Annotated in this window: 52 protein-coding genes and 1 pseudogene (2 of these 53 running past the window's edge); 33 read left to right on the top strand and 20 right to left on the bottom strand. The window is 71.8% G+C overall.

Going from position 1 to position 56,708, the window contains the following annotated elements; all coding sequences use genetic code 11:
* The 4 genes in view from ACGFIO_RS36940 to ACGFIO_RS36925 are tightly spaced (at most 10 nt apart) and all read left to right on the top strand, a layout consistent with a single transcriptional unit that may run on beyond the window.
* Positions 1-221 carry the 3' portion of a PadR family transcriptional regulator gene (locus ACGFIO_RS36940; RefSeq protein WP_392834057.1) on the top strand. It extends 94 nt beyond the left edge of the window, so 221 of the gene's 315 nt are visible here — the last part of the coding sequence; its start codon lies off the left edge, out of view; the stop codon is at positions 219-221.
* Entirely contained in the window at positions 215-967 is a 753-nt protein-coding gene (locus tag ACGFIO_RS36935) for a hypothetical protein (protein WP_392834055.1), read from the top strand. Before ACGFIO_RS36940 ends, ACGFIO_RS36935 begins: the two co-directional genes overlap by 7 nt.
* On the top strand, positions 952-1,716 hold the full coding sequence (locus ACGFIO_RS36930) for a hypothetical protein (protein WP_392834053.1): 765 nt from the start codon (positions 952-954) through the stop codon (positions 1,714-1,716). The genes ACGFIO_RS36935 and ACGFIO_RS36930 overlap by 16 nt, the downstream gene beginning before the upstream one ends.
* 10 nt (positions 1,717-1,726) lie before the next feature.
* Positions 1,727-1,981: a hypothetical protein gene (locus tag ACGFIO_RS36925; protein WP_392834051.1), complete on the top strand. Its 255-nt coding sequence runs from the start codon at positions 1,727-1,729 to the stop codon at positions 1,979-1,981.
* Between the two features lie 41 nt (positions 1,982-2,022).
* On the opposite strand, the gene ACGFIO_RS36920 is transcribed toward ACGFIO_RS36925, so the two are convergent.
* Positions 2,023-2,973, bottom strand: a complete 951-nt coding sequence (locus ACGFIO_RS36920; protein ID WP_392834049.1) for an AraC family transcriptional regulator — start codon at positions 2,971-2,973, stop codon at positions 2,023-2,025.
* 190 nt (positions 2,974-3,163) lie between these two features.
* On the opposite strand from ACGFIO_RS36920, the gene ACGFIO_RS36915 reads away from it, so the two are divergent.
* From ACGFIO_RS36915 to ACGFIO_RS36885, 7 genes are all read left to right on the top strand, one after another.
* On the top strand, positions 3,164-5,896 hold the full coding sequence (locus ACGFIO_RS36915; protein WP_392834047.1) for a family 78 glycoside hydrolase catalytic domain: 2,733 nt from the start codon (positions 3,164-3,166) through the stop codon (positions 5,894-5,896).
* Complete coding sequence (locus ACGFIO_RS36910) at positions 5,893-7,221, top strand: ABC transporter substrate-binding protein (RefSeq protein WP_392834044.1); 1,329 nt, start codon at positions 5,893-5,895, stop codon at positions 7,219-7,221. The genes ACGFIO_RS36915 and ACGFIO_RS36910 overlap by 4 nt, the downstream gene beginning before the upstream one ends.
* Positions 7,221-8,075 (top strand): carbohydrate ABC transporter permease, encoded by an 855-nt coding sequence (locus tag ACGFIO_RS36905; protein ID WP_392834041.1) that lies wholly within the window; start codon positions 7,221-7,223, stop codon positions 8,073-8,075. The genes ACGFIO_RS36910 and ACGFIO_RS36905 overlap by 1 nt, the downstream gene beginning before the upstream one ends.
* A complete protein-coding gene (locus ACGFIO_RS36900; RefSeq protein ID WP_392834039.1) occupies positions 8,072-8,905 on the top strand; it encodes a carbohydrate ABC transporter permease in 834 nt (277 codons plus the stop codon). The genes ACGFIO_RS36905 and ACGFIO_RS36900 overlap by 4 nt, the downstream gene beginning before the upstream one ends.
* A gap of 187 nt (positions 8,906-9,092) precedes the next feature.
* Entirely contained in the window at positions 9,093-10,925 is a 1,833-nt protein-coding gene (locus tag ACGFIO_RS36895) for an arabinofuranosidase catalytic domain-containing protein (RefSeq protein WP_392834037.1), read from the top strand.
* Positions 10,926-11,001: 76 nt separating this feature from the next.
* Positions 11,002-12,138: an amidohydrolase family protein gene (locus ACGFIO_RS36890; protein ID WP_392834034.1), complete on the top strand. Its 1,137-nt coding sequence runs from the start codon at positions 11,002-11,004 to the stop codon at positions 12,136-12,138.
* A 132-nt stretch (positions 12,139-12,270) separates the two neighbouring features.
* On the top strand, positions 12,271-13,407 hold the full coding sequence (locus tag ACGFIO_RS36885; protein ID WP_392834032.1) for an amidohydrolase family protein: 1,137 nt from the start codon (positions 12,271-12,273) through the stop codon (positions 13,405-13,407).
* Positions 13,408-13,494: 87 nt separating this feature from the next.
* Here ACGFIO_RS36885 and mptB read toward each other — a convergent pair.
* Together mptB and ACGFIO_RS36875 are read right to left on the bottom strand one after the other, a co-directional pair.
* A pseudogene (gene mptB, locus ACGFIO_RS36880) lies at positions 13,495-14,826 on the bottom strand (polyprenol phosphomannose-dependent alpha 1,6 mannosyltransferase MptB); the annotation flags it as partial.
* A gap of 207 nt (positions 14,827-15,033) precedes the next feature.
* Complete coding sequence (locus ACGFIO_RS36875; protein WP_392834030.1) at positions 15,034-15,645, bottom strand: GNAT family N-acetyltransferase; 612 nt, start codon at positions 15,643-15,645, stop codon at positions 15,034-15,036.
* Between the two features lie 113 nt (positions 15,646-15,758).
* Between ACGFIO_RS36875 and ACGFIO_RS36870 the strand changes: the two genes are divergently transcribed.
* Complete coding sequence (locus ACGFIO_RS36870; RefSeq protein WP_392834028.1) at positions 15,759-16,706, top strand: helix-turn-helix transcriptional regulator; 948 nt, start codon at positions 15,759-15,761, stop codon at positions 16,704-16,706.
* A 109-nt stretch (positions 16,707-16,815) separates the two neighbouring features.
* A complete protein-coding gene (locus ACGFIO_RS36865; protein WP_392834025.1) occupies positions 16,816-17,961 on the top strand; it encodes a glycosyltransferase in 1,146 nt (381 codons plus the stop codon).
* On the opposite strand, the gene ACGFIO_RS36860 is transcribed toward ACGFIO_RS36865, so the two are convergent.
* The 3 genes from ACGFIO_RS36860 to ACGFIO_RS36850 all read right to left on the bottom strand — a co-directional run bounded on the left by ACGFIO_RS36860 (position 17,942) and on the right by ACGFIO_RS36850 (position 27,051).
* Positions 17,942-18,382: a phospholipase gene (locus ACGFIO_RS36860; RefSeq protein WP_392834023.1), complete on the bottom strand. Its 441-nt coding sequence runs from the start codon at positions 18,380-18,382 to the stop codon at positions 17,942-17,944. The two genes, ACGFIO_RS36865 and ACGFIO_RS36860, sit on opposite strands and share 20 nt — an antisense overlap.
* Positions 18,383-18,465: 83 nt before the next feature.
* Complete coding sequence (locus ACGFIO_RS36855) at positions 18,466-20,223, bottom strand: glycoside hydrolase family 3 protein (protein ID WP_392834020.1); 1,758 nt, start codon at positions 20,221-20,223, stop codon at positions 18,466-18,468.
* A 93-nt stretch (positions 20,224-20,316) separates the two neighbouring features.
* The gene (locus ACGFIO_RS36850) at positions 20,317-27,051 is read right to left on the bottom strand and encodes an RHS repeat domain-containing protein (RefSeq protein ID WP_392834019.1); all 6,735 of its coding nucleotides are present in this window, start codon (positions 27,049-27,051) and stop codon (positions 20,317-20,319) included.
* Between ACGFIO_RS36850 and ACGFIO_RS36845 the strand changes: the two genes are divergently transcribed.
* From ACGFIO_RS36845 to ACGFIO_RS36835, 3 genes are all read left to right on the top strand, one after another.
* Positions 27,028-28,752, top strand: coding sequence for a BTAD domain-containing putative transcriptional regulator (locus ACGFIO_RS36845; protein WP_392834017.1), 1,725 nt, complete (start codon positions 27,028-27,030; stop codon positions 28,750-28,752). The two genes, ACGFIO_RS36850 and ACGFIO_RS36845, sit on opposite strands and share 24 nt — an antisense overlap.
* A gap of 60 nt (positions 28,753-28,812) precedes the next feature.
* Complete coding sequence (locus ACGFIO_RS36840) at positions 28,813-29,079, top strand: acylphosphatase (RefSeq protein WP_392834014.1); 267 nt, start codon at positions 28,813-28,815, stop codon at positions 29,077-29,079.
* A 223-nt stretch (positions 29,080-29,302) separates the two neighbouring features.
* Complete coding sequence (locus tag ACGFIO_RS36835) at positions 29,303-29,767, top strand: DUF664 domain-containing protein (RefSeq protein WP_392834012.1); 465 nt, start codon at positions 29,303-29,305, stop codon at positions 29,765-29,767.
* Between the two features lie 134 nt (positions 29,768-29,901).
* Here ACGFIO_RS36835 and ACGFIO_RS36830 read toward each other — a convergent pair whose 3' ends face one another.
* From ACGFIO_RS36830 to ACGFIO_RS36820, 3 genes are read right to left on the bottom strand one after another with little or no spacing between them, the layout of a single operon-like run.
* Entirely contained in the window at positions 29,902-30,642 is a 741-nt protein-coding gene (locus ACGFIO_RS36830) for an alpha/beta fold hydrolase (protein ID WP_392834010.1), read from the bottom strand.
* Entirely contained in the window at positions 30,639-30,851 is a 213-nt protein-coding gene (locus tag ACGFIO_RS36825) for a ferredoxin (RefSeq protein WP_392834007.1), read from the bottom strand. The genes ACGFIO_RS36830 and ACGFIO_RS36825 overlap by 4 nt, the downstream gene beginning before the upstream one ends.
* Positions 30,845-32,059, bottom strand: coding sequence for a cytochrome P450 (locus ACGFIO_RS36820; protein WP_392834006.1), 1,215 nt, complete (start codon positions 32,057-32,059; stop codon positions 30,845-30,847). Before ACGFIO_RS36820 ends, ACGFIO_RS36825 begins: the two co-directional genes overlap by 7 nt.
* 74 nt (positions 32,060-32,133) lie before the next feature.
* Between ACGFIO_RS36820 and ACGFIO_RS36815 the strand changes: the two genes are divergently transcribed.
* Both ACGFIO_RS36815 and ACGFIO_RS36810 read left to right on the top strand, forming a co-directional pair.
* Entirely contained in the window at positions 32,134-32,685 is a 552-nt protein-coding gene (locus ACGFIO_RS36815) for an AAA family ATPase (protein ID WP_392834003.1), read from the top strand.
* 171 nt (positions 32,686-32,856) lie between these two features.
* Positions 32,857-33,621, top strand: coding sequence for an SAM-dependent methyltransferase (locus ACGFIO_RS36810; RefSeq protein ID WP_392834002.1), 765 nt, complete (start codon positions 32,857-32,859; stop codon positions 33,619-33,621).
* Positions 33,622-33,725: 104 nt separating this feature from the next.
* On the opposite strand, the gene ACGFIO_RS36805 is transcribed toward ACGFIO_RS36810, so the two are convergent.
* Both ACGFIO_RS36805 and ACGFIO_RS36800 read right to left on the bottom strand, forming a co-directional pair.
* Positions 33,726-33,953: a hypothetical protein gene (locus tag ACGFIO_RS36805; RefSeq protein WP_392834000.1), complete on the bottom strand. Its 228-nt coding sequence runs from the start codon at positions 33,951-33,953 to the stop codon at positions 33,726-33,728.
* 45 nt (positions 33,954-33,998) lie between these two features.
* A complete protein-coding gene (locus ACGFIO_RS36800; protein WP_392833998.1) occupies positions 33,999-34,529 on the bottom strand; it encodes a pyridoxamine 5'-phosphate oxidase family protein in 531 nt (176 codons plus the stop codon).
* A 117-nt stretch (positions 34,530-34,646) separates the two neighbouring features.
* On the opposite strand from ACGFIO_RS36800, the gene ACGFIO_RS36795 reads away from it, so the two are divergent.
* From ACGFIO_RS36795 to ACGFIO_RS36770, 6 genes are all read left to right on the top strand, one after another.
* Complete coding sequence (locus tag ACGFIO_RS36795) at positions 34,647-34,820, top strand: hypothetical protein (protein ID WP_392833995.1); 174 nt, start codon at positions 34,647-34,649, stop codon at positions 34,818-34,820.
* A gap of 67 nt (positions 34,821-34,887) precedes the next feature.
* Complete coding sequence (locus ACGFIO_RS36790; protein ID WP_392833994.1) at positions 34,888-35,967, top strand: sensor histidine kinase; 1,080 nt, start codon at positions 34,888-34,890, stop codon at positions 35,965-35,967.
* Complete coding sequence (locus ACGFIO_RS36785) at positions 35,964-36,629, top strand: response regulator (RefSeq protein WP_392833991.1); 666 nt, start codon at positions 35,964-35,966, stop codon at positions 36,627-36,629. The genes ACGFIO_RS36790 and ACGFIO_RS36785 overlap by 4 nt, the downstream gene beginning before the upstream one ends.
* Positions 36,630-36,696: 67 nt before the next feature.
* Positions 36,697-38,121, top strand: a complete 1,425-nt coding sequence (locus ACGFIO_RS36780) for a hypothetical protein (RefSeq protein WP_392833989.1) — start codon at positions 36,697-36,699, stop codon at positions 38,119-38,121.
* A 189-nt stretch (positions 38,122-38,310) separates the two neighbouring features.
* Positions 38,311-40,368, top strand: coding sequence for a phosphocholine-specific phospholipase C (locus ACGFIO_RS36775; protein ID WP_392833987.1), 2,058 nt, complete (start codon positions 38,311-38,313; stop codon positions 40,366-40,368).
* 62 nt (positions 40,369-40,430) lie between these two features.
* Entirely contained in the window at positions 40,431-41,345 is a 915-nt protein-coding gene (locus tag ACGFIO_RS36770; RefSeq protein ID WP_392833985.1) for an NADP-dependent oxidoreductase, read from the top strand.
* A 158-nt stretch (positions 41,346-41,503) separates the two neighbouring features.
* Here ACGFIO_RS36770 and ACGFIO_RS36765 read toward each other — a convergent pair whose 3' ends face one another.
* The 3 genes from ACGFIO_RS36765 to ACGFIO_RS36755 all read right to left on the bottom strand — a co-directional run bounded on the left by ACGFIO_RS36765 (position 41,504) and on the right by ACGFIO_RS36755 (position 44,107).
* On the bottom strand, positions 41,504-42,064 hold the full coding sequence (locus ACGFIO_RS36765) for a hypothetical protein (RefSeq protein ID WP_392833983.1): 561 nt from the start codon (positions 42,062-42,064) through the stop codon (positions 41,504-41,506).
* 121 nt (positions 42,065-42,185) lie between these two features.
* Positions 42,186-43,064, bottom strand: a complete 879-nt coding sequence (locus ACGFIO_RS36760) for an intradiol ring-cleavage dioxygenase (RefSeq protein ID WP_392833981.1) — start codon at positions 43,062-43,064, stop codon at positions 42,186-42,188.
* On the bottom strand, positions 43,061-44,107 hold the full coding sequence (locus tag ACGFIO_RS36755; protein ID WP_392833979.1) for a maleylacetate reductase: 1,047 nt from the start codon (positions 44,105-44,107) through the stop codon (positions 43,061-43,063). The genes ACGFIO_RS36760 and ACGFIO_RS36755 overlap by 4 nt, the downstream gene beginning before the upstream one ends.
* A 283-nt stretch (positions 44,108-44,390) precedes the next feature.
* Here ACGFIO_RS36755 and ACGFIO_RS36750 point away from each other — a divergent pair, with 283 nt between their 5' ends.
* Entirely contained in the window at positions 44,391-45,119 is a 729-nt protein-coding gene (locus ACGFIO_RS36750; protein ID WP_392833977.1) for a hypothetical protein, read from the top strand.
* Positions 45,120-45,203: 84 nt separating this feature from the next.
* Entirely contained in the window at positions 45,204-45,398 is a 195-nt protein-coding gene (locus ACGFIO_RS36745; protein WP_392833975.1) for a hypothetical protein, read from the top strand.
* Here the strand turns inward: ACGFIO_RS36745 and ACGFIO_RS36740 are convergent.
* The 4 genes from ACGFIO_RS36740 to cbiE all read right to left on the bottom strand — a co-directional run bounded on the left by ACGFIO_RS36740 (position 45,352) and on the right by cbiE (position 48,301).
* On the bottom strand, positions 45,352-46,122 hold the full coding sequence (locus ACGFIO_RS36740; protein WP_392833972.1) for a cobalt-precorrin-6A reductase: 771 nt from the start codon (positions 46,120-46,122) through the stop codon (positions 45,352-45,354). The genes ACGFIO_RS36745 and ACGFIO_RS36740 overlap by 47 nt on opposite strands.
* Before the next feature lie 69 nt (positions 46,123-46,191).
* Positions 46,192-46,410: a hypothetical protein gene (locus tag ACGFIO_RS36735; protein ID WP_392833970.1), complete on the bottom strand. Its 219-nt coding sequence runs from the start codon at positions 46,408-46,410 to the stop codon at positions 46,192-46,194.
* Positions 46,407-47,150 carry a precorrin-4 C(11)-methyltransferase gene (gene cobM / locus ACGFIO_RS36730; RefSeq protein WP_392833968.1) on the bottom strand — a complete coding sequence of 248 codons (744 nt, stop codon included), beginning with the start codon at positions 47,148-47,150 and terminating at the stop codon, positions 46,407-46,409. The genes ACGFIO_RS36735 and cobM overlap by 4 nt, the downstream gene beginning before the upstream one ends.
* Positions 47,147-48,301 carry a precorrin-6y C5,15-methyltransferase (decarboxylating) subunit CbiE gene (gene cbiE / locus ACGFIO_RS36725; protein ID WP_392833966.1) on the bottom strand — a complete coding sequence of 385 codons (1,155 nt, stop codon included), beginning with the start codon at positions 48,299-48,301 and terminating at the stop codon, positions 47,147-47,149. Before cbiE ends, cobM begins: the two co-directional genes overlap by 4 nt.
* Before the next feature lie 132 nt (positions 48,302-48,433).
* On the opposite strand from cbiE, the gene ACGFIO_RS36720 reads away from it, so the two are divergent.
* From ACGFIO_RS36720 to ACGFIO_RS36690, 7 genes are all read left to right on the top strand, one after another.
* Entirely contained in the window at positions 48,434-49,942 is a 1,509-nt protein-coding gene (locus ACGFIO_RS36720; RefSeq protein ID WP_392833964.1) for a ferric reductase-like transmembrane domain-containing protein, read from the top strand.
* A 15-nt stretch (positions 49,943-49,957) separates the two neighbouring features.
* Positions 49,958-50,467, top strand: coding sequence for an FMN-binding protein (locus ACGFIO_RS36715; protein ID WP_392833961.1), 510 nt, complete (start codon positions 49,958-49,960; stop codon positions 50,465-50,467).
* A 32-nt stretch (positions 50,468-50,499) separates the two neighbouring features.
* On the top strand, positions 50,500-51,192 hold the full coding sequence (locus ACGFIO_RS36710) for an FAD:protein FMN transferase (RefSeq protein ID WP_392834117.1): 693 nt from the start codon (positions 50,500-50,502) through the stop codon (positions 51,190-51,192).
* A 142-nt stretch (positions 51,193-51,334) separates the two neighbouring features.
* Positions 51,335-52,315, top strand: a complete 981-nt coding sequence (locus ACGFIO_RS36705; protein WP_392833960.1) for an ABC transporter ATP-binding protein — start codon at positions 51,335-51,337, stop codon at positions 52,313-52,315.
* Positions 52,316-52,318: 3 nt separating this feature from the next.
* Positions 52,319-53,509 carry an ABC transporter substrate-binding protein gene (locus ACGFIO_RS36700; RefSeq protein WP_392833958.1) on the top strand — a complete coding sequence of 397 codons (1,191 nt, stop codon included), beginning with the start codon at positions 52,319-52,321 and terminating at the stop codon, positions 53,507-53,509.
* Between the two features lie 5 nt (positions 53,510-53,514).
* Positions 53,515-54,363, top strand: coding sequence for an ABC transporter permease (locus ACGFIO_RS36695; RefSeq protein ID WP_392833956.1), 849 nt, complete (start codon positions 53,515-53,517; stop codon positions 54,361-54,363).
* A complete protein-coding gene (locus ACGFIO_RS36690; protein ID WP_392833953.1) occupies positions 54,363-55,166 on the top strand; it encodes an ABC transporter permease in 804 nt (267 codons plus the stop codon). The genes ACGFIO_RS36695 and ACGFIO_RS36690 overlap by 1 nt, the downstream gene beginning before the upstream one ends.
* Before the next feature lie 70 nt (positions 55,167-55,236).
* On the opposite strand, the gene ACGFIO_RS36685 is transcribed toward ACGFIO_RS36690, so the two are convergent.
* Together ACGFIO_RS36685 and ACGFIO_RS36680 are read right to left on the bottom strand one after the other, a co-directional pair.
* Positions 55,237-56,097, bottom strand: coding sequence for a hypothetical protein (locus tag ACGFIO_RS36685; RefSeq protein ID WP_392833951.1), 861 nt, complete (start codon positions 56,095-56,097; stop codon positions 55,237-55,239).
* A 24-nt stretch (positions 56,098-56,121) separates the two neighbouring features.
* Positions 56,122-56,708: the 3' portion of a LacI family DNA-binding transcriptional regulator gene (locus ACGFIO_RS36680; RefSeq protein WP_392833950.1), read on the bottom strand. 394 nt of this gene lie beyond the right edge of the window; the window shows 587 of its 981 coding nt (coding positions 395-981); its start codon lies beyond the right edge, outside the window; its stop codon occupies positions 56,122-56,124.

Here is a 56,708-nt window from a genome sequence, read left to right as displayed (position 1 = left end):
GTGAGGCCGGCTTGGAACCGGGCACCATCTATCCGATCCTGGTCGCCTTCGAGAACGCCGGCTGGCTGAGCAGCCGCCCCGAGGACATCGACGTGCACGCCGAGGGTCGGCCGCGCCGCCGCTACTACAAACTGACCCCGGCCGGGGACACCGCCGCCCGGGCGGCCCTGGCCAAACGCCGCCGGGCACCCCGCGGCGCGACCGGGGAACTGGCGTGGTGACCCGCGTCGCGCTGCGGCTGATGCTGGCCCTGCTGCCGGAAGACTTCCGCGACCGGCAACGCGACGAGTGGACCGGCGACCTGCTCGCCCTCACCTCGGCCACGGACCGGCGCCGCTACCTGGCCGGCGCCGCGCGTACCCTGCCGAGCCTGCGCCGCGCGGCCCACCGCCGGCCCGCCCCCGACGAGATAGAGGTCGAACCCGTCGTCGGCGACACCGTCGCCCGGGTCCTGATGTCCGGCCTGCTGTTCTCGATGCTGGCCTTCTACCTGTTCGTGCCGCTGCGCTACTACGCGATCGCGGACGCGACGACCACCGACCCCAAGGACGTCTGGCCGCTCAACGGCGACCCCGGCCCGCTGCTGCCACTGTGGGCCGTCTTCTCGCTGACCGGCTGGGCCGTGGCCCTGGGCAGCGTCTTCCTGCTCGTCTCGGTGACCATCACCGGCCTGGTGGCGACCGCGATCAGCCGCCACCGGTACGCCATCGGCCTGGTCGCCGCCCTGCTCCTGACCCTGCCGGCCGGGCTGGTGGCCTCGCTGATCTTCGCCCTCACCGGCGGCGAGGACCACGGATACACCGCCGGCCTGCTGGGGCTGGTCGCGCTGCTCCTCGCGTACCTCCGAAAAGGTCTCCCCCGCCGCACCCGGATCCTGCTGGCGCTGGCCGGCGTGGCCGCGGTGATCCTGCCGATCTGGACGGCCACCCCGTCCGGCACGACAGTGCTGTGGTGGTGGTTCGACTGACACTCCCGCAGGAGCAGCTGATCGCCCGGGTCCACGACCTCGTCCGCGACGACGACCGCCTCCGGGCCGTGCTCGCCTACGGTTCGTTCGTCAGCGGCGAAGGCGACGAACACAGTGACGTCGAGTTCTGGCTGTTCACCGCGGCCGACGTGAACCCGCGGGCCTGGCTGGCCGCGACCGGGCCGGCCAGTCACGTGGTCGTCAATGAGTTCGGCGCGCACGTGGCGTTCTTCCCGGGCCTGATCCGGGGCGAGTTCCACTTCGCGCCGGCCCGCGAGATCGCCTCGGTGGCCGGCTGGCCCGCCCGTGGCGGCGCGGTCGACGACATGATCGTGCTGGACCGGACCGGCGAGCTGCGCCGCGCCCTGGAGGCGCTCCCGGCGGAGCCGGCCCGGCCGTCCACCCCGGACGAGATCGACCAGCTGTGCGGGCGCTTCGCGAACTGGCTGGTCCTGGCCCACCACGTCGAGCGCCGCGGCGAGCGGCTGCGCTCGGCCGACGCCCTGGCCCACGCCCGCCGGCATCTGTTGTGGATGGTCCGGCTGGCCGAGAAACGTACGCGACACTGGCTGACACCGTCCCGGGCGTTCGAGACCGACCTGCCCGCCGACGTCGTGACCACCCTGCACCAGGCCGCGTCCGTGGCCGACCTGTGGGCGATCGGCCGCCGCTACTGGTACCGGCTGGCCGAGCCCCCCGAAGCGCTGGTCGCCGAACTCGACCGGGCGGTCGGGCCGAAACAGATTTAGGGTGGGCCGTATGGGGGACGTGCTGGCTCTGCGGCTCTGCCGCGCTCAGGACCTGGCCGCGCTGATCGGGCTGCTCGCGGTCCTGGAGGGTGAGTTACTGGTCGGCGGGGTCACGTCGCACCTGGCCGGGCGGCTGAGCGAACGACTGGAACTCGGCTCGCTGCTGCCCGAGGCGGCCGACGAGGAACAGCTGGGGCAGGCGATCCACGATCTGAACCAACGGCTGCGGTACGCCCTGGGCGAGTTCGACGACTTCCCCGGCTGACGCGGCGGTAGGCCCGGCCCCGCTTCACCGTCGCCTCCGGCCTAGCGGGCGGGGAGGAGGGCGCCACGGGTGGGTGGGGTGTTCCAGGTGCGGAGGCGGACCGCGTTGTTGGTGAAGCGGGAACGGTAGGCGGTGGCGCTCAGGCCGTAGTGGGCGCGGAAGCGGCGGGCGAAGTAGTTCTGGTCGGGCCAGCCGACCGACTCGCCGATGCGGGCGATGGGCTCGTCGGTGCGCAACAGCTGGGCGGCGGCCAGCTCGACCCGGTGCCGGGCCAGGTAGGCGATCGGTGGCAGGCCGGTGGCCGCCTTGAACAGCCGGACCAGGTAACCGGGGGCGAGGTGGAGCGCGTCGGACAGCTCGGCCAGGGTCCAGCGGTGGGCGGGGCGTTCCTCCATCATCCGCATGGCCTCGACGACGGCGGGGTGGGTGGCGTGCACGACCCCGGCCAGGACGTCGCCGCCGTCGACGATCACGGCTCGGGCCAGGGCGCTGAGGAACAGCGACAGGCGGCCGATGACGTCGCCGCGGAAGAAGGTCATCGGGCGGGTACGCAGGGCGCCCAGCGCGTCCAGGTGGACGACGCACTCGGCCAGGTCGGCGGGGGTCAGGTGGGCGGCGAGGATGCCGCGGCGCTGGCCGGAGTAGGGGCCGCTCCACAGCAGATAGCCGAGCAGTGGGTCCTCGCGCGTCCAGGACAGTTCGTGCTGGAGGAGCTCGACCGAGAAGCAGCAGTTGTACATGTCGAGGTGGCGGCAGTCCTCGTAGCCGTGCCAGACGCCGGGGCGCAGCAGCACGACGTCGCCGACCCGGGCGGGCTGCCGGCCGGCCAGGCTGTGGTGGACGCCGGTGCCGGAGATGACCAGGGCGACCTCGACGAAGCTGTGGGTGTGGGTGGGTACGACGCCGTCGTGCCGCCAGTGGCCGGCGTAGGCCACGGCGCCGTCGATGAGATGCATGAGATCGGTTGACGTGTTGACCGGCAACTCGCTCATCGGCCGAGTATAGGGCGGTCCCGGAACCGGTCCCAGGTGAACTTCGTGCTAGTTCCGGTCAAGTCCGGGCTATCCGGTCGTGAGCTGGGCCACGCAGGATCGGGAGACCACCGCAATCCCCCCGACATCTTCCGGAAAAGCCTCATCAACATTTCCGCCGTCGTAATGAATCGTTTCAGGAGGCAGCGGCATGCCCCACCGGCTCCGCTTCGAACACCAGACCGACGCGCTCGGCATCGGCACCCCCGCGCCCCGGCTGTCCTGGTGGAACGACGAACCCCAGACCGCGTACGAGCTGGAGATCACCCGCAACGACGAACCGGCCCGGACATTCCGGGTCGCGTCGGACGAGCAGGTGCTGGTCCCGTGGCCGGCGGCGCCGCTGAGGTCCCGGGACCGAGTCAGGGTGCGGGTGCGGATCAACGACAACCCCGGGTGGAGCGAGTACGCCGAAGCCGAAGCCGGCCTGCTCGACCCGGGCGACTGGACGGCCCGCTTCATCCAGGACGTCCGGAACGCCGAGGCACCGATCCTCAGCGCCACCGTCGACCTGCCCGCCGGCGCGACCAAGGCCCGGCTCTACGCCACCGCCCACGGCCTCTACATCCCGCACCTCAACGGCCGGCGGGTCGGCGACCACCAGCTCGCCCCCGGCTGGACCGCCTACCAGCACCGGCTGCGCTACCAGACCTACGACGTCACGGGACTGATCCGCGCGGGCACCAACCGCCTCGACATCCAGCTCGGCAACGGCTGGTACCGCGGGCGCCTCGGCTTCCGCGACCAGCGGGCCGTCTACGGCGACCGGATCGCCCTGCTGGCCCAGCTCGAGGTGACCACCGGCGACGGGCAGGTCCACGTGCTCGCCACCGACGGCTCCTGGACCGCCCGGGCGAGCACCGTGACCGCCAACGACCTGTACGACGGCCAGACCACGGACCTGCGCCGGATCGCCGGCGACACCAACCCGGTCGAGGTCGTGGACGCCGACCTCGGCCTGCTCGTGGCGCCGGACGGACCACCCGTACGCGTGACCGAGGTGATCCCGGCCCAGAGGATCTTCGCGTCGAGAAGCGGCCGGACCCTCGTCGACTTCGGACAGAACGTCGTCGGGCGGGTGCGGCTACGGGTACGGAACGGGCAGAGCGGCCAGGAGATCGTGCTGCGACACGCCGAGGTGCTGGAGGACGGCGAGCTCGGCGTGCGCCCCCTGCGCACCGCGAAATGCACCGACACCTGGATCCTGGCCGGCCCCGACGAGGTCACGCTCGAACCCGAACTCACCTTCCACGGCTTCCGCTACGCCGAGATCACCGGCGCCGAGCCGGCCACGGACGACATCCAGGCCGTCGTCATCCACTCCGACCTGGAGCGCACCGGCTGGTTCGAGAGCTCACACGAACTGCTCAACCGCTTCCACGGGAACGTCGTCCGGGGCATGCGCGGCAACTTCCTCGACGTACCCACCGACTGCCCGCAACGCGACGAACGGCTCGGCTGGACCGGCGACATCCAGGTCTTCTCGCCCACCGCCACGTTTCTCTACGACAGCGCCGGCTTCCTCACCAACTGGCTGGCCGACCTGGCCGCCGAGCAGCACAAGGACGGTTCGGTCCCGTACGTGATCCCGGACGTGATCCGCGACGCCGGCCCGGCCGCCACCGCCTGGGGCGACGCCGCGACAGTCGTGCCGTGGGTGGTCTACCGGGCGCACGGCGACGCCGGCCTGCTCGCCCGCCAGCTGCCGAGCATGCGCGCCTGGGTCGACCGGATGGCCGAGCTGGCCGGGCCGGACCTGCTGTGGCAGGGCGGCTTCCAGTTCGGCGACTGGCTCGACCCGACCGCGCCGCCGGACGACCCGTTCCGGGCCAAAGCCGACCCGGACGTGATCGCCACCGCCCATCTGGCGTATTCCGCGCAACTCACCGCCGACGCGGCCGGAGTCGCCGGCGACACCGTGGCCCGGGACCGCTACGCCGACCTGGCCGCAAGGGCCCGCGCGGCGTACGCCCGCGAGTACACGACCGCCGGCGGCCGGGTGCTGTCCGACTCGGCCACCAACTATGCGCTGGCCCTGCGCTGGGGACTGCTGCCGGACGAGGAGCAACGCGAACGGGCGGGGCGGCGGCTGGCCGATCTGGTCCGGGCGGCCGGATTCCGGATCAGCACCGGGTTCGTCGGCACGCCGCTGATGACCGACGTGCTCACCGACGCGGGCGAGCCCGGGCTGGCGTACCGGCTGCTGCTGCAGACCGGCTGCCCGTCCTGGCTGTACGCGGTGACGATGGGCGCGACGACGGTGTGGGAACGGTGGGACAGCATGCTTCCCGACGGGAGCGTCAACCCGGGTCAGATGACCTCGTTCAACCACTACGCGCTGGGCGCGGTGGCCGACTGGATGCACCGCCGGGTCGCCGGTCTGGCGCCGGGTTCGGCGGGCTATCGCACCCTTTCGGTACGCCCGCTGCCGGCGCACACGCTGACGTCGGCGAGTGCGCGGCACCTGACCCCGTACGGCGAGGCCGCGGTGGCGTGGGAGCGGTCCGGTGGCCGGCTCACCCTGCGGGTCACGGTGCCGGTGGGCAGCACGGCCACGGTCGAGGTGCCCGGTGGTGACATCGTCGACGTGGCTCACGGCGTACACGAATGGACCGTCGACGACCCGTACGCGGAAGAACCCGGCCTGCCCACCGGAGCGACCATCCGGCAGCTGATGGACCACCGGCCCAGCTGGGACCGCGTGGTCGCCGCGGCGGCCGAGGCCGGCGTCGCCGCCGACGAGGCCGCCCTGGCCGGCCGCCTCGCGCGCTACCTCGACGCGCCCTCCACCGACCTGGCCGACGTGGCCACCGGCCGCGGCTACATCCCCGGCGCACAGGCCTTCCGCACCGCCCTGGAAACCCTTCTCGAGAGGTCGATATGAAGTTTCGCGTGATAACCGCCGTGGCGCTGGCCGCCGCGACGCTGGCCGCCGGGAGCGCGTGCAGCGCCGGCAGCCTCGGTTCCAGTGACGACAACGGCGGCGACGGCGGCAAGGTGACCCTGTCGCTGCTGGTCGACAACTCCGAGGACACCGTCCGCACCGGCGAGCAGCTGGCCCGGGACTTCACCGCCAAGAACCCGAACATCACGGTCAAGGTGGAGACCCGCCCGGCCGGGACCGAGGGCGACAACATCATCAAGACGCGACTGTCCACCGGGGACATGACCGACGTGTTCATGTACAACTCGGGTTCGCTGTTCCAGGCCATCGCGCCACAGAAGAACCTGGTCGACGTGAGCGACCAGCCGTACGCGGGCAAACTCGACGACAACTTCAAGAAGACGGTGTCGGCCGGCGGCAAGCTCTACGGCGTACCGTGGGGCACCTTCTCGGCCGGCGCGATCATGTACAACCGCGCCGTCTACGCCCGGCTCGGCCTGCGGGTGCCGAAGACCTGGGCCGAGTTCATGGCCAACAACGCCCGGATCAAGTCCGACGGCAAGGCCGCACCGGTGATCCAGACGTACCAGGAGACCTGGACCTCCCAGCTGTTCATCCTGGGCGACTTCCACAACGTGCTGGCGGCCGAGCCCGGCTTCCCCGACCGGTACACCAGGAACCAGGCCAAGTACGCCACCGACCCGGCCGCGCTGCTCGGCTTCCAGCACCTGCAGGAGGTGCACGACGCCGGATACCTGAACTCCGACTTCGCGTCGGCCAAGCTGGACGACGGCCTGCGGATGGTGGCCAAGGGCGAGGGCGTCCACTACCCCATCCTGTCCGGCACCATCGCCACGATCGCCGCCAACTACCCCGACAAACTGAAGGACGTCGGCCTGTTCGCGATCCCCGGCACCGACGCGGCCAAGAACGGCCTGACCGTGTGGACGCCCAACGGCCTCTACATCCCGCAGACCACGAAGGACGCCAAGCTCGACGCGGCCAAGAAGTTCCTGGCCTTCGTGGGCAGCCCCGACGGCTGCACCTCGCAGTCGGCCGGCGCGGCCCCGACCGGCCCGTACGCGGTGACCGGCTGCCCGCTGCCGGCCGACGTGCCCCAGGTGGCCAAGGACATGCAGACCTACATCGACGGGCAGAACACGTCCAGCCTGGCGCTGGAGTTCCTGTCCCCGGTCAAGGGCCCGGCACTGGAGCAGATCTGCGTCGAGGTGGGCTCCGGCATCCGCAAGGCGCAGGCCGGCGCCGCCCTCTACGACGAGGATGTGAAGAAGCAGGCCCAGCAACTCGGGCTGGAGGGCTGGTAGTGGGCCGCCCGTACCCCTACTGGTTCTACGCGCCCGCCGCGGCCGTGTACGGGGTGCTGTTCCTGATCCCGACCGTGCTGGCGCTCTATTTCAGCCTGACCCGGTGGAGCCTGTTCACCAACGAGTTCATCGGCTTCGGCAACTACGCGCTGTTCTTCCGGGAGCCGGCGCTGTTCTCCGGCCTGTGGCACACGCTGGTCTACGCCGTCGTCACGTCCGGCCTGAAGGTGGTGCTCGGCATGGCCCTGGCCATCCTGCTCACCTCGCAGATCATCGCCCGCGGATACCTCCGCTCGGTGGTGTTCTTCCCGACCCTGGTCAGCACGATCGGGGTCGGGCTGACCTTCACGATCCTGATGAACCCCGAACGCGGCCTGATCAACCAGGCGCTGGGAGCGGTCGGGGTCGACGGTCCGGGCTGGCTCACCGATCCGTCGTACGCGTTGCTGTCGGTGGCCCTGGTCGACGTCTGGAAGGGCGTCGGCCTGGCCACCCTGATCTACATCGCCGGCATCGTGTCGATCCCGCAGGATTACTTCGAGGCCGCCCGGGTCGACGGGGCGAGCGCGTGGCAGAACTTCAGGTCGATCACGTTGCCGCTGGCCCGCCCGGCCACGGTCACGGTCGTCATCCTGTCGCTGATCGGCGGCCTGCGGTCGTTCGACCTGATCTGGGCGATGACCCGCGGCGGCCCCGGCTTCACCTCGGACGTGATCGCGTCGGTGATCTACAAGCAGTACCAGGCCGGCTTCTACGGTTTGTCCACCGCCGGCAACGTGGTGCTCTTCATCGTCGTGACGGCCATCGTCTTCCCGCTGTGGCGCTTCCTGAACCGCAAGGAGGTCGAGCTGTGATTTCTTGGAAGAAGCCGAACTATCTGGTGAGCGCCGCCGCGATCCTGGCATCGGTCGTGGTGTTCCTCGTACCGTTCGCCTTCATCCTGCTGACCTCGTTCATGGACCGCGGCCAGGCGTCCGAGCTGACCTTCGCCTGGCCGCGCCAGTTCCAGTTCGTCGACAACCTGATGGCCGTCATCGAGGCCCGCGACTACCTGCTGATCATCGCCTTCATCAACAGCACCATCCTCACCGTCGCCAGCGTGACCATCATGGTCATCCTGTCGGCGATGGTCGCGTGGACGCTGCAGCGCCGCGCCGGCCGCTGGAACCCGCTGGTCAACATCCTGGTCCTGGCCGGCCTGATCATGCCCCCCGCCGTGGTGCCGACCATCTGGGTGCTGCAGCGCCTGGGCCTGTTCCGCACGATGCCCGGCCTGATATTGGTCGAGGTGGCGTTCGGCCTGTCGTTCTGCATCCTGCTGTTCCGGGCGTTCATCGCCACGATCCCCCGCGAACTCGACGAGGCCGCGATCATCGACGGCGCCACCCCGCTGCGCCTGTTCTTCCGCGTGATCTTCCCGCTGCTGCGCCCGGTCGCGATCACCGCGATCCTGGTCCAGTCGGTGAACGTCTTCAACGATTTCGTGAACCCGCTGTACTTCCTGCCCGGCGAGCAGAACGCCACCGTCCAGCTGACCCTCTACAACTTCTACAGCCAGTTCAACACCCAGTACAACCTGCTCTTCACCGACATCCTCCTGGTCACCATCCCCCCGCTGATCATGTTCCTGTTCTTCAATCGCCAGATCGTGGCGGGCATGACCTCAGGCGCCATCAAGGGCTGACTCCTCGCCCCCACCAAGTGGTTGGTGCGCAGAGCAAAGCGCGGCCAGGGGCGGGCGGAGGAGTGAAGGATCGAACATTATTGAACATCGTCGATCGGACATTGACTCGTTCGCGCAGTGGGGCGTAGTTTCCGGATTACGTTCACAAACTTAAATGTTTGTCACACATCCCCGCTGAGGAGCGCCCATGCGCAGACCCCGCTTCTCCCCCATCCCCCGCCTCGCCGCCGTATTGGTGCTGGTCAGCGGCCTGCTTGGAGTGGCCGGCAGTGCCGCGCAGGCGGCCGGGACCGGGCCGTGCGACATCTACGGCTCGGCCGGCACGCCCTGTGTGGCCGCGCACAGCACCACACGCGCGCTGTTCGGTTCGTACAACGGGCCGCTCTACCAGGTGACCCGCGCGTCGGACCGGGCCACGCACGACGTCGGGCTCCTGGCCGCCGGCGGGTACGCCAACGCGGCCGACCACGACGCCTTCTGCAACGGCACCACCTGCTCGATCACGAAGATCTACGACCAGACGGCTCGGCACAACGATCTCACCGTGTCGCCCGCGGGCACCGCGGGACCGGCCGACTATCCGGCCGACGCCAGCGAGATCGCGGTCAGCGCGGGCGGGCACAAGGTGTACGGCATCTGGATCTCGCCGCAGCACGGCTACCGCCGCCGGGCCGCCTCCGGCACCGCGGTCAACGGGCAGCCCGAGGGCATGTACATGGTGGCCAGTGGCACGCACGTCGGCTCGGACTGCTGTTTCGACTACGGCAACGCTGAGATCGAGGTGGCGGACACCGGCAACGGGCACATGGACGCGGTCAGCATCGCCACCACGTGCTACTTCGCGCCGTGCACGGGGTCGGGGCCGTGGGTCGAGGCCGACCTGGAGAACGGCATGTTCCAGGGGGCCAACGGCTCGAACACGGCGAACCTGGGCAACAACAGCACCTACGTGACAGCGCTGCTGAAGAACAACGGGCAGACGACGTACGCGCTGAAGGGCGGTAACTCGCAGTCCGGCGCCCTGACGACGTGGTGGAACGGCGCCCTGCCCAACCGCGGCGGCTACATGCCGATGCACCAGGAGGGCTCGATCATCCTGGGTACGGGCGGCGACAACAGCAACCGCAACCGGGGCACCTTCTTCGAGGGCGTGATGACGTCGGGCTACCCGACCGACGCGGCCGACAACGCGGTGCAGGCCAACATCGTCGCGGCCGGCTACTCGGGGCAGACGAACGTGCCGAACGGCCCACGCGGCACCGTCACCGGGCCGGGCGGCAAATGTGTCGACGTGGCGGCCGACGACACCGGCGTCAACGCGGCGGGGGTGCAGTTGTGGGACTGCCAGACGTACGCGTCGGACCAGCACTGGCAGCACTACGCCGACAACACCCTGCGTACCCTCGGACGTTGTCTCGACATCAACGGCAACGGCACGGCCAACAACACCCAGGTCGAGTTGTACGACTGCAACAACGTCGGCGGGCAGAAGTGGGTGCAGCAGGCCGACGGATCGTTGCGCAACCCGCAGTCGGGGCGGTGCCTCGACTCGCCCAACGGCAACACCGGCAACGGCACCCGGCTGCAGATCTACGACTGCAACGGCGCCGCCGCACAGAAGTTCGCGGTCAACGGCGGCGGGGTGACGACCGCACCGGGCGGGAAGTGCGTGGACGTGGCCGGCGACGACAACGGCGGTAACACGACAGCGGTGCAGCTGTGGGACTGCCAGAGCTACGCCGTCGACCAGCACTGGTTCCACCAGAGCAACGGCGCCCTGCGTACCCTCGGACGTTGTCTCGACGTCAACGGCAACGGCACCGCCAACAACACGCCGGTCGAGCTCTACGACTGCAACGGCGTGGGCGGGCAGGTGTGGCAGCAGCAGGCCGACGGATCGCTGCGCAACCCGCAGTCGGGGCGATGCCTCGACTCGCCCAACGGCAACACCGGCAACGGCACCCGGCTGCAGATCTACGACTGCAACGGCGCCGCGGGACAGAAGTTCGCTCTGAGCTGACCTTCCCGGGCAGACTTCTTGCCCTGACGGCTGCCGGTACGGTCCGGCGGGCCGTGCATTCCTAGGGTCGACAACCATGCGGATCGCGATACGGGCGGCACGGTTGTTCGACGGCACACGGATGCACGGCCCGTCGACCGTCACCGTCGAGGATGGACTGATCACCACGGTCGGCGGTGACGTGGCCGGCGACGTGCTCGACCTCGGTGACGCCACCCTGCTGCCGGGGCTCGTCGACCCGCACGTACACCTGGTCTTCGACGCCTCGCCGACCGCGGTCCCGGCCCTGATCGAGTCCGACGACGCGACGGTGCTCGACCGGATGCGCGTGGCCGCCCGGCACGCCGTGCACGCCGGCATCACGACCGTCCGTGACCTGGGCGACCGCGACTACCTGACGCTGGCCTTGCGTACCTGGCCGGAGGGTCCGGAGATCATCGCCGCCGGACCACCGATCACCACGCCGGGCGGGCATTGTCATTTCCTCGGTGGCACCGCGGCCGGCCCGGACGCCCTTCGCGCCGCCGTCCGCGAACGCCACGAACGCGGCTGTGACCTCGTCAAGATCATGGCGAGCGGCGGCCGGATGACGCCCGGCTCCCCCATCCACGCGAGCCAGTACACCGCGGACGACCTGCGGATCGTCGTCGACGAGGCGCATCGCCTGGGCCTGCCGGTGGCGGCGCACGCACACGGGGTCGGCGCCATCCGCGACGCGCTCGACGCCGGGGTCGACACGATCGAGCACCTCACATTCGTCACCGAGGACGGCGTGGACACCGACCCGGCGCTGGTGAAGGCTCTGGCCGCGGCGCCGGTCGCACTGGGCATCCTGATCGGGACGGTGCCGGGCACGCCGGTGCCGCCGGCGTTCCAGAAGCAGGCGGCCGTCATTCAGGAGGCCTGGCGGAAGCTGCACGAGCTCGGCGCGACCGTCGTGGCCGGCACGGACGCCGGGATCAACCCCGCCAAACCCCATGACGCGCTGGTCTACGCGCCGCCGGAGCTGGTCGACCTGGGCTGGTCACCGGTCGAGGCGCTGAGCGCGGTCACCAGCGTCGCGGCCGACGTCTGCCGCGTGGGCGACCGCAAGGGCCGGATCCGTCCGGGCGCCGACGCCGACCTGCTCGCGGTCGCCGGTGACCCGTCCACGGATCTCGCCCGGCTGCGCGACGTCCGGGCGGTCTTCCGGGCCGGGGTTCGGATCCGCTGACTGCGGTTCGCCGGTGACGAGTGTGAGCGCCCGCACCGCGGCCGGCTCGCTCGTACCGTCCGGGGCAGACTTGTTGCCTGCTTTCCTTGCGGAGCGGTGGCGGCGAACCGCGGATTCCTAGGGTCGACAACCATGCGGATGGCGATACGCGCGGCCCGGTTGTTCGACGGCGCCACGATGCACGGCCCGTCGACCGTCCTCGTCGAGGATGGACTGATCACGGCGGTCACCGGCGAGGTGCCCGATGACGTGGTCGACCTCGGTGACGTGACACTGTTGCCGGGGCTGGTCGATACGCACACGCATCTGGCCTTCGACGCGTCCCCGACCGCTGTCGCGTCGCTGATCGAGGCGGACGACGCGACAGTGCTCGACCGGATGCGGCTGGCCGCCCGGCGCGCCCTGCACGCCGGCATCACGACCGTCCGGGATCTCGGCGATCGCGGCTATCTGGCATTGGAGCTGCGTACCTGGCCGGAAGGTCCGGAGATCGTCGCCGCCGGACCACCGATCACCACGCCGGGCGGACACTGTCATTTCCTCGGCGGAGCCGCGGCCGGCCCGGAGGCCCTCCGCGCGGCCGTCCGGGAGCGGTACGAGCGTGGCTGCGCCGTCGTGAAGATCATGGCCAGCGGCGGTCACATGACGCCCGGCTCGGCGATGCACGAGAGCCAGTACACCCGGGACGAGCTGCGAATCGTCGTCGACGAGGCACACCGCCTGGGCCTGCCGGTGGCCGCGCACGCACACGGCGCCGGGGCGATCGGGGACGCGCTGGCCGCCGGCGCCGACTCGATCGAGCATGTCACCTTCGTCACCGAGGACTGGGTGGACGCCGACCCGGCGCTGCTGGAGGCCTTGGCCGCGGCGCCCGTCGCACTCGGCACCCTGGCCGGGACGGTGCCCGGCGTGCCGACGCCACCGTCGTATCAGGCCCGGGCGGCCGCCATCGGGGAGGCGTGGCGGAAGCTGCACGAGCTGGGCGCGACCATGGTCGCGGGCACCGACGCCGGTGTCGGTCCGGCCAAGCCGCACGACGTGCTGGTGTACGCACCGCCGGAGCTGGCCGAGCTCGGCTGGTCACCGGTCGAGGCGCTGAGCACGGTCACCAGCGTCGCCGCCGACGTCTGCCGGGTGGGCGACCGCAAGGGCCGGATCCGTCCCGGCGCCGACGCCGATCTGCTCGCGGTCGCCGGTGACCCGGTCGCCGACCTGGCCCGGCTGCGGGACGTCCGGGCCGTCTTCCGGGCCGGGGCCCGGGTCCGCTGACCGCATTCCCCGGTACCGCCACAGCACGTACCCGATCACCACCGTCATGATCGGCGCGCCCGGGAACTTCACGTAGCGGGCCAGCCCGCCTCCGTCCGGCAGCACCAGGAACGCGGCCACCCCGGTAGCGATCATCACCAGGTCGGTGCGCGTCGAGGTGACCGCCAGCAGGATCAGCGGGAACATCACGTACCAGGGGTGGAACGAGGGCGCCAAAGCGATCATCGCGGTGCTGGCCAGGGCCGCCCCTCGCAGCGCGGCCCGGATCGGCTGGTCCGACCGCAGCGCACGGATCCACAGCCAGAGCACGGTGCCGGCGAGGAGCACGAGGGCGACGCCGCGTACGGCGGGCACCGCGTCGAAGTCCGCCCAGAAGAGTCGGCCCACGTACGTGGCGGTCATCCCGACCGCTGTCGGTGGCGACGTGAACTGGATGAGGTCGCTGGTGTGGGTCATGCCGGCCATCCAGCCGAGTCCCAGCCCGGTCGCCGCCGTGACGCCGCCCATGGTGGCCGCGGCGACCCCACCGACCAGCGCGAGCGCCCGCACGGCCGAGCCCGCCCGCAGCGGCCTCGGCACCGCCAGCAGGGCCACGAACGGCACCACCACGATCGCCGTGACCTTGACGGCAACCGCCAGCCCGAGCAGTACCCCGGCCAGTGCCGCGATCAGTGCGGTCCCGCCGCCGGCATTCAAGATCACGTTCTCGCGCGCGCGGCCGCCACCTCCCCCGCCCTGGTGGGTGGGCGGCAATGTAGCGCGCGCGTCAGGCGAATCCGTGCCGTCGTCCACAGGCCGGCGGCCGTCCACAGGCCGCCCGACTACCAGAACGGCCATGGCCCCGACCACCGCCGCGATCATCAGCGCGTCGTTGTGCGGCCCTCCGACCAGGTGCGCACCGATCAACGGCCCGGCCATGGCCACCCACAACGCCCGCCGCACCGGCACACCACCACGTCGGGCGAGCGGCGGCAGGGCCAGCAGGATCAGGCCCAGCCCGGCCACCGTCAGCAGCCGCAACACCACTATCACGCCGACCAGGGAGCCGCTCAGGGCGACCGCCGCGGCCGTGGCCAGAACGAAGAGGGGCCCGTACGGGGCGGGTGTGTCGCGCCAGATCGGCGAGACCGCCTCCACCCAGGGACACGGCAGCGTGTCGACGCCGAACGTGTAGGGGCTCAGGCCGTTGGCGAACAGGTGGCCCTGGCAGGCGTACGAGAACACGTCGCGGCTGCCCATCGGCGGCACGAGCAGGAACGGGATGGTCCACAGGAGGATCGTGGCGACCGCCCAGCCAGGCGACGGCACGCGGTCGCGCAGGGTCCACCAGGCCCAGACCAGGCCGGCGGTGCCGAGCAGCCAGCCGCCGAGCACCAGGGGACCGTAGGGTCCCGTGGCGACCGAGAGGGGTGTGGACATCACGTTGCCGCCGGGGTGGGCGCCGCCGAGCACGCCGGCCAGCGCGAGCAGGCCGGCCGCGCCGAATCCGGCCCATCGGATCGTCCCTGGTGTGTACCCCTGGCCCATCGGCGCAGGCTAGCGAGACTGGTCAAACGCCGACGTGAGCGCCGGGTGAATGCCGGGCGAAGGGCGAGTGCGCGGGGGCAGCGGTCGAAGGGGTGCCGGTCAGAAGTCGAGGCGCATGACGTAGCGGCGGGCCGTCGGGTGGGTGATCTCCTTGAAGCCGGCGTCCTCGAAGGCCTGCCGCGGCCCGACCGACAGTTCGCCCCAGGTGATGGTCTTGCCGGGTTGGGTGTTCATCGGGTACGCCTCGAGGGCCCGGGCGCCACGTTCCCGGGCGTAACCGATCGTGGCCTCGGCCAGGTGGTAGGTGAGCCCGCGCCCGCGGTAACCCTTGCGTACGACCATGCAGGTGACCGCCCACACGTCGTGGTCGTCCGGGTCCTCGGTGCGGCCGGCCCAGGGGATGCGGGAGGAGCGATATTTCGGGTACGCGGTGCGCGGCTCGACCGCGACCCAGCCCGCCGGTTCGTCATCGGCGTACGCGATCAGCCCGCTCGTGGCCGGTGCGCCGGGCTGGTCGCAGGCGGTCTGGGCGCGCAGCGACGCGGTGCGTTCCTCCTGGGTCGAGTCGCGCCAGATCCAGCCCATCACCTTGTAGCGCTGGCACCGGCAGCGGCCCGCGTCGGCCGCGCCGAACACGGCGTCGACGTCGGCCCAGGTGGCTTCGTTGGCCGGCACGACGGTGATCTGCCCGGCGGTGTACGGCTCTTTCATCGCGGCGGATCCTCCCCGGTCAGCCCGGCGACGGCCGCCCTCGGCGGGTCGGCGTGGCGAGCGTAGGTCATGGTCACGATGCTAGGGTCGGTTCCGGACGAAAGGCTTCCGGTTTGCAGAAGACGAGTCCGGCGGCGCGCGCGTTGCTGGCGTTGGAGCTGATCCAGAGCAGCCCGGGCATCACCGCCGAGCGGCTGGGCGAAAAGCTGGGCGTGACCGAGCGGGCGGCCCGGCGCTACGCCGAGATCCTGCGCGAGGCGGGCATCCCGGTCGAGTCGGCCCGCGGCCCGTACGGCGGCTACCGCCTGGGTCGCGGCCTGCGCCTGCCCCCGCTGATGTTCAGTGCCACCGAGGCCCTCGGGCTGGTGATGTCCGTGCTCGACGGCCACCACGACGCCAACGACGCCACCGACCCGGTCGGCAGCGCCCTCACCAAGATCATGCGAGCGCTCCCGGAGCCGGTCGCGGCCCAGGCCGAGGCGGTACGCCGGACCGCCGCGCCCGCCCCGGACCGCGGGGCCGCCCGGCCCGACCCGGACATCGCCGCCGCGCTCGTGGGGGCCGTCTCCGGGTGCCGCCGGGTCGGTGTCGAGTACCGCTCCGAGGCCGGTACGCGGTGGACGTCCGAGGTCGACCCGTGGGCGGTCGTCGTGCGGCACGGGCGGTGGTATCTGCTCTGCTGGTCGCACGGGGCGGGAGCGCGGCGCGCGTACCGGATCGACCGCATCGCCCACGTCGTACCCGGCTCCGAGGTCTTCGTCCCGCCGCACGGCCTCGACCCGGTCGCCGACCTCGAGGACCACCTGGCCGTGGGCTGGGAGTTCACCGCCAGCACGCTGATCGAGGCGCCGGCGGCCGAGCTCACCGGGCTGCCGCGCGTCCTCGGCCGGGTCGAGCCGGTCACCGCGACCACCAGCCGGCTGACCGGATCGACCAGCAGTCCCGTCTGGTACGCCGAACAGCTGGCCGTCCTGCGCGCGCCGTACCGCATCGAGGGCGGCCCGGAGATCCGCTCGGCCGCCCGCGCGTTGGGTGAACGTCTCCTCGCCGCCACCTCGTAGCAGACCGGCGAACGTCAGGAGAACAGCTCACACGTTTGTGGCGGGGAGTTGTCCCCACACGGTAAGACCAGCGGTCAAAGGCCAGCCCCCACTCCAAAAGGGTCTTTCGTTGCTGACCGCTACGACCGTGGACACCCGGACCATCGACGTCGTCTACATCAAGGCCGGCGGTGGCCACCGTGCGGCCGCCGTGGCCCTCGACGCGGCCATCCGTGAGCAGGAACGCCCCTGGCGGATCCGCCTGATCGACCTGGTCGACATCCTCGACCCGCAGGACCGGGTCCGCCGGATCACCACCCGACGGCCCGAGGAGTACTACAACATCCGGCTCGAGCGCGGCCTCACCCTGGGCCTGGCGCGAGAGCGGTACGTGTTGCAGGCGGCGCTGCGGATGGGACACCGCGCGCTGGTCAAGCGGATGCAGGCGTACTGGGACGTGAGCCGCCCCGATCTGGTCGTCTCGCTGGTGCCGCACTTCAACCGGCAGATGTTCGACTCGGTCAAGCTGTCCCTTCCGGACACCCCGTACGTGACGGTGCTGACCGACTTCGCCGACCTGCCGCCGGGCTACTGGATTCATCCCCGGCAGGCCCAGCACTGGATCTGCGGCACGCCCCGGGCGGTGCTTCAGGCCCGGGCGGCCGGCTGCGACCCGGCCCGCATCCACCGCACCTCCGGCATGGTCATCCACCCCGACTTCTACCTCGACCAGGCCGGGGACCGGGCCGCCACCATGCGCGAACTGGGCCTGGACCCGGACCGGCCGACCGGCATGGTGATGTTCGGCGGCCACGGCTCCAAGCAGATGCGGGTCATCGCCCGGCGCCTGGCCGACACCCAATTGATCTTCATCTGCGGGCACAACGCCGACCTGGCCGACGCCATCCGGGCGATGGAGTCCTCGGCCCCACGGGTGGTCGTCGGGTTCACCTCGGAGATACGCCGCTACATGCGGATGTGCGACTTCTTCATCGGCAAGCCCGGGCCGGGCAGCATCAGCGAGGCGATCAGCCAGGGCCTGCCGGTCATCGTCGTCCGCAACGCCTGGACCATGCACCAGGAGCGTTACAACACCGAGTGGGTCCAGGAGAACAACGTCGGCGTCGTCCTCGAGTCGTTCCGCGACGTCCGCGAGGGCGTCGGGCACGTGGTCGCCGACCTGGCACGGTTCCGGGCCGCCGTCGGCCGGATCGGCAACCGCGCCGTCTTCGAGATCCCCGACCTGCTGCAGACCATCATGCGTGACCGAACCTGACCGCCGCCCGGTAGTAGGTGGCCGCCAGCACCAGGCACAGTGGCGCGTGGCCGCAGGTCCGTTGCATGTCGCCCAGGAACGCCCGGTCCAGCCGCACCTTGTTCGCCTTGAAGTCGCCGGCCCGGCCGTAGTTGCGGTAGCCGAAGTCGTGCCGGTAGCAGGCGAGCCGGAAGTCGTACCCGAACGGCCGGTCCGGTCCGCCCGTGCAGCCGTCGGTGGACCAGTCGAACCCGTACGCCTTCCAGGCCCCCTTGTCGGCGCGGGCCGTGCGCCACTTGGCGAAGCTCGCCGCGCTCGGCTGCGTCCAGGAGTTCAGCACGGCGGCCTTGTCGGTGGGTGTCGCCGCCCGCGCGGGTAGCCCGGTGCCCGCGACGAGAACGGCCGCGGCGGTCACGGCGAGCAGGCAGGATCGTACGACCATCGGTCTCCTCCGGATCATCTGGTGGCATCGTCCCCACAGATCGGCGGAGAATCCGCTCGTTACGTGCCGTTCACCGGTTCGGGTCAACCGGCTCGATAACTCAGGCCGTATCCGTACGGGTAGAGCGAAGGTATCGCGACCGGCAGCTTCCCGGTCGGATTGACCTCGCCGAACAGCACCCGGGTGAGCGACTCCAGCGACGCCGCCGTGTAGCCGTAACTGGCCAGGTAGGCCTTCACCTCTGCGAAGAGCGCGATGTCGTACGGGTTGCGCACGGCCGTGACGACGACCGGCCGGCCGGTGGCCAGCAGGGCCCGGACCAGTGACTGCTGCGCGGTGTTGGCGTTCATGGTGCTGACCACGATCAGGTCTTGATCGGCGGCCGCGGCCACGGCACCGTCGATCGCGCTCTGCGTCGGCGTCGCGCCGGTTTCGCGTACGGTCACTGTCGAACCGCGCCGGCCGATCGCCGCGCCCAGCGTGCTCGTCGTCGTCACGCCCCAGCCGGTCACCAGCACCTTGCCCGGCCGCTCGACCGGCAGGGCGTCATCGTTCTTGACCAGCGTGATCGTCCGGTCGGTGATCCGCTGCTCGGCCGCCTTGTGGGCCGCGGTCCCGACGACACGCTCGGCCCGGGCCGGGTCGGCGAACGGCCGCCACAGGCCGCGCTCGAGCTTGAGCGTCAGGATCCGGGCGACCGACTCGTCGAGGCGCTGCCGCGAGATGGCCCCGCTGTGCACGGCGGCCAGGACGGCGGCGAACGCGGTGTCCATCCGCGGGGCGAGCACCAGCTGGTCGGCGCCGGCCTGGAACGCCTTGACCGGGGCCACGTCGGGCGGGTAGTCGGCGGTGGCCCCGCCCATGTCGAGGGCGTCGGTGACGATCAGCCCGTCGTACCCCAGTTGCTGCCGGAGCAGTCCGGTCAGGATGGGACGGGACATGGTGGCCGGGGCGCCGCTCGGGTCGACCGACTTGAGCACCACGTGCGCGGTCATGATCGTGTCGACGCCACGGCTGATCGCCCGCCGGAACGGAGGCAGGTCGATCGCCTCGAGCTGCTCGCGGGTGTGCGTGACCTCGGGCAGCCCGAAGTGGCTGTCGACGGCCGTGTCGCCGTGCCCCGGGAAGTGCTTGGCCACGGTGGCGACCCCACCGGCGTGGTAGCCGTCGATCTGGGCGCCGACCATGTCCGACACCAGGGCCGGGTCGGAGCCGGCCGAGCGTACGCCGATCACCGGGTTGGCCGGGTTGACGTTGACGTCGGAGACCGGCGCGTAGTCCTGGTTGATGCCCACGGCGGCCAGCTCACTGCCGATGACCCGCGCCGACTGCCTGGCGTCACGGGTCGACCGGCCGGCGCCGAGCGCCATGTTGCCCGGCATCGCGGTGGCCGGCGCGGTGAGCCGGTAGACGACCGAGCCCCCTTCCTGATCGGTGGAGATCAACAACGGGATGGGTACGCGGCGCCGCAACGCCGCCCGCTGCAGCCCGTTGGACAGCGTGGCGATCTGGCGGGGATTCTGGACGTTGTCCGGCCCGCGCCGCGCGTCGAAGTAGATGACGCCGCCCGGCTGGTACTTGGCGATCACCTGGGCCGGCGTGTCGACACCGTAGAGCGCCTGGTTCCGGGCGGCCGTCGCCGGCGTCACCGAGTCGGCGTCCTGCCCGTACACCTCGACGACGAAGAGCTGACCGACCTTTTCCCGTAGGCTCATCTGCCGCATGATCGCCCGCACGACGCCGGACACCCGGTCGTGCGCCTGGGCGATCCCCGGCGGCGCCACCAGTGCGGTTACCGCGGCCAGGGCGACCCCGGCCCGCCCGATCCACCGTGAACGCATCCCGACCTCCCGGTAACGGCATCGATCCACCCGACTCTATGCCCGCGACCCCCGCGCTGTCCGTCCGGCGCGGGGGTCGGTGGTCGTCGGGGTCTACGGCCAGGCCCACACCCAGGTGTAGCTGGTGCCGCCGGCGTAGCCGAAGCTGGCTCCTTCGGAGGCGTAGCCGACCATGTAGGAGTGCACCGGGCCGTGATCACTGCTCCCGGTCGCCTTCTCGAACATGAGCTGGCCTATGCTCAGCGTCTCGGTCTGGAACGGCCCGCCCTGGTCCCGGACCGAACCGTCGGAGACGTACATGGCGTCGCCCTGACTCGTGCCGAACTGAGCTCCTTCGCTCACGCCGGCCACGGCCCAGGCGCCGATGTGCATGTCCGAGTCGGCGCCGACGCACAACGAGCCCGAGACTCCGACATAGGCCGCGACGCCGCCGTAGGTGCAGACGCCGAGAGTGTAGGTTCCGGCATCCTCACCCGCGCCGCGGTTGGCCATGGCCGGTTTGCAGTCCGACCCGAACTGCAGCCGAAGTGCGCACGCGAGCTGATCCTGGCCGGACGCCGGCGCGCGGTGACGCAGGCCGGTCCTCGGCGGCGGTGAATACGGGCGGATGCCCTTGACGATCGGGGTGCGCTTGCCCATCGCCTTCTTCGGCGCCGGCTTGCGATAGGCCTGCGACGGATCCTTGTGGACGAGTTTCTTGACCGGGTCGGCCGGGCAGGCGTGGCCGTTGCAGGGGTCGCCGGCGCACTCCTGCGGGCCGCGGCAGGTGGTGGTGCCGGTCGGGTCGGTGAAGGTCGCCGGGTTGCCGGCGGCGTAGGTGTAGCCGTCGGCCTGTTGCGGGTCGTCGGGATGAGGTACCGGGTCGGGTGAGATGAACCGGCCGGTGCCGGGCTCGTACTCGCGGGCGCCCAGATGGGTCAGGCCGGTCGCGTCGCGAGGGCCGTCGACGAAACCATGCTGGTCCGGCCAGGCCGGGTCGGTGCCGCGGGGGTTGCCGAACGGGTCGAGGCGGCGGCGCGTCACCGACCGGTCGGTGGCGCTGACGGCCAGTTCGGCGGTGCCGTTGGGGTCGCGGGACAGGAACGAGAGTCCGCCGCCGGTGGAGCGGACCGCGGCCGTGCCGTAGTAGCGCGTACACGTGGTCCCGGACGTGGTGGTCCGGAGCTCGAAACCGGGCAGGTAGGCGGTCGCCCCGGCCGGGTCGCGGGCGATGAGCCGGTTGCCGTCGGCGTCGTAGCGGTACTGCGTCGCGGTGCCGCCGCCGGTCGAGGCCAGGTGCTCCTCGCTGTCCCAGGCGAACGTCAGCGCGGCCGACCCGGACCTGGTCCGGCCGGTGACGTTCCCGGCCGTGTCGTAGGTGTAGCCGTCGGTGCCGGTGCTCGCGCCGGTGGCGGTCACCGTGCTGACCGAGTGGCGGGCCCCGGCCGCCGGATAGGTGTACGTGTGGGTGGTGTCGCCGGTGGCCGCGTGGTCGACCTCGGTAGCCCGGTCGCCGGTGCTCGTCCAGGTGTAGCTCGACCAGTACGCGTCCGGGCCGCCCACGGCCGCCGGTGCCGGGTTCGCCGCGCAGGCGGCCGTGGTCGTCCACGCCTGGGTGAGCCGGCGCAGCGCGTCGTAACGGAAGCACTCGTTGGACGCGGACGCCTCGCCGGCCGTGGTGAGGTTGCCGGCATTGTCGTAGGCGAAGGAACGATCCAGCCTGGTGTTCCAGGTGGCCTGGTCGCGGGTGTCGGTGGTGGCCCGGGTGAGCCGGCCGGTCGCCTCGTCGAACAGGGTGGTCTGCCGGACCTGCCCGGTGCCGGCGCCGAGCACCCTCTCCTTCACCGCCCCGTACCCGTGGTAGGCCGTACTGGCCACCACGGTGTCCGTCCCGGCCAGGGTGAGCGGCCGGCCGGTGTCGTCGTAGGTGGTGGTGACCGTCTCGGCGGCCAGACCACCGGCCGCCGGATAGGTGGTGGTGGCCTCCGACCCGTCCGGCCGGTAGGTGTGCCCGACCGTGTAGGTGCCCGACGGTTGCCCGGCGATGGCCGGCAGCGTCACCGAGACGCCCAGAGGCTGGTACTGGTCGGTGTAGCCGGTGTACGCGGTGGTGTAGCTCTCGGTGCCGCTCACGAACCGGGTCGACGAGGTCAGCTGCCCCTTGGCGACCGTGTCGTAGACCCAGCCGGCCCGTTTGAAGCCGCCGGTGCCGGTGCCGTCGTGCACGGCGGTGCGCCGGCCGAGGCCGTCGTACGCGTACGACAGGGACACGCCCCGCCCGTCGGTGGAGGTGGTCAGCTGCCCGGCGTCGTCGTAGGTCAGGTGTTGCGCGCCGGCCGACGGGTCGCTCGTCGCGGTGACCCGCCCACGCCGGTCGTAGGTGGTGGTGGACTGGTTGCCGGCCGGGTCGGTGGTGGCGGTCAGGCGGCCGAGCCGGTCGTAGGTGTTGTCGGTGTGCTGGTACGTGCCGGCGGCCGGCGGTGTGCCGGTGAGGTACTGCCGGAGCTGGGTGACCTGCCCGGCCGCGTTGAGCAGGGACAGGGTCGCGGTGCCGCCGGCCGGTGGCACGGTCCAGGTGCGGTCACCGTCGTACCCGGTCACCGTCTGGTAGCGGGCGGCGCCGCCCGCGTACAGGGCGTCGCTGGTCTCGCGTTCTTGCCCGTCGTAGGCGAACCGGTGCTGGTTGGGCACCGCCGCGTCGCTGAATGCGGCCAGGGTGGCCGCGGGCGCCCCGGCGGCCCAGAACGTGGACGTGCTGCGGGTGAGGCCCCGGCCGTCGTACGCCGTGTCGTTGATGATCCGGCCCCGGTCGGACGGCTGCGGCGACTGCACCTGCGGCGCGAGAGACTGGGTCTGGCGGAGGCGTTGCCGGCCGTCGTAGAGGGCGAACGACCGGACCTGGTTGCCGTTGGCCGCGAGGGTCCGGGTCGACACCACGCTGGGGCCGTCGGCGCGCAGCGTGTACTCGTACGCGACGTCGGGCACGGTGGTCTGCGGCGCGGTCACCGGGGTGAAGGTGACGGCGGTGTCGTCGGCCAGGATCGGGTCGTCGTCGAGATAGACCTCGCCCGCCGTGCCGGTCTTGTTCTCCACGCCGATGGTGGCGCCGTCGCCCCGCTCGAGGCTGCTGGCCCGGTCGATGCCGGTGTAGTTGAAGGTGATGACGCCGCTGGTCTCGGCCAGCGTGATGGAGAACGACACCGTCCCGGCTTTGTCCCAGAACCCGACGTCGTGGTAGTCGATGACGAACTGCCGGTTGGGCGCGCTGCCCACGGTCTTCGTCTTCACCGTGGACGAGCTGGTCATGTTCAGGTCGTCCCAGAACGCGTAGAGCGCGTTGTTGGGCCCGCCGGTGCTCGGGATCGGGGTGCTGCCGCCGTCGGCGACATGGTCGGTGAACGACAGCAGGCCGTTGGTGGACAGCCAGGCGCTGGTGTAACCGGTGCCGTAGTAGTCGAAGGTGAACGGCAGGGTGATCTGGGTGTGCTCGTCGTCGCCGGTCAGCGGCACAGCCGTGTCACCGGCGACGTACGGCGTGCTGCCGGCGGTCACGGTGTAGCCGGTGGCGGCCCCGCTCGCGGCGTTGTGCGGCTTGTAGACGGTCGTGAGCCGGCCCAGCGGGTCGTACTCCATCCGTGTGCGCCGGCCGTTGGCGTCGACCACCTGCGCCGGCCGGCCCCACCGGGCGTCGACAGTGGTGGTCGTACCGTGGCCGGCCGGGTTGATGACCGTCGTGCGGGTCAGCGGGCCTCCGGTCGCGGGCCGGTAGATCGTGCTGGTCTTGCGGTTGAGCGCGTCGTACGCGCCGGTCACCCGCCCGTAGGCGTCGTACTCCGATCGGCTCGACTGCGCCCAGGTGAGCGCGCTGCCGGCGGCGTCGGCCAGCGTGTTGACCCGGGTCGGCAGGCCTTCGACCGGCGGCGCGCCGACCGTGGCCGACCCGTCGTAGAGGGTCTGCGTGCCGGCCAGGACGTGCGCGCCGGTCGCGTCGTCGGCGCAGTCGGTGGTCAGCACCTGGGCCGCGCGGTCGACCATGCCTGTCGCGTCGTTGTGGGCGTACGAGGTCGAGGTGCAGGTGTCGTCGCCGGCGACCGCGACGTCGTTCTGGTCGGTCTCCAGGTCGACCAGGCCGTTGTCGTCGAACCCGCGGTCGGTGCGGGTCTGCCGCCACGAGTCGTTGGCCTCGATCTTCGTGAACGTGTCGGTGCGGTATTCGCGCAGCATGAACGCGGTCATCGTGCCGCCCGGCCACGACGCGGTCCGGTGCGCGGTGCCACCGTCGACGGTGTCCGGGTCGAGGTTGAGCGTCGGCTGGTGGACGGTCTTGGCCACCACGTCGTTCTGCTCGTCCAGGGTCTGTTCCTCGCGCCGGAAGCCGCGCAGCGGGAACTGGTCGAGCGCGTTCACCCCGGTCGAGTCGGTGACGAAGGCGAACCGGGTGCCCTGCCCGGCGCCCAGGTAGTCACCGTTCATGCCGCGGTGGTAGAGCTGGTGCGAGCGGGACCGCAGGCCGTCGGCCGGGCCGTGCTCGACCGTGACGTCCGAGTACCCGGCGAAGTCGTTCCACGTCCGCCGGGCCAGCGGCACCTGTTCGGCCGCGTCGAAGTGCCACAGCGCGTCGGAGTTGGCGGCGTCGGTCGAGTAGTCGTACGTGGTCCGCTCGTCGGGGCCGCCGCCGGTGAGGTCGTGCTCGGTCACCGCGTCGACGACGTACTTGTGGAACCACATGGTCGTGGCGCCGTCCGGGAAGCATCGGTACGGGTTGTTGTTCTTGCTGATCGTGTCCACGATGTCCGACGTGCACTGCTCCGGGGAGTAGTCCACGTCGGTGACCCCGCCGGTGCCGTTGACGACCTCGTCGAGCCGGAAGTGGTTGAGCTCGGTGCCCGGTGCGCCGAGGACGTGGTTGGCCAGCCGTACGCCGTTGAAGTCCATGAACGGCTCGGCCAGCCCGTCGCCGTCGTGCTCCAGATGGGTCAGCCACAATGACGGGCTGTCACCGTTGAGCGGATCCGGGTACTCCGGGGTCAGATGCCAGCCGTCCACGTCCCGATAACCGCCGGTGGCCGGGTCGAGAATCTGCGTGACGACGGCGGACAGCCGCCACGGGGTCCAGAACGTCGGGCTGGTCTGTACGCACTGGGTGTTCCAGTCGACCCCGCAGACCAGGTCCCACGGGGTGTCCGGGAAGACCTCGCACTTGCCGTCGAAGTCCGAGCAGCGGTTGGCCACGCCGAACATCACCCGCATGGGGGCGGTCTGGGCGCCTTCCGAGCCGGCCCGGGTGCCGTATTCGATCTTGGCGAGGTGGGTGGTGATGTCGTACGCGTAATTCTGGGTCGCGTTCCAGTTGCCGTACTTCCCGACGTACGCCTCGTACGAGTAGGTCATCGAGTTGCCCCGCGGGTCGACCACGTAGTCGAGGTTCCACCGGTACGTCCACGTGCACCCGCGCCCGGACGCCGACGACGACCGGTCGTAGCAGGGCTCGCCCGGGTTGTTGCCGTAGACCAGCACGTTCTGGGTGCTGTCGGTGTGCTGCGGATCCCCCTCGTACCGGCGGTTCAGACCGAAGAAGTACTGGGTGCCGTCGACCTTGGTCACCTTCCAGTACTCGCCGGTCGTGTCCCCGTTGCCCCGCCAGGAGGCGCCGTCGGTCAGGAGCTCGACCCGGGAGCCGTCGTCGGCCTCACCGCGCCACCGGCCGGTCGCGTCGTCCTTCACCAGCCGCGTCGAGTGGCCGCCGAGCACCATTGTCGCGTTGCTCTGGGTGTACCAGCACAGGTCGCCCGGGTTGGCCGTCGAGCCGTCGTCGCCGCAGCGCTCGAACGACCGCTCGACGAAGTCGTTCTGCAGGTCCCAGCCCTCACCGGCCCAGGAGGTCTGGTTGTTGGTCGAGGTCGTGCGGCCGTCGACCGAGCCCGACGAGTAGCGCATGGCCAGATCCGGGGCCGGGCCGCCGAGCGACGGCGGCACCCGCAGCGGGACGTTGTAGGTGAACTCGCCGCCCTGGTCGCCGGCGGCCCACGCGTAGGTCGGGGACAGACTGGTGGCGGTGTAGGTGCCGGCGTCGGACGACGGGCCCGAGGCGAGGGCGTACGCGGCCGCGTCCGACACCTCGAGGACGTCGGTGGAGACGACGTCGGCGGTCCGGACGTTCACCGCGCCCGGCACCGGCGTCTGCGTGCGGCACTCCGCCCGCGACGGGGTGGTGAGCGCGCAGGCCGGCAGCTTGACCAGGCGAAGGCGGCCACCGAAGTCGGCGCCGTACGCGTCGGCGAAACCGGCGTAGCCGATGTCGGCGGCGATCCGCGCCGGCCCGTGGGCGTCGTCGGCGCGGACGGCGGTGAACAGCACGCCGTCGACACCGGCCTTGGCGGTGAGGTCATGACCGGCGACCGAGACGCGTACGGACGACGGGGCGGCCGGGGCGGCGGGCGGCGCGGCGGACGGCCTCGCGGGCGGGGCGGCGGGGCGCGGTTCGGCGGGGTGGCCGGTGCGCGGGGTGGCGGCGGGCGGGCGGAGGCTCAGCGGCAGGCCACCGATGCGCGCGGCGCCTTTCGTGCCGGCCCTGGGCGCGACCCGTGCCGCGCCCGCGCCCGGGCCCACGTCGACCACCGCGGTGCCGCCGGACGGCCAGGCCGTCCCGCCCCGATGCCATCGGGGCAGGTGCCGGGCGGGTGCGCGGTGGGCCTTGAGCGAGGAGACCGGCACCGGCCGGTCCGCCCGGGCGGACGGCGCGGCGAGCACCGGATCAGGGATCCACGCCATCGGCGCGAGCAGCGCGACAATGGCGGCGATCTGGAGCAGAAGACGGATGCGGGCATGGTGGAACGGCCGAGCCGACATGCGATAACCCCCGTTTGCAACCTGCGGGGCTCCACAGTGGTCAGCTTGCCGACCACCGTCTTGACCCCGTCCATCGGCGTCGACGAGAGTTGCAGTCGGCACTCACGCAAATCTCCGCCGATCGTCAAATCGCCTGCTCACGATCCGTTGTGGAGGCCCTCGTTGCACTTCCAGGTATTTGATGGAGTCGATGTCTACCGGGATGGCGCGCGACTCGATGTCGGCCCGCGGCGGCAGCGTTGCGTACTCGCCGTGCTTTTGGCCGAGGCCGGACGGCCGGTCTCGGTGGCGCAGCTGATCGACCGGGTGTGGGGTGACGACGCGCCGCAGCGGGCACGCGGGGCTCTGCACAACTACATCTCGGGCCTGCGCCGGTCACTCGCGCCCGACGCGGGCATCGACCGGCGCCCCGACGGCTACTGCCTGACGGTCGACCCCGGCCAGGTGGACATGCACCGCTTCCGGCGTCTGCTCGCCGCCGGGAAGCGGGACGACGCGCTCGCTCTGTGGCGCGGTCGCCCGTTCGGGTCGCTGGACACACCGTGGCTGAATGGCGTGCGCGCGTCCCTGCAGCGGGAGCGGCACGCGGCCGAACTCGACCGCAACGACGAGGCGCTGGCCGCCGGCCGGCACGCCGACCTGGTGCACGAGCTGGCCACAGCGACCGAGACCGACCAGTTCGACGAGCGGCTGGCCGGGCAGTTCATGCTGGCGCTGTCCCGCAGCGGGCGCCCGGCGGACGCGCTCCAGCACTACGCGACGGTCCGGCGCCGCCTGGCCGAGGAGCTCGGCCTGGACCCCAGCCCCGCACTGCGGGCCGTCCACCTGGAGATCCTCTCGTCCGGCGCCCGGCCGCCGGCCGCACCGTCCGCCACGTCACCCACCCCCGCCACGCCTACGTCACCCGCCCCCGCCGCCACGGCCATTACCGACGCCACGCCCAGATCACCCAACCCCGCCGCCACGCCTACGCCGCCCGCTCCGGTCGCCGCGCCCGCGTCGCCCACGCCGGCCGGGCCGGCGCCGGCCCTCCCCCATCCAGCGCTCCCGCCGCCGGCTCTCCCGCCGGGATTGGTCCGGACGGGGTCGGTCCGGCCGGGCGTCCGACGGCTGTGGCTGGCCGTCGCGGCCGTCGCGGCGCTGGCGCTGGCCGCCTTCGCCGGCGCCACCGTGCTGCGACCGGAGCGGCCGGCCGTGGGCACCGCACCCAGTCCGGCGGCGCCGTCGTTGCCCGCCCGCCTCACGCCGCTGACCGGCGACATCAGGGACGGGACGGTGGTGGCCATCGTCAGCCGCCGCTCGGCGACCACGGTGGCGGAGTCCTACGTGGTGGACATCGAGAACTGGTCGACCGACCCGGGCGGCCGCGCGCACCTGTGGCACTGGCGCGACGACGGTGACTTCCGCAACCAGCTGTGGCGCATCCGGAACCGGCCGGACGGCAGTCATCACATCGTCAACCTGCTCAGCGGCGAGTGCCTCTCCGGCGCGGACGGGGCCGTGGACGTGGTCCAGCAGAAGTGCGCGGCCACCGCCCCCGATCAGCTGTGGACCTTCGACGCGACCGGCCGGGTCGCCGACAACGGCGGCACGCGCTGCCTGGACATCCGCGAGGGCCTGCTGCTGGAGGACACCAGCCTGCAGGTGACACCGTGCGGCACCGCCTGGAGCCAGAACTGGATGCTGACTCCCCGCCCCTGACCTCGCGGAATGACAATAATTCGGCCGGTACGGGCGGCTCGCTGGCCGTACCGTTGAGGCGTGATCCGTAAACGCGTGGTGGTGACCGGTGACGTGCAAGGAGTGTTCTTCCGTGACACCTGCCGGCGCGAGGCCACGCACACCGGCGTCGCCGGCTGGGTGCGCAACCGCGACGACGGGTCGGTCGAGGCGGTCTTCGAGGGCGAGCCGGACGCCGTGCAGCAACTCGTGGCCTGGACCCACCGCGGCCCGATCCGGGCCACCGTGACCGGCGTCGAGGTCACCGACGAGCCGGCCGAGGGCCTGACCGGATTCGAAGTCCGCTGACCGTCCCCCACGAACCACCCGGCCCCACGGGCCGCCTGCTCGGCCGCGCGCCCACCTCGGGGATGGAGCCGAGGACCTCGTCGAGCGTGTGCGGATCGAGCGACAAGACGTCCGACCGGCCGCCCAGATGCGCGAGCGCCGCCTCGACCGGCCCGGGCGGCGGCGCGCAGACCCGGCACAGGCCCGAGGGCAGCGACGAGACGATGCGCATAGCCTCGAGGTCATGACGTGGTCGACAACCGAGGAGCGCCGCGTGAACCCCGAGGTCGAAGCACTTCAGGCGACGCTGGAGAGCCTGCGCGCCGGCGTGCTCAAGAAACTGGCCGGCCTCAGCGAGGACGACGCCCGGCGCAGCACGGTCGGCTCAGGCACCAGCGTGGCCGGGCTGGTGCAGCACCTGACGTTCGTCGAGTCGGCCTGGTTCGGTGTGGAACCGCCGCGCGGCCTCCGGTCGATGACCGTCGACCCGTCGATTCCGCTGCGTACGCTGCGCGCCGACTACAAGGCCGCGTGCCAGGCCGGCAACGCGGTCATCGCGGCCGCGCCCGACGCCGACGCCCCGGTGACCAGCAAGGGCCGGCTCGGCACCCTGCGCACCGCCTTGCTGGCCGTGATCGCCGAGACGGCCCGCCACGCCGGCCACGCCGACATCATCCGCGAGCAGATCGACGGCGTGACCGGCCGCTGACCCCGGCGTTTCCGCCCGGCCAGGGTGACCACGGCGGTGCCGACCGCGGACGCCATCGTGTTGACCGGGCGGCCGATCCGGAGGAATTCACCCTGGAGGGGTCGCTCGTGCAGGCAGCCACGGTCGGCCCGCCGTCAGCCCAGGAAGTCCTCGAGCAGGCGGGCCAGGCGGACCGGCGACTCGTACATGCCGTAGTGGCCCGCCTCCCGCAGCACCTCCAGCCGCCCGTTCGGATAGTGCTTGAGCCACGTCTCACGCATCACCGGCTCGCCCAGGGCCGGGTCGTGCTCGCCCACGACGGCCAGGGCGGGCAGCTGCGATCCGGTGATCGCCTCGGTGAGGTCGGTGCGGGCCCAGGCCGGCAGGTACGCGCCGAAGGCTTCCACCGTGGAGCCGGCCCGCGACTCGGCGACCATCCGGTCGAGCCAGCGGGCCGAGGCCCGGCCGCCGGTGGTGAAGTCGATGATCGCGCGGCGGTTGCCCGGGTTGCCGGCGGCGCCGCTGAACAGGGCCCAGCTGTCGTCGTCGAAAGGCACACCCCCGGCGGGTACGGGACTGATGCCGGCCAGGCGCTCGACCCGCTCGGGGGCGGTGGCCAGGACCTGCTGCGCCGCGATCCCGCCCATCGAGTGGCCGACCAGCGAGAACGTGTCCCAGCCGAGGTCATCGGCCGCGGCCAGGGCGTCGGCGGCGATCTCGGCGATGCTGTATTCGCCGGTCTCGTCGCGGCGGTCGCCGTAGCCGCGGTAGTCGAGGAACGCGTAGCTGAACCGCTCGGTGTCGATCAGTTCGGGCAGCCAGCCCCAGCCCCTCGCCGACCCGAACCAGCCGTGCAGCGCCACCACCCGGCGCGGCCCGTTACCCACAGTTGTCATGTTGTGGATTCTCCGTCATCGACCGTGATCGCCGCCGCCGGGCAAACGGCTGCCGCCTCGCGTACCCCATCGGTGAATTTCTCCGCCGGCGCCGCGTCCAGCAGGACGACCACGCCATCCTCGTCGCGCTGGTCGAAGACCTCGGGCACGAGCATCACGCAGGTGCCCGCGCCGCAGCATTTCTCCTGGTCGACCGTCACCTTCACCATTGGACGGGCAGTTCCCGCAGGCCGCCGACGATCAGGCCCTCCTTGCGCCGCAGCGACTCCGGCGGCACGGCCAGCGCCAGCGTGGGCACCCGCTCGGTCAGCACGGTCAGCGCCGACTGCAACTCGACCCGGGCCAGGGCCTGGCCGAGGCACGCGTGCAGGCCGACGCCGAAGGTCAGGTGCGGGTTGGGCCGCCGGTCGAGCACCATCTCGTCGGGGTCGGTGAACGCCTCGGCGTCCCGGTTGGCCGCGGCCATCGAATTCAACACGGTGCTGCCGGCCGGGATCTTCCGCCCGGCGACCTCGATGTCCTCGGAGATGTAGCGGGGCAGGCCGATGCCCTGGTTGGGGTCGACGCGCAGGGACTCCTCGACCGCGGTCGGGATCAGCGTACGGTCGGCGACCAGCCGTTCCCAGTGCCGGCGTTCGGCCAGCAGCATGGCCATCATCTTGCCGATCATGTTGGCGGTGGTCTCGTGCCCGGCGACCAGCAGACCGATGCCGGTGCCGATCAGTTCCTCCTCGCTGAGCCGGCCGTCCTCGGCGTCGGCCACCGTGGTCAGTTCGCTGAGCAGGTCGTCGCCGGGGTGGGCCCGTTTGAGCTGGACGTGCGCGGCCATGAACTCGTGGAACTCGAAGCCCGCGGTGATCAGCTCGTCCTCGGTGTAGCGGTTCAGGTTGAGCATGGCGTCGGACCAGTGCGCGAACCGGTCGCGGGCGTCGGCCGGTACGCCCAGCAACTCGCAGATGACGAAGACGGGCAGCGGGAAGCCGAGGGCGGCGTTCAGGTCGGCCGGTTGCCCGCCCGCGAGCATGTCGCCGACCAGGCTGTGGGCGAGTTCCTCGACGCGGGGGCGCATCGCGTTGACCCGTTTGGCCGTGAACGTCCGGCCCATCATCCGGCGCCAGCGCAGATGCCCGCCGCCCTGCATCAGCTGGGCCATCGCGCCGCCCCGGTTGAACAGCGACGGCGTCTCGGAGGCGCTCAGCCGGGCCGCGTCCGGGGCGGTCAGCCGCCGGGTGAAGCGAGGGTCGGCGAGCAGCGCGCGTACGTCGTCGTAGCGGGTGACGAGCAGCGCCTCGTCGCCGCTGGCGAGGCGTACCCGGGAGATCGGGCAGTCGCCGCGCAGCCGCTCCAGTTCGGCCGGCGGCCGCAGTGCTTCTTCCTGCTTGAATGGATAGTTGGGGACTTCCTCAGCAGTCGTCACGCTCCCGAATGGACACCTCGCGCGGGGTCCTGTCCCGGGCGTTGTCGTTGATCCGACCTGGCTAACATCGTGAAATGGACAGTGGCGGCGTCATTGTGATCACCGGCGCGATGGCGGCCGGCAAGTCGACCGTCGCCGACCTGCTCGCCTCCCGGCTGCCTCGCGCGGCCCACGTCCGTGGCGACCTCTTCCGCCGCATGATCGTCTCCGGCCGCCGCGAGGTCACGCCGCGGCCCGACCCGGAGGCCGACGCGCAGCTGGCTCTGCGTTACCGCCTGGCCGCGACGGTGGCCGACGAGTATGCCCGGGCCGGCTTCACCGCGGTCGTGCAGGACGTGATCCTCGGTCCCGACCTGGCCACCTTCACGGCGATGATCACCACCCGGCCGTGCCACGTGATCGTGCTGGCGCCCCGGCCCGAGATCCTGGCCCGGCGTGAGGAGCGGAGACCCAAACGGGGGTACGGGGAGTGGACGCCGGCCGCCCTCGACGCGTCGCTGCGGGACGAGACGCCGCGCATCGGGTTGTGGCTGGACAGCTCGGATCAGACGCCGTCGGGGACCGCCGACGCGATCCTGGCCCATGTCAGGACGTCGGCCGGCGACGTTCCCGCTGCTCGCGGCTGAACTGCTTGCGCCGCTCGGTCGACCGGCCGCTGCTCACACGCCTCGAGGCGATCGGCTACCCGCGCCGCGAACCCTGGACGCCGCCCTGACCCGGGTGATCGCCGCCGCCGACCCCGCCCGTCCGGTGGTAAATCCGGCGTGTGAACCGGACGGCGGTGACATCATGCCCGGATGATCGAGGATCTCGGGCAGCGGCTGAACCGGCCACGGTTCCCGCGGAGCGCCGGCTACGACCCGCACTGGATGATCGAGAACTGGATGGGGCCGAACGCCCTGTGGCTGCTCGAATGGCTGTGCGCGGAACTCGACCTGCGGCCCGGGGCCCGGGTGCTCGACCTGGGCTGCGGCCGGGCGGCCACGTCGATCTTCCTGGCCAGGGAGTTCGGCGTACGGGTGGTCGCGGCCGACCACTGGGTCAAGGCCGCCGAGAACTGGGAACGGATCGAGGCCGCCGGCCAGGCCGGCCAGATCATGCCGGTGCAGGCCGAGGCGCACGACCTGCCGTTCGCCGAGGGCTACTTCGACGCCGTCGTCAGCGTCGACGCGTACCACTACTTCGGCACCGACGATCTCTACCTGCCGTACCTGAGCCGCTTCCTGGCCCCCGGCGGGCAAATCGGCATCGCCGTGCCCGGCCTCACCGCCGAACTGGACGACGTGCCCGCACACCTGGCGCCCCACTGGGAGCCGGACTTCTGGGCCTTCCATTCCCCCGCCTGGTGGCAGCGGCTGTGGACCCGCAGCGGCGCGGTCACCGACGTCCGGGCCGACCTGCTCGAGGACGGCTGGCGCGACTGGCTGGTGTGGAGCGAGGCCACGCTCGAGTTGACCGTGAACGACTTCGCGCGGCAGGTGCTGCCGCGGGAGATCGCGATGGTCCGCGCCGACCAGGGACGCCACCTCGGCTTCACCCGGGTCACCGCCCGGCGCTCCTAGGCAGGGCTCGGCGGCTGGTAGGTCACCTACATGCTGCGCCACCCCGCCGCGCTCGCCGACCCGGCCGTCCTGCGGCGGGCGCTCGCCGCCGATGCCACGCCTGACTAGGTGATGTCGGTCCAGGCCAGGAAGCGGTCGAAGGCCTCCTCGACGGCCAGCCCCGGCAGCTGCTCGGCCGCCTGTTCCAGGTTGAGCCACATGAAGATGCGCAGCTGGGTGGCGTCCATCTCGGCGGCCAGCCGTTCCCGGGCCGGGTCACACGGCCAGGGCTTCTCGCAGGTGCCGCAGTCCCAGGCGGGCCGGACCGCGAAGTGCTCCTGCGCATCCGTCATCGTCCCTCCCGCCCGCTCCGGTGACGACCGCCGTTCCGACGATAGTCATCGATTTGAGTCGCCGTGGGAAGAGGCGTGCCAGAACTGGCGCGGTGCGTAGCCGTCGCGGCGGAGCCAGTGTTCGGTGTAGACGATGCGCTCGGGCACGACCACGACGAGCGTCTCGCGGGGCGGCTCGGTGACCCGGCGACCCCGTTCGACGTGCTCGTTCTCCCAGCGGAAGGCCTGCCAGTACCGGTCGCGGACGGGCGACGGGTCGTCCGGCGGGAAGACCCGGGCCGGGCCGAAGAGTTGCGCGCCGCGGCTGCTGGCCAGCCCGGCCAGTGGCGCGAACACGCCGACGGAGACGCGCGGGTCGGCGGCGATGTTGCGCATCTTGGGCGATCGGGGCGCGGCCGTGAACATGACCGCCAGTTCGTACGGGTAGTAGCGCACCGGAGTCGCCAGCGGACCGCCCGGACCGGACGTGGCCAGCACGCACATGTTCTGCGACTGCAGCAGCTGGCTGATCCGTTCCTCGAGCACGTCCCGCGCCAGCCGTCCGGTGGGCGCCGGCGCTTCGAGCCACGTCGTCATCCGGCCAGGCTATCCAGCGCCCGCGGCAACGTTTACCCCCGCCGGCACCGGGTAGTTCACGTGATCTTGGATCCGGTCACGAGCGGCCACGGGTCGCTACGGAGAGGAATCGAGACGATGTCGCGCACAGTGAACACCGATCCGGACCGTTACCCGCCGCTCGACCCGGGCGCGCCGATTCCCGACGATCCGGGCGAGCTCGAACCGAACGCCCCCGATCCCCTGCCGCCGCCGGTGATCGAGCCCGCGCCCGACCCCGACCCCACGCCCGGAGTTCCCGAGCCCGCTTGACCACGCCACCGGGCTGTCGGCTCGGCGGGCGGCGGGAACGGCCGGCCCGGAAGTAGCGTGTCGCGGTATGAGCGACGGCTACACGGCGAGGTTCCCGCAGAGGTTGCGGGGATTGTTCGCCGCGGCGTCCGTACTCGTGTCGTCGTCGATTCTGCTGCTCACGCCCGGCACGCCCAGCCGGGTGCCGGCCGTGGGGCTGATCGCGGTGCAGGCGGCGGCGTTCTGGTGGCTCGGAGCCCGGCCGGCGCCCGCGACCCTGATCGTGCTGGCGGCGAGCGCCGGGCTGCAGGTGCTGTTCCCGGGGTTCGGGCCGGGGCTGGCGTTCGTCGTGCTGTGCACCTACGCGTGGCTGCGGCCGGTGGCCCGGACCTGGTGGGTGCTCGCGGCGGCGGTGGTCGCGGTGTGCGGACCGGCGGCCGGCCGGGGGCGATGGGATCTGGCCGGGCTCTGGCTCGCGGCGGCCCTGCTGGCCTGGAGCTGGGGTGCGCTGGCCCGGGCCCGCGGGGCGCGACGGCAGGCCGAGCGGCGCCAGGCGGTGCTGGAGGAACGCGCCCGGATCGCCCGCGAGCTGCACGACGTGCTGTCGCATACGGTGTCGGTCATGGTGGTGCAGGCGGCAGCGGCCGACGACGTCTGGGACATCGACGCGGCCAAGGCGCGCGAGGGGTTGCGCCGGACCGAGCAGGCCGGGCGGGAGGCGCTCGCCGAGTTGCGGTTCTTCCTGCGTACGGTGCGGGGCGAGGACGACGTCCCGGCCGAACCGCAGCCGGCCCTGTCCGGCCTGGACGGTCTGGCCGCCACGATGGCCGGGTCCGGCCTGCCGGTGTCGGTGCGCCGCGAGGGCGGCGGTGAGGTGGCGCCGGGCACGCAGCTCAGTGTCTACCGCATCGTGCAGGAGGCGCTGACCAACACGCTGCGGCACGCGCGGGCGTCGCGGGCCGAGGTGCTGGTGCGGATCGAGAGCGGTGAGATTCTGGTACGCGTGCGCGACGACGGCTCCGGCGGCGGCCCGCCCGGCCGCGACGGACACGGGCTGCTCGGCATGCGCGAACGCGCCGAGTTGCTGGGCGGCACCCTGCGCGCCGGGCCCAGGGCCGAGGGCGGCTTCGAGGTCGAGGCCCGACTGCCCACCCCGGACGCGGCATGACGATCAGGGTGCTGATCGCCGATGATCAGGCATTGGTGCGCTCCGGGTTCCGGATGATTCTTCAGACACGGGACGACCTCGAAGTGGTCGGCGAGGCGAGCGACGGTGAACAGGCCGTGCGGCTGGCCACACGGACGCGGCCGGATGTCGTACTCATGGACGTACGCATGCCCGGGGTCGACGGGGTGGCCGCGACCGCGCGCCTGACCGCCGGACCGCAACCACCCCGCGTGATCATCCTGACCACCTACGACCTGGAGGAACCGCTCTACGCCGCGTTACGGGCGGGCGCCAGCGGCTTCCTGCTCAAGGACGTGCGGCCCGCCGACCTGGTCGAGGCGATCCGGGTCGTGGCCCGCGGCGAGGCCCTGCTCGCACCGACCGCGACCCGCCGGCTGCTGGACCGGTTCGTGGCCACCGACGTGACCCCGCCGGCCTCGTCCGGGCTGCTCGACCAGCTCACCGACCGGGAACGCGAGGTGCTGACGCTGCTGGCCCGGGGCGCGTCCAACGCCGAGATCGCCGACCGTCTGGTGGTGACCGAGGCGACGGTCAAGACCCATGTGTCGGCCATCCTGCGCAAGCTCGCGGTCCGGGACCGGGTCCAGGCCGTGGTCCTCGCGTACGACCTGGGTCTGGTCCGCCCCCGCCCCTCATCCTGAAGTCGTAGACGCGGGACCGCTCTCACGCCTGATCCGGACACGGCCGAAGATTCCTAGCGTCGCAGGCATGACCCGATCGACCCGTACCGTCGTCGTCCTGCTCGTGGCCAGCCTGTCCGCGAGCGTCGTCTTCGCCCTGCTCACGCTGCTCTTCCACGACCAGGTGCTGGCCTATCAGCAGGCCCGGCACCCGGCGTCCGCCCCGGCGTCGCTGTCGGCCACCCTGTGGACCCGGCCGATCCCGGTGTTCGTGGTCGCCGTCCTCTACATCTGGGTGATCCGGCAGCTGATCGCCGGCCTGGCCCGCGCCTACCGCCGGGTGCGGATCGTGTCGATCGCGGGCTTCGTCGCGGTCGCCTGGCTGCTGCTCTCGGCCGAGTACCCGCCCTGGCTGCGGGGCGTGCAGGTGGTCCAGCTGGCGGTGCTGGGCGCGCTGATCGTCGCGGTCAACCGGCCGTCGGTACGCGCCGCGTTCCCCGCCGTGCCCGACCCGCGTCCGCGCAACCGGCGGGCGGCGTGGCTGCTCGTGCTCGCGGCGCCGCTGATCGCCGAGGTCATGCTGGGCAACCTGCCGCTCACCATGCTGTGGGTGGTGCTGCTCTTCGTGCCCATGTACGCCGGCGGCGCGCTGTTCATCCGCGAGGTGGCCCGGCGTACCGGCGGCAGTCTGCTCCTCATGGGTGTCGCGTACGGCCTGGTCGAGGAAGGTCTCGCCCTGCAGAGCCTGACCAGCCCGCATCTGTACGGGGCGGCCGGCTGGGCCCCGCGGCTGTTCGGCCTGAACACCGCCTACACCGAGCTCAATCTGGTCTATCACGCCGTCTTCAGCATCACGATCCCGATCGTCCTGGTCGAGCTGCTGTTTCCGGCCCACGGCCGCAAGCCCTACCTGCGCACCGGTGGCCTGATCACCAGCGGCGTGGTGGCCCTGCTGGGCGCGGCGCTGATCCGGGTCAGCGTGCCACCGTCCCAGGACCCCGGCTACACGATGCCGCTGCCCGCCGCCCTGATCATCGCCGCGGCCGCCGTGCTGGTGGCCGTGGCCGGCGCCCGGTGGCGTGCCCGCCCCGCCGCCGACCCGCTGACCCCGCCCCGCGTACCCATCGTGGCCTGCGCTCTTGCCGTCGCGGCGGGCGCTTTCCTGGCCCTGATCTGGCCGTTCGCGGGCGCCCACCAGCCGTTGTTCACGCACGGCGCCTGGTCCCTGCTGCCGATGGCCGCCGCGGCCGCCCTCGTCGGCGCCACCCTGTGGACGATGCGGCGCTGGCTGGCGTCACCCCACTGGACGTCCCGCCACCTGCTGGCCGCGTGCGTCGGCGCGCTGGTCGGCCACTCGGCGTTCGGCCTGGTCAGCAACGCCGACACCGGAACCGATCGGCTGTTCCTGCTGGCGGTCATCGCCCTGACCATCGCGGCCGGCGCCGTCGCCCTCCACCGCATGGCCCGCCCCCCGGCCCGGCCGCCCGAAGCCCCTGCCCTCGCCGACCACTGACCGCCCCCAGCACCCTCCCCGCGGCGCTGGGGGCGACCGAGGTGGTGTCGTTCACCGAGGTCGCAACCGCCGGTCGCGGGCGGTGATGGAGCGGCTCGGGTTCTCGTACACCAAGGATTTTCTGCCCGAGGGTGAGCCGTTCGCCATCTACGCGTTGGCTGTTCAGGGGGCATAGATAGCTTCCGCGGCATGGCTGCCGTTGATCGCCGGAACTTCCTGAAGATCGCGGGGGCGGCGGCGTTGCCGCTGGACCTCGGCAAGGCGCTGGCGATTCCGGCGCACGACCGCACGGGCTCGATCGCCGATGTGGAGCACGTCATCTTCCTCATGCAGGAGAACCGGTCGTTCGACCACTACTTCGGGGCGATGCGCGGGGTGCGCGGCTTCGCCGACCCGCACCCGGTCCGGCTGCCCGGCGGCAAGACTGTGTGGCATCAGCCGAACGGGCCGGGCGGGCAGGACCTGCTGCCGTTCCGGCCGCCGGTGCCCGACCTCGGCCAGACCTACCTGCCCGACCCTCCGCACGGCTGGTCGGACGGGCACGCCGCGGTCAACAAGGGACACCACGACGGCTGGGTGCCCAACAAGGGCGTCACCGCGATGACCTACCACACCCGCGACGACCTGCCCTACCAGTACGCGCTGGCCGACGCGTTCACGGTGCTGGACAACTACCACTGCTCGCTGATCGGGCCGACCGACCCGAACCGGTACCACATGTGGACCGGCTGGGTCGGCAACGACGGCAAGGGCGGCGGGCCGGTCGTCGACAACGCCGAGGCCGGCTACGACTGGTCGACGTACCCGGAACGGCTGGAGCGGGCCGGCATCTCCTGGAAGGTCTACCAGGACATCGGCACCGGGCTGGACGCGAACGGGTCGTGGGGCTGGACGTCCGACCCGTACATCGGCAACTACGGCGACAACTCGCTGCTCTACTTCCACCAGTACCAGAACGCGCGGCCGGGCACCCCGCTGGCCGACAAGGCCAAGACCGGCACCGACGTCAACGCCCACGGGCGGTCGCCGGACCTGCTGCTGGAGCGGTTCCGGGCCGATGTGGCGCGGAACCGGCTGCCCGCGGTGTCGTGGATCGTGGCGCCGGAGGCGTACACCGAGCACCCGAACTGGGAACCGTCCTACGGCTCCTGGTACGTCTCCCAGATCGTCGACATCCTCGCCGCGCATCCCGGCGTCTGGTCGAAGATGGCGCTGTTCGTCACCTACGACGAGGAGGGCGGCTTCTTCGACCATCTGGTCCCGCCGATGCCGCCGGCGACCCGCGGTCAGGGCCGGTCGACCGTACCCGTCACCAATGAGATCTTCCCGGGCAGCTCGCGTTACGCCGCCGGGCCGTACGGTCTCGGCATCCGGGTGCCGATGCTGGTCGTGTCGCCGTGGACGCGGGGCGGCTGGGTCAACTCGCAGCTGTTCGACCACACGTCGCTGATCCGGTTCCTCGAGGCGCGCTTCGCCGACCGCCGCCCCGATCTGGTCGAGACCAACATCACGGCGTGGCGGCGGGCGGTCACCGGCGATCTGACAACGGCTTTCGATTTCCGTACGCCGAACCGCCCGCGCCCGATCCACCTGCCCGGCACCGACGCCTTCAAGCCGGACGACCTGGTCCGCAAGCCCGACGAGGTGCCGGTCCCGCCGGCCGATCAGCGGCTGCCGCGGCAGGAGCGGGGCATCCGCCCGGCCCGCGCGCTCCCCTACGAGCTGCACGCCGACGCTGAATTCCGGGACGGCCGCGCGACTGTCCGGTTCGGCAACACCGGCCGGCAGACCGCGGTGTTCCAGGTGCGGGCGCCGGGGGTGGATCCGCGCACCTACACCGTGGCGCCGGGCAAGCACCTGGCCGATTCGTGGACCTCGGGCGACATCGAGGTGCACGGTCCGAACGGCTTCTTCCGCGCCTTCAAGGGCGACGCGGGCACGGTGGACGTCAAGCTGGGCGTCGAGGCGCGGGCGTCGCGGGTGTCACTGACCTTCGACAACCGGGGTACGCGGCGCGCGGAGCTGTCGATCGTCGACCGCTACACCGGCCACCGCACCCCGGTCACGGTCCCGGCCGGCCGCTCGACCACGAAGTCGTGGAACGTGCAGCGCACCCACGGCTGGCACGACCTGACCGTGCGTCTGGCCGACGGGGTCACCCAGCAGTTCGCCGGCCATCTGGAGAACGGCCGTGACACGATCACCGACCCGCTGATGGGCGGTCTCGTTCAGTTGGGCTCCGCCTGATCGCCGGGGTGACGTGACCAACACCTATCGCCCAGATAGGAGATCGGGGATACGCTCACCGGGTGCCCCAAGCGTATGCGTACACCGCCTTCGGCGGTCCCCAGGTGGAAAGCTTCCTCGACCTTCCGGTGCCCGAGCCCGGCCCCGGCCAGATCCTGATCAAGGTGAAGGCGGCCGGCGTCAACCCGGTCGACTGGAAGAAGCGCACCGGCTACCGGCCGGCCGGTGCGGCCGCCAGCGAGCTGCCCGCGGTCTTCGGCGGCGAGGCGGCCGGCGTGGTCGAGCGGGCCGGGCCCGGAGTCACCGGCTTCGCGCCCGGCGACGAGGTATTCGGCCAGACCATCACCGGTGGGTACGCGGAATACACGCTGCTCCTGGCCGGCTTCACCGCGCCCCGGCCGCCCTCGGTCAGCGTCGAGGACGCCGCCACGCTGCCGATCGCGGCCGCCACCGCCTACGACGCGCTGACCCAGCTGGCCCTCCCGGCCGGCCGCACCCTGCTGGTGCTCGGCGCCGGTGGTGGCGTCGGGGCGGCCGCCGTGCAGCTCGCCCGGCACGCCGGCCTGGTCGTCGTCGGGGCGGCGAGCGCGGGCAAGAAGGCGTTCGTCGAGTCGCTCGGGGCGGTCCACGTGGAGAGCGGCGACGGGTTCGCCGACCGGGTGCGAGGCGTCGCCCCGGGCGGTGTCGACGCGGTGCTCGACCTGGTCGGCGGGGTGACGCTGGAACAGGCGGCGGGACTGCTGAGCGACCCCGAGCGGCTGGTCACCGCGGCCGACCGGGAGCTCGTGGCGCGGCTGGGCGGGGTGGCGGTGCGGCGGGAACGGACCCGGGCGGTGCTGGAGACGCTGGCCGGGCTGGTGAGCGACGGCGTGCTCAGCCCGTACGTGAGCGAAGTCTTTGACCTGAAGGACGCGCCACGGGCACTGCGGCTCGTGGAGGACGGCCACGCCCGCGGAAAGGTCGTGATCAAGCCCTGATCTTCGCCGGCCAGCGCTACCCCTGCGAGCGCCGCGCCGTCCGAAGACCAGTGGTAGCCCTGAGCGCTCTCGCGCGCCCGGACACCGCCCCGGGCTACCACCGCCCCGGCCCTCAGCGTGAACGAGACAGGTCGGTTCGCAGAGGCGGCGGGCTCTGATCAGCACCCGCCGCCGTCGGCGACTAAGCCGGTGCGGATCACCGCATACTGATCGCCCACGACGCAGCCGTCCGCCCGTTCGATCGTGAACGTGACCGCGCCCGGCTCGACCCACACCTGCGCCTGCGTGAACCCGGCCGCGGCCAGCTCGTCGCGGATCCGCGACGACAACAGTTCCGGGGAGTCGCGGTCGCAGAACGGAAGGAGGTTGCAGTACCAGGGTGGGATCGTTTCGGCCCGGATGACCGCTGCGACGGCCCGGTCCGCGTCCGGCCGCAGCCGCGCGTCCTGCTGCGGGGTCAACGTCAGCCGCCGCCGGCTCAGCGGCGTGACCGGGACCAGAACCGAGCACGGGCCGCACGGAGCGTAGGAGAACCAGAACGAACCCGTCGCGGAGTCCTGGGCCGCCGCCAGCCGCTGCGCCAGGGTGACCGGCCGCGGATCCGGCGGGAGCGAAGAACGCGGGCGGGCGCGTACGCCGAGAATCACCGCACCCACGACGAGGGCCGCGCAGAGCACGGTCGTGACCAGCGCGGCGAACCCGAACCGGCGCCGACCCACCCCGCGACGATAGGCGCCGGGCCGGGCTCGGGCCATCGCGCGAACGTCCGACCTCGGTCCCACCGGTCCCACCGGTCCCACCGGCCGCTGGACGCTGGACGCCGAGGCGGGCTATCAGGCGTCAGAGCTCTGACGGCGCCAGCACGATGTCGAACCGGACCTGCGACCAGGTCGAGCCGCCCAGGTCGCGGCCGTCGGGGGTAGGGGTGCCGGCCGGCGCGGTCGTGAAGCGTTTGACCAGCGAATCCCGTACGCCGAAGACGCTGTCGCCGGCCAGCCGCGTGTCGCCCTCGACGAAGATGTGCGTCACCAGCGTGCGGAATCCGTCGGCCCGGACCATGAAGTGCAGGTGCGAGGCGCGCATCGGGGAGCGCCCGGTCGCCGCGAGCAGCCGTCCCACCGGGCCGTCGTGCGGGATCGGGTACGGGGTCGGGGTGATCGCCCAGAACCGGTAGCCGCCGTCGGGGCCGGAGAACAGGTGACCGCGGGCGGCCACGCGCTCGTCGGGGTACTGCACGTCGTAGAAGCCGTCGTCGTCGGCCTCCCACACCTCGATCCGGGCGCCGGGGACGGGATCGCCGTCGGTGTCGCGGACCGTCCCGGTGACCCAGCACGGTTCGCCGGGCGCGCCGTTGGCGATGTCGCCGCCCGGCGGGATCTCGGGCGAGCCGTCGACGAAGAACGGGCCGAAGACGGTGGCCTCGGTCGCGTCGGCGTACGCCTCGTGGTTGACCGTGATGGTCTGCATGGAGAGCCCGAGCACGTCGCTGAGCAGGATGAACTCCTGCCGCCGGTGGTCGGTGATGTGGCCGGTGGCGGTGAGGAACTCGATCGCGGCCTGCCATTCGGCCTCGGTCAGCCGGGTCTCGCGGACGAACGCGTGCAGGTGCGCGGTGAGCGAGCGCAACAGTTCCTTCAGCCGCGGGTCGGGGGTGCCGTCGAAGGAGGCGAGCACCCGTTCGACCAGTCGCGCCTCGCGCTCGTCCTGTTCGCTACTCATCGCGGGTCCGTTCCTTCCCAGGCTCGGTGGAGCAGTTCGGCCAGGCGCGGGCGATCGATCGGCGCCGGGTTGCCGGCGGGTACGGCCGGCAGCACGCCGTCGACCGCGGCCGGCAGGTCGGTTTCGTTCAGCCCGAGTTCCCGCAGCGACCGCGGTGCGTCGAGCCGCTTCTGGAGGCTCAGCAGGCCTTCCACGGCGGTCGGTGTTCCGAAGGCGGCCGCCAGGGCGGGTGCCGCGAACTCGTTAAGGGCGGTCACGTACGGCAGCAGCACGGCGTGCGTGGGCGCGTGCGGAAGGTTGAACAGGCCGCCGAGCACGTGACAGATCTTGTGGTGCAGGCCGGAGCCGGCCGATGCGAAGGCGACCGCCGCCAGATGTGCGCCGTACAGCGCGTTCTCGCGTCCCTCCAGATCGGACGGAGCGTCGAACACCGTGGGGAGTCCCGTGTTCAGCGCCCGCGCCCCTTCGAGCGCGAAGGCCCGGTTGATGGGGTCGGCGCGCGGCGCCCACATCGAGTCGACGCAGTGGGCGAGCGCGTTGAGGCCCGAGGCGACACTCAACGGGACCGGCAGCGAGAGCGTGAGGCCGGCGTCGTAGACGACGACCCGCGGCAGCACCCGCGGATCGGTGCCGGTGGTCTTGCCGCCGCCGTCGGTCAGCCCCCACACCGCGGTCGCCTCCGAGCCGGCGTAGGTGGTCGGCACCGCGATGATCGGCAGGCCGGTGGTCAGCGCGACCGCCTTGGCCAGCCCGGTGGTGGACCCGCCGCCGACCGCGACCAGCACGTCGACGGCCTCGGCGGCGGCCCGCGCGCGGGCCCGTTCGGCCACCTCGACCGGCACGTGCATGACGACCTCGGTGTGCCGGACCGCGCCCTGGACTTCGATGGTGGTTCCGGTGGAGATCAGCATGGGCCGCCGGGCGCCCAGCCGGTCCACCTCGGCCGCCACGTGCCCGGCGGCGGCGTACGAGTCGAAGATGACCCGCTGCGGAAGTGACTCGTGAGTGAACTTCAACTCGGGCGTCCCGGAATGGCCAGCCACACGCCGTCCTCCTCGACCTCGCGGACCCGCGCCCAGTCGTGGTGGAGGTCGGTGACCGCGCGGCCCGATCACCACGGTCTCCAACGGTACGCCCGGTTCGGCCCCGACCTGGGCCGCCGCGCCCGCCCACGATTCACCGGCGCCCGGAAACGCGAGAGCATGGCCGCATTCGTGGTCCGCGGTTCCGTTCGACGGGACTGTCCGAGATGTACAGAAGGGGTAGTGTCTCCGGGCTGTGGACACGCCTGGGTTTGTTGCCGATCCTCACCCGGAGTACGCCCGGATGCGCGACGAGGCCGCCGTACACCGGGTCGACGAACCCTCCGGGGAAGGGTATTGGCTGGTCACTCGGTATGCGGAGGCGCGGGCGGCGTTAGCTGACGGGCGGCTCGCCTGGGCGGCGCCGCCTCCGGCCGGCGTGGCGACCGACGGGCTCCGGGAACGGGTGGACGCCCTGCTCGACGAGCTGGCCGCCGCCGGTGGCGGGGATCTGATCGGGGACTTCGCCCGGCGGCTGGGAACGGACACGGTCGGCGTCAACGTGGTCGGGAACGGCATGGTCACGTTGTTCCGGCACGCGGCCCAGCGCGCCGCCCTGCGCGCCCGCCCGGATCTGCTGCCGGGGGCGATCGAGGAGCTTGTGCGGTACGACGGGCCGGTCGCCCGGACGCCGCCGGCGCGGGCCCGCGAGGCCCTGACCATCGGCGGCACCGCGATCCCGGCCGGCGGCTCGGTCGTGGTGGGGCTGGCGGCGGCCGACCGGGATCGGCGACGCTTCTCGGACCCGGATCGTCTCGACCTGACCCGCGGCGATGACGGGCATCTGGGGTTCGGTCACGGGCTCTACCGGCTGCCGTCGGCGGCGGCCGCGCGGGTGGTGGGCCGGGTCGCGATCGGGGCCCTGCTCGAACGGTTCCCGCGGCTGGCGCCGGCGGTCGCGCTGGACGACCTCGAATGGGTGAAATCGTTCAGCGAACGCGGGGTCGGCGCCCTGCCGGTGAAGACCGGCTGATGGTGGCGGGCGACAAGATCGCGGCGTTAGGTTAGGACCCGGCGACGAAGAGTGATGGTCGGCCGGAAGGCCATGCTGACCTGCATGAATCCGGTTCGCACGGCCATCACGGTGCTGCTGTATGTCATCGGGTGCCCGGCGATCGTCTTCGGAGCGGCCAGCGACATCGCGGGTTATCCGCTCGACGGCGTCGTCCCCGATCTGATCTTCCTGGGCGGCGTGCTGTTCGTGATCATCGGCGGGATTCTGGTGTCCCGTTCCCGGCGGGCACGTCGATAGCGGTACGCAACCACTCGACCGCCTCGGCCACCGTCGCCACCGTCGGGACCGGCGGCGGTGCCGGGCGGTCGACCAGGACGACCGGTATGGACCGGGCCCGCGCCGCCGCCAGCTTGGCCGCCGCGCCGCCGCTGTCCTTGGTGACCAGCACGTCGATGCGATGCTCGGCGAGCCGGGACAGTTCCCCCTCGACGGTGAACGGGCCCCGGTCCAGCAGCACCTCGAGCCGGTGCGGCATCGGCGGCTCCGGCGGCTCGACCGAGCGGGCCAGGAACCACAGCCGGTCGAGATGCGCGAACGCCGCGATCTCCTGCCGTCCGGTGGTCAGGAAGATCCGCTCCCCCAGCCCCGGCAGCAGCTCGGCCGCGGCGTCGATCGACGGGACGCGGTGCCAGGTGTCGCCCGGTTGTTCGGTCCAGCCCGGCCGGCGCAGGATCAGCAGGGGCACGCCCACCGCGGCGCACGCCTCGACCGCGTGCCCGGTCATCCGGCGGGCGAAGGTGTGCGTGGCGTCGACCACGGCGTCGATCCGTTCTGCGCGCAGATAGGCGACCAGCCCGGCGACCCCACCGAAGCCGCCGATACGCAGCTCACCGGCCGGGATCAGCGGATCGCTGGTCCGCCCGGCCAGCGAGCTGATCGTCACCACCCCGGGCCGCCCGGCGCAGGCCGAGGCGAGGAGCCGGCCTTCCGTCGTACCGCCGAGAATCAGCACCCTGCTCATGAAGATCTCACCCGCCGGATGCTATCGGCGCCGCGTTGAAGCCGGCCGCCGGTATCGGCGCCGCCGATGTCAGCCCGCGGACGGAATCGGCGCCGCGACGGCGGGGGTGAGACCGCCGGGCCGGGACAGCTCGGCGTTGTACCCGCGCAGGACGACGTGGAAGCCGCTGACCGGCATCGCGGGATAGCGGAACCCCCAGGCCGCGGCGCCGGTGACCAGGGTGGAGTCGGGCCGGCCGACCCGGACGCTGGCGGTCACCTCGGCCAGGATGTCCACGCCGGGGGTCACGAGCGGCTGCGCCGGGGCGAATAGAGATGGCTGTCCGGGAACTGGTCGGCGGTGAGCGCGGCGCCGACCACGATGACCGCGGTGCGTCTGATGCCCGACGCGTGGACCAGCGCGGCGATCCCGGACAGGGTGCCGCGGAGGATCACCTCGTCGTCGCGGCTGGCCCGGGCCACCACGGCCACCGGGCAGTCCGGGCCGTAGGACGGCAGCAGCTCGGCCACCACGGCGTCGATACGCTGCACGGCCAGGTGCAGGACCATCGTGGCGCGGCTGGCCGACAGGGTGGCCAGGTCCTCGCCGGGGGGCATGGCCGTGGCCCGCTCGGCCGTGCGGGTCAGGATCACCGTCTGCGCGACCTCGGGGACGGTGAACTCGCGGGCCAGCACGGCCGCCGCCGCGGCGAAGGCGGGGACGCCGGGCACCACGTCGTAGGGGACGCCGGCCGCGTCGAGGCGGCGCATCTGCTCGGCGATCGCGCTGAACACCGACGGGTCGCCGGAGCAGAGGCGGGCCACGTCCTGGCCGGCGGCATGCGCGGCGACCATCTCGGCGATGATCTGGTCGAGGTCGAGCGGCCAGGTGTCGACCAGTTTCACGCCGGGCGGGCAGTGTTCGAGCAGACCGGGCGGCACCAGGCTGCCGGCGTACAGGCAGACCGGCGAGCCGGCGAGCAGCCGCTGGCCGCGTACGGTGATCAGGTCTTCGGCTCCGGGCCCGGCCCCGATGAAATGGATCGTCACGGCTTGACCACCGACAGGATGGTCACCGGCATCATCGTGTGCCAGCCGGTGAAGCCACCGACCGGTTTGGAGCGTTGCACCGCGACCCGGGTCAGCTCGCCGCCGAGCTTGCCGTGCCACGCGGTCAGCACCGCCTCGGACTCCAGGGTGACCGCGTTGGCGACCAACCGGCCGCCGCTGGGCAGGGCGGCCAGGGCGGCCTCGACCAGCCCGTCGCGGGTGACGCCGCCGCCGATGAAGACCACGTCGGGGGCGGGGAGATCGGCGAGCGCGGCCGGAGCCGTACCCGTCACGACCGCCAGACCGGGAACCCCGAGCCGCGCCGCGTTGGTCTCGATCGTCGCGGCCCGCGCGGGGTCGGCCTCGACGGCGATCGCGCGGCAGGCCGGGTGGGCGCGCATCCACTCGATGGCGATGCTGCCGGAACCGGCGCCGACGTCCCACAGCAGCTCGCCGGGCACCGGCCCGAGGACGGCCAGGGTGACCGCGCGGACCTCACGCTTGGTGAGCTGACCATCCGATTGGTACGAATTGTCGGGCAACCCCGGCACCACCGGTGTGGCCGGCCCGGAGCCGCAGGAAACGGCCACGATGTTCAGGGCCGACGGCTCTCCCCCGATGCGCTCGTCCGGTGATCCCAGGTCCGACAGGACCGTCACGCCGGAGTCACCGAAGCCCCGGCCGGCCAGCAGGTCGGACACCTCACCGGGGGTGTGCGCGCCCGCCGACAGGATCAACAGGCGCCGGCCGGGATTGAGACGCAACGAGGTGACCGGCCGGTTGACCAGGCTGACCACGTCCACGTCAGCCAGCGGCCACCCCATTCGCGCCGCCGCCAGGGACACCGACGACGGATGCGGGACGACCTCGAACTCCACACCCAGCCGGACGAGCGTGGCGCCGATGCCGTGGAACATCGGGTCACCGCTGGCCAGGACGGCCACCTCGCGGCCGGCGAAGGACGCGAGCAGCCCGGGCAGGGCCGGGACCAGCGGCGACGGCCACGGCACCCGCTCGGCGGTCAGGTCCGGTGGGAGCAGGTCCAGCTGGCGGCGATTCCCGAGGACCACCGTCGCGGACCGCAGCGCGGCTGTGGCCGTACCCGAAAGATCTGACCATCCACCTGCACCGATCCCCACCACCTTGAGCACGACGCGACGCTACCCCAGGGAACTTTCTGCCCGGATGTTTGAGCCATCCCGAGCGGCGCTGCGTACCACCTGCAGACGGCCGGACACCGGGGGGTGGACGGCTCCCGAGACCGATTCTGAGGGTGAGGACGAATGGCGCGGGCCTACGGCGACACCGCTGACCAGCAGTTCCGGACCTTCGAGGACCAGCGCCGGCCCCAGGAGCAGCTGGAGTGGTGGAACGACGAGGCCTACCAGCGCTCCGACATCGTCCTCGAGTCGCACACCGACCCCAGCGGCTGGCAGGCCCAGTCGCTGCCGCCGGTCGACGACCGTCCGCCGGCCGAGGCGACCAGCGGGAACCGCCTGCTCACGGTGCTGCTGTTCTTCGCCGGCCTGGGCACCAGCGTGTCGCTGTGGCTGTTCGAGACCGAGGCCGGCACGGTCAACGACCTGCCGACCCTGATGCTCGCGGTGGGCCGGATCCTCGGCCTGATCGCCGGGTACGTGCTGTTCATCCAGCTGCTGATGATGAGCCGGGTGTCCTGGCTGGAGGAGTGGGTCGGCTCGCGTGACCTGCTGAAATGGCACCGGTGGCTGGGCACGTCACTGGTGGTCACGGTCCTGGCCCACGCGGTCTTCATCATCTACGGGTACGCGCTGACGGCGGAGACCCCGGTCGTCGAGCAGGGCATCACGATCATCACCTCGCTTCCCGACATGATGAGCGCGCTGATCGCCACCGGCATCCTGGTGTTCATCAGCCTGATCTCGATCCGGGCGCTGCGGACCCGGATGCCGTACGAGCTGTGGCACCTCATCCACCTGGCCGGGTACGCGGTGCTGCTGCTCGGCTACGGCCATCAGGTCGCCACCGGCGCCAACCTCGGCGGCCCGTACGCCAAGATCTTCTGGCCGGGTCTGGCCGCGCTGGTCATCGCCGCCCTGGTCTGGGGCCGCCTGGTCGAGCCGGTGTGGCTCAACGTGCGGCACCGGTTCGAGGTGGCCGAGGTGGTGGCCGAGGGCCAGAACACGTTCTCGCTCTATATAGACGGCAACCGCCTCGACAAGCTGCCCGCCCAGGCCGGCCAGTTCATGCGCTGGCGGTTCCTGACCGGCAACGGCTGGTGGCAGTCGCACCCGTTCTCGCTGTCAGCCGCGCCCAACCCGCAGTGGCTGCGGCTGACCGTCACCGCGGTCGGCGGGCACACCGCCAAGCTGGCCGAGATGCAGCCGGGTACGCCGGTCTGGGCCGAGGGACCGTTCGGCACGTTCACGGCCGAACGGCGTACCCGTCGCCGGGCCCTTCTCATCGCCGGCGGCAGCGGCATCGCGCCGATCCGGGCCCTGCTGGAGGACATGCCGGCCGACACCATCGTCATCTACCGGGCCAGCCGCCCCGAGGAACTGGTGTTCCGGGCCGAGCTGGAGGACCTGGCCGAGCGCCGCGACGCGTGGGTCCGCTACATCGTCGGCTCCCGCAACGACCCCGGCCCGCGCCGCCTGTTCACCCCGAACGGGCTGCTCGGCCTCGTGCCCGACGTGAACCGCCGCGACGTCTACCTGTGCGGCCCACCCGGGCTGGTCGGTGCGGCCGTGGCGACGTTGCACGAGCTCGAGGTGCCGGACAGCCAGATGCACCTCGACCCCTTCGAGTTCTGATTCTGGAGTTTTCTGATGCGACGTAGCACCGCAGCCGCCGTTGGCACCTTGACCGGCGCCGCCCTCATCGTGGGGGTCCGGCTGAGCGTCTCCGCGCCTGAAGCCCCGGCCGCCGCACCTCCCCCGGCCGCGCCCGCCGCCAACGAGCAGCCCGCCTCCAACGGGGCAGCCGGCGCCGCGGCGAAGCCGTCCACGAAGCCCCCCGCCTCCTCGTCCGACAAGTCGGACACTCCTCCCGCCGATGAGGGCAAGTTCAAGAACGGGACCTACAAGGCCGACGCCAAGTACGTGTACGGCACGATCTCGCTGTCGCTGAAGGTCACCGGCGGCAAGATCGCCTCGGTGGAGGCCGGTTACCCGACCGCCAACGACAGCGGCACGATCAACCCGCCGGCCATCCAGGCCCTCAAGGCGGCCACGCTGAAGGCGCAGAGTGCCGAGGTGGACGCGGTGTCCGGCGCCACGCTCACCAGTGAGGCGTACCTCAAGGGCTTGCAGGCCGCATTGGACAAGGCCGCGAAGTAGGCTCACTCTCCGTGCGCCACGTCGAGCAGGTCATGGGTACGGCCGTCAGCATCGAACTGGACCGGCCCGACCTTCTGCCCGGCGTGCTTTCGTGGTTGCACGAGGTCGACGCGCGGTTCTCCACCTACAAGGCGGACAGCGAGGTCAACCGTTTCCAGCGCCGTTCGCTGGCCTTCTCGGAGCTGTCCGGCGACATGCGCCACGTCCTGGACGCCTGCGCCGAGCTGTGGAAGTTCACCGGCGGCTACTTCGACGCGTACGCCGCCGGCCCGCTCGACCCGTCCGGCTACGTCAAGGGCTGGTCGGTCGAGGTGGCGTCCCGGCGCCTGGTCGCGGCCGGCTCGAAACGCCACTTCATCAACGCGGGCGGCGACATCCGGGCGGTCGGCGGCCCGTGGCGGGTCGGTGTCCGCCACCCGTGGGAGGCCGGCAAGCTCTGCTGGGTCCTGTCCCTGACCGACGGCGCGGTGGCGACCTCCGGCGTCTACGAGCGCGGCGCCCACGTCTGGAACCCGCGCACCGGCACCCCCGCGACCGGTCTCCGCTCGGTCACCGTGACCGGCCCCGACCTGGCCTTGGCCGACGCCTATGCCACCGCCGCCCTGGCCATGGGCGAACCCGGCGTCCGCTGGCTGGCCGGGCTCCGCGCCGACGGCTACGAGTCGGCCGTGGTCACCGACGACGGCCGCGCCTTCACCTCGGACGGCCTTCCCCTGGCCCCGTAGCGGACGAGGCCAGTCGCCGATGTCGTCACCGGCGGCGCGTTCGGCCGCGTACGCCGCCGCGCCGGCGATGGCCCGGTAGAAGTCGCCGAAGTCCCGGATGCCGACCAGTGACAGTTCGGCCAGGAAGCCATATGTTTCGCTCGTGGACACTGTTCCCGCGATCAGACTCGCCGGTCTGCGCAAGTCCTTCGGGCCGGTCGTCGCCGTCGACGGCATCGACCTGACCATCGGCGACGGCGAGTTCTTCGCGATGCTGGGCCCGTCCGGGTCGGGCAAGACCACCGTGCTGCGGATGATCGCCGGGTTCGAGCAGCCCACCGCCGGCACGGTCGAGCTGGCCGGCGCCGACGTCACCCGATCGGCCCCGTTCCAGCGGGACGTCACCACCGTGTTCCAGGACTACGCCCTCTTCCCACACCTCACGGTCCGGCAGAACGTCGAGTACGGGCTGGCCGTACGCGGAAAGAGCCGCGCCGAACGACGCACCCGGGCCACCGAGGCCCTGGAGTCGGTGCGGATGGCCGCCTTCGCCGACCGGCGGCCGGCCCAGCTCTCCGGCGGGCAGCGGCAGCGGGTCGCCCTGGCCCGCGCGCTGGTCGTCCAGCCGCGGGTGCTGCTGCTGGACGAGCCGCTGGGTGCGCTCGACCTCAAGCTCCGGCAGCAGATGCAGGTCGAGCTCAAGCAGTTGCAGCGCGACGCCGGCATCACCTTCGTCTTCGTCACCCACGACCAGGAGGAAGCGCTGACCATGAGCGACCGGATCGCGGTGTTCGACCACGGCCGGATCGCCCAGATCGGTACGCCGGCCGGCATCTACGAGCAGCCGCAGACCGAGTTCGTGGCCGGCTTCGTGGGCACGTCAACGGTGCTCGACGCGGCCGCGGCGAAGACGTTGCTGGGCCGCGAGGGCAAGTTCATGGTCCGGCCCGAACGGATCCACCTGGCCCCGGACGGCGACGCGACCATCGCCGAGGTCGTCTACCTCGGCGCGACGACGAAATACCTCATCGAGCTCGGGGAAACCCGGATCACCGCCAGCGAACCCAACGCGGGCACCGTGCGGCAGCGCGGCGACCGCGTACACGTCACCATCCGAGGCGAAGACGCCGTCCCCCTGGAGTGAGCCATGCGCAAGATTCTGACGCTGGCGGCCATCGCGATGCTGGCCGCGTGCGGCACCACCTCCGAATCCCCGTCCGCAACGCCGTCCGGGCGACAGGGCTTCACCGCCCCCGACGTCCCGATGCTGGACAAGCTCGGCGCGGGCGAGGGGTCCGTCTCGATCCTGGCCTGGCCCGGGTACGCCGAGGACGGCTCCAACGACCCGAAGACCGACTGGGTCACGCCGTTCGAGAAGCAGACCGGCTGCCAGGCCACGGTCAAGACGTTCGGCACCTCGGACGAGGCCGTGACCCTGATGAAGACCGGCGACTACGACGTCGTGTCGGCCTCCGGTGACGCGTCGCTGCGACTGATCGCGGCCGGCGACGTCGCCCCGGTCAACACCGGCCTGGTCCAGAACTACGCCGACGTCACCGGTTTCCTCAAGGACCGCCCGTGGAACTCGGTCAACGGCCGGATGTACGGCATCCCGCACGGCTGGGGCGCCAACCTGCTGATGTACCGCACCGACGTGGTCAACCCGGCCCCCACCTCGTGGTCGGCGGTCTTCACCGACGCCGGCCGGTACAAGGGCAAGGTCACCGCGTACGACTCGCCGATCTACATCGCCGACGCCGCCCTGTTCCTCAAGAACACCAAGCCGGAACTGGGCATCAAGAACCCGTACGCGCTCGACGACAAGCAGCTCCGGGCGGCCGTCGACCTGCTCGAGGCCCAGAAGCCGAACGTCAGCGAGTACTGGTCCGACTACCTCAAGGAGGTGCAGTCGTTTTCCAGCGGCAACTCGGTCATCGGCACCACCTGGCAGGTCATCGTCAACACCGCGGCCGGCGAGAAGGCGCCGGTCAAGGCGATCCTGCCCGACGAGGGCTCGACCGGCTGGTCCGACACCTGGATGGTGGCGGCCCGGAGCAAGCATCCGAACTGCGCCTACCAGTGGCTCGACTGGATCGTCGGACCGCAGGCCAACGCCCAGGTCGCCGAGTACTTCGGCGAGGCCCCGGCCAATCAGAAGGCGTGCGCGCTGACCGTCGACAAGTCGTTCTGCGAGACCTACCACGCCGGCGATGCGGCGTACGCCGAGAAGATCTGGTACTGGAACACCCCGGTCCCGCAGTGTCTCGACGGCCGCACCGACGTCAAGTGCACCGACTACGCCGCCTGGACCCGCGCCTGGACCGAGATCAAGGGCTGAGGCGCATGCGCCGTCGCCTCTCCGCGTGGCTCACCCGATCACCCCGGACCCGCCTGGCTCTGCTGCTGACGGCGCCGCTGCTGTGGCTCGGGCTGGCCTACATCGGTGCGCTGGCGGCGCTGCTGATCACCGCCCTGTGGACCACCGACGCCTTCACCGGTCAGATCGCGCGGTCCTGGACCCTCGACAACATCCGGGTCGTCCTCACCGACCCGGTCTACCGGACGGTCACGCTGCGCACGATCGGGGTGGCCGTGCTGGTCACCCTGATCGACGCGGTGCTCGCCCTGCCGGTGGCGTTCTTCATGGCCAAGGTGGCGGCACCGCGCCGGCGTCCGCTGCTGGTGGCCGCGATCCTGCTCCCGCTGTGGGCGTCGTACCTGGTCAAGGCGTACGCGTGGCGGAGCATGTTCGGCGGTGGAGGGCTGATCGACTGGCTTGGGCTCTCCCCGGGGTACGGGCTGACGGCGACCGTGTGCACGCTGGCCTACCTGTGGTTCCCGTACATGGTGCTGCCGATCTTCGCGGGCCTGGACCGGCTCCCGCTCTCGTACCTGGAGGCCGCGAGCGATCTGGGGGCCCGGCCTGGGCGCGTGCTGCGGACGGTGGTCCTTCCGATGGTGTTCCCGGCCGTGGTCGCCGGTTCCATCTTCACGTTCTCGCTGACGCTGGGCGACTACGTGGCCGTGGAGATCGTCGGCGGCACCAAGCAGTTCCTCGGCAACCTCGTCTACGACAACATCGGCGCGGCCAACAACCAGCCCTTGGCGGCCGCCGTCGGCCTCGTACCCGTGGCCGTCATGATCGTCTATCTGTTTCTGTCCCGCCGGGCCGGCGCCTTGGAGCACCTCTGATGTTTCTCACCCGCGGCCTGCGCGCTGGTCTGCGCGTCGTCACCGGCGTGGTGCTCGCCGTCCTCTACGTCCCGCTGATCGTCGTGCTGGTCAACTCGGTCAACGCCGACCGCGCGTTCGGCTGGCCGCCGTCCGGCTTCACCCTCGAGTGGTGGCGCCGGGCCGCCCACAGTGCCGGGGCGCTGGACGCGCTGCGTACCTCGATCGTCGTCGGCCTGCTGGCCACCGTGCTGGCGCTGACCCTCGGCACCCTGGCCGCGATGTCCCTGCAGCGCTACCGGTTCTTCGGCCGCGACGCGGTGTCCCTGCTGGTGATCCTGCCGATCGCCCTGCCCGGCATCGTCACCGGCATCGCCCTGAACAACGCCTTCCGCACCGTGCTGGGCGTGCCCCTGTCGCTGTGGACTCTGGTCATCGCCCACGCCACGTTCTGCATCGTTGTCGTCTTCAACAACGTGATCGCCCGCCTGCGCCGGATGGGCGGCGACCTGGAGGAGGCGTCGATGGACCTGGGCGCCGACAGCTTCACCACGTTCTGGCGGGTGACGTTCCCGTCCATGCGCACGGCGTTGCTGGCCGGCGGCCTGCTGGCCTTCGCCCTGAGCTTCGACGAGATCATCGTCACCCGCTTCACCGCCGGCCCCGGCACCACGACGCTGCCGATCTGGATCCTCGACAACCTGTTCCGCCCCAACCAGGCGCCGGTGGTGAACGTGGTCGCCACGGTCCTGGTGATCCTGTCGATCGTCCCGATCTACGTGGCTCAGCGCCTGGCCGGCGACCCTTCCGGCGGCCGCGTCTGAGGTGTGCTTCTTGACCCGGCCAGGGCCGCGGCCCTGGCCGGTTCATGAAGCACGCCTTGGCACTAACGGTTCAGACGCGCACGGGGCTGCCCTCGGTGAGCGGCTCCAGATAGTCGGGTGACAGCTTCTTCACCTGGGACGCCAGGGGCGCCGGGGCCGGGCGGGCCGTGCCGTAGTCGTTCACCTCGATGAGCCAGTGGCCGGCCCCGCCCGGCATGGTGAGGTCGAGCATGGTGAGCCGGCCGTGAGTGAGGTAAGCGGCGTAGGGGGCCGGCTTCCCGGCCAGGGCCTTGGCCGGCAGGCTCAGCTTCGCCATCGAGCCGAGCAGGTCGGGCGACTTGTCCAGGCGGCTGACGTCGAGCGTGCCGGCGATCCGGTTGTTGCCGGCCTCGGAGCTGCCCCGGGTTGTCTCGACGTGGCTCAGCAGTGCCTTCAGCCCGAGGGCGTCCGGCCTGGTGAGGTCGGGCACGCCCGGCTTCTTCGGGACCGAGACCCAGTTCTCGCCGCCGAGCAGCTCGGACGTCTCGCGTACATCCTCCGGCAACTTCTCGCCCCGGTGCTTGGCGATGTTCTCCAGCAGCTCGTCCCAGTCGGCGCCGCGCGCGGCCACCTTCAGGTATTGCTGGTCGCCGATGATCAGCATGCGTGACGTGACCTCGAGGTCGAGGTCGCCGATCTGCCGCCTCGACGTGGTCTCCAGGCTCCGGCCAGGCGCGTCGAGGATGCCGTTCACCGCCCCCGACCTCGTGGTCAACACAAAGCTGTAGACCCCCGCGTCGATGCCGCTCAACGACGCGGCGATCGAGGCCTTGCCGTCGAACGCGGGGCGGCTGGGGCTGGGGGCCGGGCGCGGGGCCGCGGCCGGCGCGCTGCACGCGGCGAGAGGCAAGGTCAAGGACGCGAGCAGGGCGACGGTACGGCGGAAAAGCACCGCGGCAGCGTAGTGGAAACCGTCCTATGTGTGCGCGCGGGGCGGAGCGGTCGAGTCGCGGATGACGAGTTCGACGGCGAGTTCGACGTGCAGGGCGTGGACCTCGTGGCCGGCGATCAGGCGCATCAGGATGTCGACGGCTATCCGGCCCAGTTCCGAGAGGGGCTGACGCACGGTGGTCAGGGCGGGGCGGACGGCGCGGCTCAGGTCGATGTCGTCGAAGCCGGCCACGGACAGGTCGCCGGGCACGGTCAGGCCGAGACTCCAGGCGGCCTCCAGGATGCCGACCGCGACCTTGTCGTTGAAGCCGATCATCGCGGTCGGGCGGTCCGGCGACGACAACAGGCGCAGCGCCGAGCGGTAGCCGTCCTCGGTGGTGGCGTGGGCGCTGCACAGCAGCTCCGGGTCGGCGATCATGCCGGCCCGGGCCAGGGCGGCGGTGTGGCCGTCGCGGCGGGCCGAACCGGCCAGCCACTCGTCGGGGCCGCCGATCACGCCGATCCGGCGGTGGCCCAACTCGACCAGGTGCGAGGTGAGGCGGCGGGCGCCGGCCGTGTGGGCGGCCGACACGGCGGCGATGTCGGGCGTCGGGGAGGTGCGCGGGTCGACCA

This window comes from Actinoplanes sp. NPDC049265 (assembly GCF_043197135.1).
GTDB lineage: Bacteria > Actinomycetota > Actinomycetes > Mycobacteriales > Micromonosporaceae > Actinoplanes.
This window is presented reverse-complemented; position numbering and strand designations above follow the sequence as displayed.

Excerpts from the sequence above, each read along its gene's own strand:
- ACGFIO_RS36925 (WP_392834051.1), top strand. The coding sequence starts at position 1,727 with ATGGGGGACGTGCTGGCTCTGCGGCTCTGCCGCGCTCAGGACCTGGCC.
- ACGFIO_RS36920 (WP_392834049.1), bottom strand. The coding sequence starts at position 2,973 with ATGAGCGAGTTGCCGGTCAACACGTCAACCGATCTCATGCATCTCATC.
- ACGFIO_RS36915 (WP_392834047.1), top strand. The coding sequence starts at position 3,164 with ATGCCCCACCGGCTCCGCTTCGAACACCAGACCGACGCGCTCGGCATC.
- ACGFIO_RS36910 (WP_392834044.1), top strand. The coding sequence starts at position 5,893 with ATGAAGTTTCGCGTGATAACCGCCGTGGCGCTGGCCGCCGCGACGCTG.
- ACGFIO_RS36895 (WP_392834037.1), top strand. The coding sequence starts at position 9,093 with ATGCGCAGACCCCGCTTCTCCCCCATCCCCCGCCTCGCCGCCGTATTG.
- ACGFIO_RS36890 (WP_392834034.1), top strand. The coding sequence starts at position 11,002 with ATGCGGATCGCGATACGGGCGGCACGGTTGTTCGACGGCACACGGATG.
- ACGFIO_RS36885 (WP_392834032.1), top strand. The coding sequence starts at position 12,271 with ATGCGGATGGCGATACGCGCGGCCCGGTTGTTCGACGGCGCCACGATG.
- ACGFIO_RS36875 (WP_392834030.1), bottom strand. The coding sequence starts at position 15,645 with ATGAAAGAGCCGTACACCGCCGGGCAGATCACCGTCGTGCCGGCCAAC.
- ACGFIO_RS36860 (WP_392834023.1), bottom strand. The coding sequence starts at position 18,382 with ATGGTCGTACGATCCTGCCTGCTCGCCGTGACCGCCGCGGCCGTTCTC.
- ACGFIO_RS36855 (WP_392834020.1), bottom strand. The coding sequence starts at position 20,223 with ATGCGTTCACGGTGGATCGGGCGGGCCGGGGTCGCCCTGGCCGCGGTA.
- ACGFIO_RS36845 (WP_392834017.1), top strand. The coding sequence starts at position 27,028 with ATGGTGGAACGGCCGAGCCGACATGCGATAACCCCCGTTTGCAACCTG.
- ACGFIO_RS36850 (WP_392834019.1), bottom strand. The coding sequence starts at position 27,051 with ATGTCGGCTCGGCCGTTCCACCATGCCCGCATCCGTCTTCTGCTCCAG.
- ACGFIO_RS36835 (WP_392834012.1), top strand. The coding sequence starts at position 29,303 with ATGACGTGGTCGACAACCGAGGAGCGCCGCGTGAACCCCGAGGTCGAA.
- ACGFIO_RS36830 (WP_392834010.1), bottom strand. The coding sequence starts at position 30,642 with ATGACAACTGTGGGTAACGGGCCGCGCCGGGTGGTGGCGCTGCACGGC.
- ACGFIO_RS36825 (WP_392834007.1), bottom strand. The coding sequence starts at position 30,851 with ATGGTGAAGGTGACGGTCGACCAGGAGAAATGCTGCGGCGCGGGCACC.
- ACGFIO_RS36815 (WP_392834003.1), top strand. The coding sequence starts at position 32,134 with ATGGACAGTGGCGGCGTCATTGTGATCACCGGCGCGATGGCGGCCGGC.
- ACGFIO_RS36810 (WP_392834002.1), top strand. The coding sequence starts at position 32,857 with ATGATCGAGGATCTCGGGCAGCGGCTGAACCGGCCACGGTTCCCGCGG.
- ACGFIO_RS36805 (WP_392834000.1), bottom strand. The coding sequence starts at position 33,953 with ATGACGGATGCGCAGGAGCACTTCGCGGTCCGGCCCGCCTGGGACTGC.
- ACGFIO_RS36800 (WP_392833998.1), bottom strand. The coding sequence starts at position 34,529 with ATGACGACGTGGCTCGAAGCGCCGGCGCCCACCGGACGGCTGGCGCGG.
- ACGFIO_RS36795 (WP_392833995.1), top strand. The coding sequence starts at position 34,647 with ATGTCGCGCACAGTGAACACCGATCCGGACCGTTACCCGCCGCTCGAC.
- ACGFIO_RS36790 (WP_392833994.1), top strand. The coding sequence starts at position 34,888 with ATGAGCGACGGCTACACGGCGAGGTTCCCGCAGAGGTTGCGGGGATTG.
- ACGFIO_RS36785 (WP_392833991.1), top strand. The coding sequence starts at position 35,964 with ATGACGATCAGGGTGCTGATCGCCGATGATCAGGCATTGGTGCGCTCC.
- ACGFIO_RS36780 (WP_392833989.1), top strand. The coding sequence starts at position 36,697 with ATGACCCGATCGACCCGTACCGTCGTCGTCCTGCTCGTGGCCAGCCTG.
- ACGFIO_RS36775 (WP_392833987.1), top strand. The coding sequence starts at position 38,311 with ATGGCTGCCGTTGATCGCCGGAACTTCCTGAAGATCGCGGGGGCGGCG.
- ACGFIO_RS36760 (WP_392833981.1), bottom strand. The coding sequence starts at position 43,064 with ATGAGTAGCGAACAGGACGAGCGCGAGGCGCGACTGGTCGAACGGGTG.
- ACGFIO_RS36750 (WP_392833977.1), top strand. The coding sequence starts at position 44,391 with ATGCGCGACGAGGCCGCCGTACACCGGGTCGACGAACCCTCCGGGGAA.
- ACGFIO_RS36745 (WP_392833975.1), top strand. The coding sequence starts at position 45,204 with ATGAATCCGGTTCGCACGGCCATCACGGTGCTGCTGTATGTCATCGGG.
- ACGFIO_RS36740 (WP_392833972.1), bottom strand. The coding sequence starts at position 46,122 with ATGAGCAGGGTGCTGATTCTCGGCGGTACGACGGAAGGCCGGCTCCTC.
- ACGFIO_RS36720 (WP_392833964.1), top strand. The coding sequence starts at position 48,434 with ATGGCGCGGGCCTACGGCGACACCGCTGACCAGCAGTTCCGGACCTTC.
- ACGFIO_RS36715 (WP_392833961.1), top strand. The coding sequence starts at position 49,958 with ATGCGACGTAGCACCGCAGCCGCCGTTGGCACCTTGACCGGCGCCGCC.
- ACGFIO_RS36710 (WP_392834117.1), top strand. The coding sequence starts at position 50,500 with ATGGGTACGGCCGTCAGCATCGAACTGGACCGGCCCGACCTTCTGCCC.
- ACGFIO_RS36700 (WP_392833958.1), top strand. The coding sequence starts at position 52,319 with ATGCGCAAGATTCTGACGCTGGCGGCCATCGCGATGCTGGCCGCGTGC.
- ACGFIO_RS36695 (WP_392833956.1), top strand. The coding sequence starts at position 53,515 with ATGCGCCGTCGCCTCTCCGCGTGGCTCACCCGATCACCCCGGACCCGC.
- ACGFIO_RS36690 (WP_392833953.1), top strand. The coding sequence starts at position 54,363 with ATGTTTCTCACCCGCGGCCTGCGCGCTGGTCTGCGCGTCGTCACCGGC.